48 protein-coding genes (2 of these 48 running past the window's edge) are annotated in these 57,671 nt (G+C 32.7%); 28 read left to right on the forward strand and 20 right to left on the reverse strand.

The genetic code is table 11. From position 1 onward, the window contains the following. The 12 genes from D1816_RS00445 to D1816_RS00500 all read right to left on the reverse strand — a co-directional run. On the reverse strand, positions 1-144 hold the start of the coding sequence (locus tag D1816_RS00445) for an MFS transporter (RefSeq protein WP_118500773.1). Its footprint begins 1,119 nt before the window's first position; 144 of the gene's 1,263 nt are visible here — the first part of the coding sequence; its start codon is at positions 142-144; its stop codon lies beyond the left edge, outside the window. Positions 145-192: 48 nt separating this feature from the next. Continuing rightward, on the reverse strand, positions 193-900 hold the full coding sequence (locus D1816_RS00450) for a FadR/GntR family transcriptional regulator (RefSeq protein WP_066311183.1): 708 nt from the start codon (positions 898-900) through the stop codon (positions 193-195). A gap of 233 nt (positions 901-1,133) precedes the next feature. Further along, positions 1,134-2,027, reverse strand: coding sequence for a polysaccharide lyase family 7 protein (locus D1816_RS00455; protein WP_118500774.1), 894 nt, complete (start codon positions 2,025-2,027; stop codon positions 1,134-1,136). An 8-nt stretch (positions 2,028-2,035) separates the two neighbouring features. Then, positions 2,036-3,034 carry a PKD domain-containing protein gene (locus D1816_RS00460; RefSeq protein ID WP_118500775.1) on the reverse strand — a complete coding sequence of 333 codons (999 nt, stop codon included), beginning with the start codon at positions 3,032-3,034 and terminating at the stop codon, positions 2,036-2,038. 17 nt (positions 3,035-3,051) lie between these two features. Then, entirely contained in the window at positions 3,052-4,488 is a 1,437-nt protein-coding gene (locus D1816_RS00465) for a RagB/SusD family nutrient uptake outer membrane protein (protein ID WP_118506179.1), read from the reverse strand. Between the two features lie 19 nt (positions 4,489-4,507). Next, positions 4,508-7,636, reverse strand: coding sequence for a TonB-dependent receptor (locus tag D1816_RS00470; RefSeq protein ID WP_118500776.1), 3,129 nt, complete (start codon positions 7,634-7,636; stop codon positions 4,508-4,510). A 480-nt stretch (positions 7,637-8,116) separates the two neighbouring features. Beyond that, a complete protein-coding gene (locus D1816_RS00475; protein ID WP_118500777.1) occupies positions 8,117-8,464 on the reverse strand; it encodes a cupin domain-containing protein in 348 nt (115 codons plus the stop codon). Positions 8,465-8,490: 26 nt separating this feature from the next. Next, the gene (locus D1816_RS00480; RefSeq protein WP_118500778.1) at positions 8,491-10,770 is read right to left on the reverse strand and encodes a heparinase II/III family protein; all 2,280 of its coding nucleotides are present in this window, start codon (positions 10,768-10,770) and stop codon (positions 8,491-8,493) included. Positions 10,771-10,772: 2 nt separating this feature from the next. After that, entirely contained in the window at positions 10,773-13,112 is a 2,340-nt protein-coding gene (locus D1816_RS00485) for a chondroitinase-B domain-containing protein (RefSeq protein ID WP_118500779.1), read from the reverse strand. A gap of 210 nt (positions 13,113-13,322) precedes the next feature. After that, positions 13,323-14,036: a FadR/GntR family transcriptional regulator gene (locus tag D1816_RS00490; protein ID WP_066311172.1), complete on the reverse strand. Its 714-nt coding sequence runs from the start codon at positions 14,034-14,036 to the stop codon at positions 13,323-13,325. A gap of 183 nt (positions 14,037-14,219) precedes the next feature. Beyond that, entirely contained in the window at positions 14,220-15,509 is a 1,290-nt protein-coding gene (locus tag D1816_RS00495; protein WP_118500780.1) for a polysaccharide lyase family 7 protein, read from the reverse strand. Between the two features lie 157 nt (positions 15,510-15,666). After that, positions 15,667-16,608 (reverse strand): polysaccharide lyase family 7 protein, encoded by a 942-nt coding sequence (locus tag D1816_RS00500; protein WP_118500781.1) that lies wholly within the window; start codon positions 16,606-16,608, stop codon positions 15,667-15,669. 667 nt (positions 16,609-17,275) lie between these two features. Between D1816_RS00500 and D1816_RS00505 the strand changes: the two genes are divergently transcribed. From D1816_RS00505 to D1816_RS00570, 14 genes are all read left to right on the forward strand, one after another. After that, positions 17,276-17,917, forward strand: coding sequence for a GNAT family N-acetyltransferase (locus D1816_RS00505; protein WP_118500782.1), 642 nt, complete (start codon positions 17,276-17,278; stop codon positions 17,915-17,917). Continuing rightward, positions 17,905-19,095: an argininosuccinate synthase gene (locus D1816_RS00510; RefSeq protein ID WP_118500783.1), complete on the forward strand. Its 1,191-nt coding sequence runs from the start codon at positions 17,905-17,907 to the stop codon at positions 19,093-19,095. The genes D1816_RS00505 and D1816_RS00510 overlap by 13 nt, the downstream gene beginning before the upstream one ends. Further along, positions 19,092-20,069 carry an N-acetyl-gamma-glutamyl-phosphate reductase gene (argC, locus tag D1816_RS00515; protein ID WP_118500784.1) on the forward strand — a complete coding sequence of 326 codons (978 nt, stop codon included), beginning with the start codon at positions 19,092-19,094 and terminating at the stop codon, positions 20,067-20,069. Before D1816_RS00510 ends, argC begins: the two co-directional genes overlap by 4 nt. 46 nt (positions 20,070-20,115) lie before the next feature. Then, positions 20,116-20,910, forward strand: coding sequence for a pyrroline-5-carboxylate reductase (gene proC / locus D1816_RS00520; protein WP_066311161.1), 795 nt, complete (start codon positions 20,116-20,118; stop codon positions 20,908-20,910). Between the two features lie 65 nt (positions 20,911-20,975). Then, the gene (locus D1816_RS00525; RefSeq protein ID WP_118500785.1) at positions 20,976-22,121 is read left to right on the forward strand and encodes an aspartate aminotransferase family protein; all 1,146 of its coding nucleotides are present in this window, start codon (positions 20,976-20,978) and stop codon (positions 22,119-22,121) included. Then, positions 22,118-23,317 (forward strand): glutamate-5-semialdehyde dehydrogenase, encoded by a 1,200-nt coding sequence (locus D1816_RS00530; protein WP_118500786.1) that lies wholly within the window; start codon positions 22,118-22,120, stop codon positions 23,315-23,317. The genes D1816_RS00525 and D1816_RS00530 overlap by 4 nt, the downstream gene beginning before the upstream one ends. Then, a complete protein-coding gene (gene proB, locus D1816_RS00535; protein ID WP_066311155.1) occupies positions 23,295-24,098 on the forward strand; it encodes a glutamate 5-kinase in 804 nt (267 codons plus the stop codon). The genes D1816_RS00530 and proB overlap by 23 nt, the downstream gene beginning before the upstream one ends. Before the next feature lie 6 nt (positions 24,099-24,104). Further along, entirely contained in the window at positions 24,105-25,052 is a 948-nt protein-coding gene (locus D1816_RS00540; RefSeq protein WP_118500787.1) for an N-acetylornithine carbamoyltransferase, read from the forward strand. A gap of 45 nt (positions 25,053-25,097) precedes the next feature. Beyond that, positions 25,098-25,880: an acetylglutamate kinase gene (argB, locus tag D1816_RS00545; protein WP_118500788.1), complete on the forward strand. Its 783-nt coding sequence runs from the start codon at positions 25,098-25,100 to the stop codon at positions 25,878-25,880. A 3-nt stretch (positions 25,881-25,883) separates the two neighbouring features. Beyond that, complete coding sequence (locus tag D1816_RS00550; RefSeq protein WP_118500789.1) at positions 25,884-26,951, forward strand: M20 family metallo-hydrolase; 1,068 nt, start codon at positions 25,884-25,886, stop codon at positions 26,949-26,951. 11 nt (positions 26,952-26,962) lie between these two features. Continuing rightward, positions 26,963-28,240 (forward strand): argininosuccinate lyase, encoded by a 1,278-nt coding sequence (gene argH / locus D1816_RS00555; RefSeq protein ID WP_118500790.1) that lies wholly within the window; start codon positions 26,963-26,965, stop codon positions 28,238-28,240. A 178-nt stretch (positions 28,241-28,418) separates the two neighbouring features. Beyond that, positions 28,419-29,300, forward strand: a complete 882-nt coding sequence (locus D1816_RS00560; RefSeq protein ID WP_118500791.1) for a carbohydrate kinase — start codon at positions 28,419-28,421, stop codon at positions 29,298-29,300. A 144-nt stretch (positions 29,301-29,444) separates the two neighbouring features. Then, complete coding sequence (locus D1816_RS25950) at positions 29,445-30,551, forward strand: hypothetical protein (protein WP_118500792.1); 1,107 nt, start codon at positions 29,445-29,447, stop codon at positions 30,549-30,551. Positions 30,552-30,669: 118 nt separating this feature from the next. Beyond that, positions 30,670-31,569, forward strand: coding sequence for a hydroxypyruvate isomerase family protein (locus D1816_RS00570; protein WP_118500793.1), 900 nt, complete (start codon positions 30,670-30,672; stop codon positions 31,567-31,569). A gap of 3 nt (positions 31,570-31,572) precedes the next feature. Here D1816_RS00570 and D1816_RS00575 read toward each other — a convergent pair whose 3' ends face one another. Continuing rightward, positions 31,573-31,932 (reverse strand): hypothetical protein, encoded by a 360-nt coding sequence (locus D1816_RS00575; RefSeq protein WP_118500794.1) that lies wholly within the window; start codon positions 31,930-31,932, stop codon positions 31,573-31,575. A gap of 260 nt (positions 31,933-32,192) precedes the next feature. Here D1816_RS00575 and D1816_RS00580 point away from each other — a divergent pair, with 260 nt between their 5' ends. From D1816_RS00580 to D1816_RS00625, 8 genes are all read left to right on the forward strand, one after another. Next, positions 32,193-32,612, forward strand: coding sequence for a helix-turn-helix domain-containing protein (locus D1816_RS00580; protein WP_066311133.1), 420 nt, complete (start codon positions 32,193-32,195; stop codon positions 32,610-32,612). A 111-nt stretch (positions 32,613-32,723) separates the two neighbouring features. Beyond that, complete coding sequence (locus D1816_RS00585) at positions 32,724-33,956, forward strand: hypothetical protein (RefSeq protein WP_118500795.1); 1,233 nt, start codon at positions 32,724-32,726, stop codon at positions 33,954-33,956. Between the two features lie 11 nt (positions 33,957-33,967). After that, the gene (locus tag D1816_RS00590) at positions 33,968-34,225 is read left to right on the forward strand and encodes a DUF4212 domain-containing protein (protein WP_066311128.1); all 258 of its coding nucleotides are present in this window, start codon (positions 33,968-33,970) and stop codon (positions 34,223-34,225) included. A 30-nt stretch (positions 34,226-34,255) separates the two neighbouring features. Further along, positions 34,256-36,028: a sodium:solute symporter family protein gene (locus D1816_RS00595; RefSeq protein WP_066311125.1), complete on the forward strand. Its 1,773-nt coding sequence runs from the start codon at positions 34,256-34,258 to the stop codon at positions 36,026-36,028. 271 nt (positions 36,029-36,299) lie between these two features. Further along, on the forward strand, positions 36,300-38,987 hold the full coding sequence (locus D1816_RS00605; RefSeq protein ID WP_066311123.1) for a sensor histidine kinase: 2,688 nt from the start codon (positions 36,300-36,302) through the stop codon (positions 38,985-38,987). A 41-nt stretch (positions 38,988-39,028) separates the two neighbouring features. Continuing rightward, entirely contained in the window at positions 39,029-39,397 is a 369-nt protein-coding gene (locus tag D1816_RS00610) for a response regulator transcription factor (RefSeq protein ID WP_118500797.1), read from the forward strand. Positions 39,398-39,688: 291 nt separating this feature from the next. Further along, entirely contained in the window at positions 39,689-41,596 is a 1,908-nt protein-coding gene (gene acs, locus D1816_RS00620; protein ID WP_118500798.1) for an acetate--CoA ligase, read from the forward strand. A gap of 10 nt (positions 41,597-41,606) precedes the next feature. Then, positions 41,607-42,104 (forward strand): DinB family protein, encoded by a 498-nt coding sequence (locus tag D1816_RS00625; RefSeq protein ID WP_118500799.1) that lies wholly within the window; start codon positions 41,607-41,609, stop codon positions 42,102-42,104. Between the two features lie 12 nt (positions 42,105-42,116). On the opposite strand, the gene D1816_RS00630 is transcribed toward D1816_RS00625, so the two are convergent. Then, positions 42,117-43,757, reverse strand: coding sequence for an ABC-F family ATP-binding cassette domain-containing protein (locus D1816_RS00630; protein WP_118500800.1), 1,641 nt, complete (start codon positions 43,755-43,757; stop codon positions 42,117-42,119). Between the two features lie 141 nt (positions 43,758-43,898). On the opposite strand from D1816_RS00630, the gene D1816_RS00635 reads away from it, so the two are divergent. Continuing rightward, a complete protein-coding gene (locus tag D1816_RS00635) occupies positions 43,899-44,585 on the forward strand; it encodes a DUF4386 domain-containing protein (protein WP_118500801.1) in 687 nt (228 codons plus the stop codon). A 180-nt stretch (positions 44,586-44,765) separates the two neighbouring features. Next, entirely contained in the window at positions 44,766-45,548 is a 783-nt protein-coding gene (locus tag D1816_RS00640) for a hypothetical protein (RefSeq protein WP_118500802.1), read from the forward strand. A gap of 12 nt (positions 45,549-45,560) precedes the next feature. Here the strand turns inward: D1816_RS00640 and D1816_RS00645 are convergent, their stop codons facing one another. Beyond that, the gene (locus tag D1816_RS00645) at positions 45,561-47,870 is read right to left on the reverse strand and encodes a DNA topoisomerase 3 (protein ID WP_118500803.1); all 2,310 of its coding nucleotides are present in this window, start codon (positions 47,868-47,870) and stop codon (positions 45,561-45,563) included. A gap of 288 nt (positions 47,871-48,158) precedes the next feature. Here D1816_RS00645 and katG point away from each other — a divergent pair, with 288 nt between their 5' ends. Both katG and D1816_RS00655 read left to right on the forward strand, forming a co-directional pair. Beyond that, positions 48,159-50,396 carry a catalase/peroxidase HPI gene (gene katG, locus D1816_RS00650; protein ID WP_118500804.1) on the forward strand — a complete coding sequence of 746 codons (2,238 nt, stop codon included), beginning with the start codon at positions 48,159-48,161 and terminating at the stop codon, positions 50,394-50,396. A 175-nt stretch (positions 50,397-50,571) separates the two neighbouring features. Next, entirely contained in the window at positions 50,572-51,201 is a 630-nt protein-coding gene (locus D1816_RS00655) for a GyrI-like domain-containing protein (protein ID WP_118500805.1), read from the forward strand. 104 nt (positions 51,202-51,305) lie between these two features. Here D1816_RS00655 and D1816_RS00660 read toward each other — a convergent pair whose 3' ends face one another. From D1816_RS00660 to D1816_RS00680, 5 genes are all read right to left on the reverse strand, one after another. Next, positions 51,306-52,028 (reverse strand): alpha/beta hydrolase, encoded by a 723-nt coding sequence (locus D1816_RS00660; RefSeq protein WP_118500806.1) that lies wholly within the window; start codon positions 52,026-52,028, stop codon positions 51,306-51,308. A 193-nt stretch (positions 52,029-52,221) separates the two neighbouring features. Beyond that, positions 52,222-52,626, reverse strand: coding sequence for a hypothetical protein (locus D1816_RS00665; protein ID WP_118500807.1), 405 nt, complete (start codon positions 52,624-52,626; stop codon positions 52,222-52,224). Positions 52,627-53,032: 406 nt separating this feature from the next. Further along, on the reverse strand, positions 53,033-54,574 hold the full coding sequence (locus D1816_RS00670; protein ID WP_066311088.1) for an acyl-CoA carboxylase subunit beta: 1,542 nt from the start codon (positions 54,572-54,574) through the stop codon (positions 53,033-53,035). Positions 54,575-54,578: 4 nt separating this feature from the next. Further along, on the reverse strand, positions 54,579-56,021 hold the full coding sequence (gene accC / locus D1816_RS00675; RefSeq protein ID WP_118500808.1) for an acetyl-CoA carboxylase biotin carboxylase subunit: 1,443 nt from the start codon (positions 56,019-56,021) through the stop codon (positions 54,579-54,581). Positions 56,022-56,075: 54 nt separating this feature from the next. Further along, complete coding sequence (locus D1816_RS00680; RefSeq protein WP_066311084.1) at positions 56,076-56,561, reverse strand: acetyl-CoA carboxylase biotin carboxyl carrier protein subunit; 486 nt, start codon at positions 56,559-56,561, stop codon at positions 56,076-56,078. 199 nt (positions 56,562-56,760) lie between these two features. On the opposite strand from D1816_RS00680, the gene D1816_RS00685 reads away from it, so the two are divergent. Both D1816_RS00685 and D1816_RS00690 read left to right on the forward strand, forming a co-directional pair. Beyond that, positions 56,761-57,360: a LysE family translocator gene (locus D1816_RS00685; protein WP_118500809.1), complete on the forward strand. Its 600-nt coding sequence runs from the start codon at positions 56,761-56,763 to the stop codon at positions 57,358-57,360. An 87-nt stretch (positions 57,361-57,447) separates the two neighbouring features. Then, positions 57,448-57,671, forward strand: partial view of a DUF1761 domain-containing protein gene (locus D1816_RS00690; RefSeq protein ID WP_066311073.1) — the 5' portion only. It continues 277 nt past the right edge of the window; 224 of the gene's 501 nt are visible here — the first part of the coding sequence; it begins with the start codon at positions 57,448-57,450; the stop codon falls past the right edge of the window.

Genomic DNA, 57,671 nt, shown 5'->3' on the forward strand with positions numbered 1-57,671 from the left:
CCAAGCGTAATCTTCTTCTGTTAGACCAAGATCTTTTTTCATTTCTGGCCACATTATTCCAAGCGCAGATCTATCTATATAATTTATTATTGTAGCTAAACAGACAAGGCCTATTATCCACCAACGTAATCCTTTTAGTTTCATCCTGATTTTGAGTGTTTGTGTTTATTAGAGTATGATATTTGATAGTAATTAGACATTTTTATTATAACAATATTGGTATAGTACTTTGAAATGTTTTTTCATTTTTTCTTTGGCTAGCTTAGGGTCTTTATTTTTTATGGCATCAAAAATATCTCTATGCTCCTGAATACCTAAGAATGCTTGATTTCCATCACAGACATGATATGTTTCGAAATTTGTAATAATTTCTGGAGTTATATGTAACATAAATGCATTCATACTTGTATTATGACTCGCTTTTGCGATAGCTAAATGGAATAGCAAATCTTCTTGTACAGCATCTTCTCCTGATTCTACTTTAAGGGTGTATGCATCAAGTGCTTGTTTAAGTAATTGCAAGTCATCATCGGTTCTTCTTAAAGCGGCTAACCTTGCGGTTTTTAACTCTAATAAAATTCTTGTTTCTACTAGAGATTTAAAGTCGGGTTCATCTAGTCTTAAAATATCTTCTATCATACCATTCATAGCTATTACCCCTATGTTAGCAAGAAAAGTTCCGCTTTGCGGTATAGTATTTAAAAGACCATAAAACTCTAATTTTTGTATAGCTTCTCTAATATTACTTCTGCTTACTTCAAATTTTTCTGATAAAGACCTTTCTGAAGGTAATTTGTCACCAGGTTCTAGATTTTTGTAATTTATCAAATCCCTTAATTTAGAGATAATTCCCTTCTGGATTTCCTGATTCTCATTTTTTGATAATATTTCTAGCTTCATAGTGGATATGATGTATATCAGATAAATTGGTTAACCAGATTGGTTTGCCAAATTTATAAAAATATTTATTATTAAAAAAAATTAAATAATAAGTACTTTATTCGATTATTAAACAACTTATTTTGGGTGTTTTATAGATTTTGCTAACCCTATAAATAGGGTTAACAGAACCTAATTATTGACTAATTCAAACTTCATATTGATTCATGAACATGGGTTATTGTGCCCAAGATTTAATGATTGACTTTTAAATCATAAAATTTCACTCGTGCAAAAGCATCTTTGTTTTTTGTTCCGAGATAATTTCCTGCTTTAAAATAGTTTTCAAAAACTCCCCATCTTTTGATGTTGATGTCTTTATAAACAGCAAATTCATTATCGTTAAGTGAAACCACCATTTTACCTTTTGATACTTTTACTTCTAAGATGAATTTTTTAAAGCCTACTTTTTCTTTAAAAGTATATCCTTTGTCATCTGTCCAGGCATCTGTTTGCAAAATTTCGGTTTCTGATGCCGCTGGGTTTTTCAGTACTTTTGTTTTTACTCTAATTTTCCCTTCTTTCCAATAGATTTTTAATATCGGTGGGGCATTGTTATCTTTTTGTCCAATAAGGTCACGCTGTTCATTTGTTAACCTACCATGGATTTGCATAATAATAGTCTTATGATATTTTCCGTTTTTATCTTTGGAAATTTCGCCCATTTTAAGTTTTCCTCTCATTACACCTCCTTGTTCAAAAGTCCAATTCACATTATTATCACCAGGCACCATTTGCTCTCGTAATTCTGATCGAGAATATTTGGTGTTAGCAGTTTTAGAACCAGGAAAAGCATAAAAAACCAATGAACCATCTATCGAGTCATTATACATGTATTTTTTAAGTACATCATTGTTTGCATAATCCAATATTTCTGGAGGCTTAACTTCATCGGGTTTTCCGATAGGCAGAGTAACTTTCCAATGACTTAAATCTATTTTGGGTAACCGATACTTCTTTTTCTTTTTTCTTTTTTCCTTTTTAACATTCGAATCTGTAACGCTACTTGCCTGAATTTGGCAAGTAGCATTTGCAGATAGAAATACTATTACAAAAAATGATAATATACTTTTTTGAATGTTTTTCATTGTATAATTTAATTAACAGCTGTAATAGTTACAGAATCAACACGTATTTCTTCGTCTCCACTATTATATCCAAAGTCACCTCCGCCACCGCCAGTAGCAGGACCTCCGATACCTCTAATAAATAGAGCTACACTATCATTTGCACCCGAATTAAAGAAGAAGGTGAAAACACGATATTCAGATGTGTTTACATTATCCAAAGTCTCAACTAATAAATTATTAGCAGCTTCCTCAGTTTGCGCTACCGAAGTATAACCAAAGTCATCTTGTGGGATTAGAGCAGTTTCTTCGAAATACATAGGTGTATACCCATCTATATAACCTTCTCCAGCTAAAACTCTTACTTCTAACTGACTTGGCATATCTCCAGTTTGATCTGATTGGAAACGAATAGGGATTTCAATTCTATAATCTGCATTTGGAGTAACTGCAAACTCTTGATACGCATGATCAGGCTCATTATTATCAAATTTGATAACATCAGAACCATTACCGCTACTAGATTCTCCTTGATCTCCAATACTCTTGTTAATCCAACCCGAACAAGTGCAATCAGAACCTGAGGATTTGGGCAGTCTATTAAATTCAGCATTTAATAATACAGGATCTGGGACTGCAGGAGCATCTGGCTCAATCAACTCTATTGTTTCAGAATAGGTAGAGGTTTGATTTAATGCATCTGTAACCGTTAATGTAACAGTATAAGAACCTTCTCCTGGATAGGTATTCATTGGATCTATTTCGGTCGAAGTATTTCCATCACCTAAATCCCAGCTGTAATTCGTAGCATTATCGGATTGATTAGCAAAAGTTACTTGGGTAAAGGTTTCAATTTCTACCCCATTTGTAAAAGTAAAGAAGGCGTTAGGTGGTGTTTCATCTGCGATGGAATTTGCCTCGGGCAATTCGTCTACAAAATCGCAAGAGATAAATACCATCAAAAAAACCAAAAGCGTAACTATAGGGGTTTTTGATATCAATCTGTAGTTTAAAACTATTTTTCTCATAACGTTATATTTTATTTTTAATACCCTGGGTTTTGTTTTAACAATCCTTGACTAATAGCAATTTCTGCACCAGGAATGGGTAGTAATAAATCCGTAGCCTGAAATTCGAAATTATTTGATGTTGAAAAGGCAGATAAAACTTCTTGTGCCACTCCAAAACGTTTTAAATCTAAGAATCGATGATTTTCAAAAGCTAATTCTACACGTCTTTCATCCATTAATTCTTGCTTGGTTATACTGGTGATAGGGTCAGTTATTCCTGCTCTTTCTCTAACAGCTTGAAAAGATGCAATTGCGGCAGGAGCACTAGTTTCTAGACCGCCAGCAAGAATAGCTTCAACATGTAGTAATAATACGTCTGCGTATCGTGTTACAATCCAGTCATTACCAGCAATTCTAGGATTAGAAGGCGGATTTGTTGGTAAACCTAAATTTTCGTCGACTATTGGTAAGAATTTTACAGTTTGGAATAGACCTGGGTTTCCTGGATCTTCTCTAAACGTAAATTGTCCTCTGTTACCACCAAAAGAAGCAAAAGCAGCTACAAGCTCTGCTGTTGCATAATTTGAACCTGTACCTCGACCTACGGCATCTAAAAATTCTGCAGAAAAACCTTGACTATCATTTACTATATCATTTCCAAAACCGATAGCAAATATTGTTTCGTTATTGGCTTCGTTGTAGAAAATATCTGAAAAATCGGATTCAAGACTATAATCACCACTTGCAATTACAGTTTCTAGCAGACGTTGAGCATCTAAATAATTTGTTCCTTGAGTAAGATATACTTTGGCAAGAAAGGTTTGAGCAGCGGCCTTTGATACTCTTGTTCTAGAATTGTTATCTAAATCACTAGCCACAGCAAACTGAAGGTCACCTACAATTAACTCATAAACTTCAGTTTCATTAACCCTTGTAAAAGCAATCTCTGTTTCCTCAGGACCAATAACTCTGTCTACTAATGGAACATCACCATAAAAACGAACCAAATTGAAATAAGCATATGCTCTCAAAAAACGTGCTTCAGCTTCAAATTTATTTGCATTTTCACTTGACGCATTTTGTAAATTTTCAAGAACCAAATTGGCTCTAAAAATAATATTGTACATACTTCTATAATATGTAATTACTGCAGCCGTTTGTGGTGTAACTGTGAATGTCTCAAAATCGAAACCTTGAGGAGATCCACTTTTTGTTCTTGAATTATCACTTAAAGTCTCAGCCATCTGATATTCAATTTGAATAGCTAAATGTGGATTATTAAAACCACCATCACCTTCCAAAGGGTTGCTACCCTGCAAACCATCATAGATGTTGATGATACCTGCTGTTATTTCTTCATCATTATTGAAAAAATTATCAATAACAACAGCAGAGGTTGGCACCGTATCTAAATCGCATGACCATAAGAGAACAGTCAAGCAAAACAATGAATATATTTTTATTCGTTTCATAAGTTTTGTTTTTTGGATGTTAAAATTCAACATTTACTCCTAAGGTTATTGTTTGCTGTATTGGCGTACCTCCTCTTTGATAACCAAAGGTTAATGGTGTTAGTTGACGCACATGTTCTGGATTCCAACCTGTATAATCATCGGCTGTGATAAATAATAGGTTCTGGCCAGTAGCATATAACCTTAGATTGCTCAACTTTAAATTAGAAGTGATGTCTTTAGGAAAATTGAATCCCAAACTTACTGTACGCAAAGCTAGATAACCTGCGTTTTGTACCAATTGGTCTGTAAATATACGTTGCACAAGAAACTCTTGATTTGGTGTGTTGTTTCTATCGAAATCTACAGTGTTGCTATTAAAAAAGTCAAAAACATATTGATCTCCTAAATTATAAGTTTTGGCTCCATGACTTCCTTGAAACAAGAAACTAAAATCCATGTTTCCAAACTTAAAACTATTACCTAAACTCCAAATTAAATCTGGATAAGGGTCACCTAAAATAGTTTTATCATCTTCGTCTATCAGACCATCGCCATTCAAATCTTTAGCATATGCGAATTGAGTTCTGTTACCTACTTGTCTAAAAGGGTCATTTAGAGATTCAAATGGAATATCACCATCATATACATACCCATAGAAAGATGAGATAGGCTGTCCTACTTGGTTGATCCATTCGACCAATCTACTACCGTCATTTGTGTTAACCACCTGACCGTTAGAGTCTCCAAAGTCTACCAAAGTATTTTCATTAAAAGATCCGATTAGAGTTGCTTCCCATCTAAATTTTTCGGTACTTATAATTCTTGTACGTAATTCTACTTCGAACCCTTCATTTTCAACTTTACCTATATTGACTAAAGCTGAAGTAAAACCTGTAGTTCCTGCCACGGGATTATCAATCAGTAATTCGTCACTAGTTCTTTTGTAATAATCGAATGAACCAGAAATTCTGTTGTTAAAGAATCCAAAATCAATTCCTGGATTAATTTCTTCTGATTGTTCCCATTGCAAAAGGGCATTAGGAATATTAGCAGGATTAAACCCATTTGTTATAGCACCATCAACAACACCACTAGATGGTTGTAATAAAGCAAGAGAAGGGTAGTTATCGGTTAAGAAAGAACCTGTATTAAGTGCATTTGTACCTGTAACACCCCAACTAACACGAAGCTTAAGTTGATTAATCCAATCCACATTTTCCATGAATCTTTCATTTGAAACAACCCAACCAGCTGATAATGCTGGGAAGTTACCATATTTTACATCTCGTCCAAAAATAGAACTACCATCTCGTCGTATACTTGCATTAAATAAATATTTGTCGTCATAAGAATAAATAACCCTACCTAAAAATCCATTTAAGAAGTTTTCATAGTCAAAGGCAGTTGCATCATTAATGATTGACCCACCTCCAACATTAGGGATTAAGTCCGAGGTAAATCCACTAGTCTCTATTTGCGACTCTTCAAAAAATCTGTTTTCCAGAGAAATACCAGCAATTGCATTTATTGAATGTTTACCTATTGTTTTGTTAAAGCTTAAAATATTATCGGAAATTAGAGCATATCTACTACGAGTATCATAAGAAGCAGTTGCACGAGATGCACCTTGTCTTGAAGAGTTAATACCGCGATAATCAGTATTTATTCTGTTTTCATAAGTAGCGGTAAATGTTGACTTAAAACTTAGGTCATTAGTAAATTTATAGTCTGCAAATAAACTTCCGTAAAAATTATATCTATTTTCGAAACGTTGACGTTCGAGTAATTTTGCTAATGGATTTATATTACTTGTATTACTAATATCTACCCCGCTAGTGACTGGTATTCCTTGAAAATTACCGGCAGCATCAAAAATACTTGTTGCCCCTGCAGGATATTGATAATCATCAAACATTCTTTGTAATACATAGTCTCCAATTTGGGCATCAGCGTATCTACCTCCGTCACGAACGCGATTAACAAAACCTATATTAGATTCATTTAAACGAGTTGGTACCCAAGAAGGTTGTCGTACAACATCATATACACCAGTAGCACTAAAACGTCTTCTTTTTGAGTAAGAAGGAGAAAAACTAGTTCCTATCTTTAACTTATCAGTAACTTGTGTGTTAATTTTAAGTTGTGCCTGATATCTTTCAAAACTATCTGTTAACAATACACCATCATCATTAACGTAACTTAAGTTAACATTGTATTTTGTTTTTTTAGTACCTCCTCGTACGCTAAAACTATGGCTTTGAATTACTCCTCCGTCTATAACGATATCTTGCCAGTCATTTTCAGCGTTTATTAATTGTCTAAATTGACTTCCTAAAGAAAGTCCACCTGTTATTTGTCTTTCTCGTTCTAATTCAGCTTCAAAATCAATGTCATACGCATCGCTTCGTCTACCTTCTTTAATCCCTGTAAACGTATTATATGTAAATCTTGCCTTACCTTCTTTACCCTGTTTGGTTGTTATTTGAATTACACCATTAGAACCTCTAGAACCAAAAATAGCGGCAGAGGCAGCATCTTTAAGTACTTCGAAAGACTCTACATTGTTCATGTCTAAGTTGGTCAAAAAGTCAGAATCAACAACAGCACCATCCACTACTACTAAAGGTCCGTTATTTGAAGTTATTGATCCAACCCCTCGAATACGAATCGTAGGTGCAGAACCAGCTTCACCTTCAGAGGTTCTGATATTTACCCCAGAAACCTGACCAATCAAGGCTTCATCTACCCTAGATACTGCAATTTGATCTAAATCTTCATTAACTACTTTTGAAATAGCCCCAGTAAGTAAGGATTTTTTCTGTGTACCGTAACCTATTACTACAACTTGTTCAAGTTCTGCAGCGTCTTCTTGTAATACGATATCTATAACAGTTTTACTGGCTGTAGCTGTAACTGTCTGTGTTTTAAACCCAACGTATAGGTACTCGAGAATATCTCCTTCCTTTACTTTGATTGAGTAATTACCGTCAAAATCACTTGAAGTACCTTGACTCGTTCCTTTAACGAGAATGTTTACACCAGGTAAAGGTATTCCTTCTTTTCCATCTGTGATTTTACCAGAAACTGTCAGCGTATTGTCCTGGGCCAACAAAGAAAATTGGAATAAAATTAGGACGGTAAAAATTAGTTTAATTTTTAAATTCATCTTGATAATGTTATGTTCCTACAATTTAATTTGATATTGTTTAAATATCTTAATGAAGAATAAACACTGTAGTGCTCTTGATTCTCCCCATTTTATTAATTACAAAGCCATCACCATTTAAACGAAATTTCGTATTTTTGTAGAGTGATGTGCAATTAATTTAGTGCATGCATGTTAATTTTACTTCCCTCCTAAAAGAAGTAATTTGAAAGGATAGGTGTGCGCCTGTCCTTTTTTCTTTTTAATAAAAAATAAGTTTCATTTGTTTGTTTTTTGATTTCATGTTTAAAAGTGTTAGAGTGTTTTTATTGGTAAACCAAATTGGGTAACCAAATTGGTTTACCAAATATATGTTATTTTAATGTTAAATAAAAAAATATACTAAGTTTTAATGTTAAAATTTCCGAAGTATCTATTCTGACTATTAAAATATTATCATATTGATATTATACTACTAAACAAATGTTTTGTACACTTTCTTTATTGCATAAAATCTTCTCGTATAGGGCTAAAAACATCTATAAGTACTCCGGCCTCTAGACATACTGCTCCGTGTGGTGCATGTGGGGGAATATAGAAACAGTCTCCACCTTTAAGTACTTTTTTTTCACCATTGATACTAACTTCAAATTGGCCATTTTGTACGTAGGTAACTTGAGAGTGGTGATGATCATGAATAGGGCCTATCGATCCTTTTTCGAATTTGACATGTACTAACATTATTTTATCATCATAACCCATAATTTGTCGTTGTACTCCTTCGCCAACTGTTTCCCATTTAATGTCATCTCCGATGATAAATTCTTTACTCGATCCAAAACTTTCCATTGTGATAAGTGTTAAAAAATATAAAATTAATTTTCCTTGTTATGTGTGTAAGGGCCAACCCAAGAAAAGGGTTTTCCATTTATAGTAATTGTGTGTGATGTTTTGTTATTTGAATCCGTGGTGCATAGAACGAAAGTATGTTTTTTGTCTTCTTTAGTAAGTATAGACCAAGAAACATAGTTCTTATTTTTGGTACTGTTTTTTGTAATTTTTTTAATGTTACTATGCGCATTATTTGCTATCTCGGTAACATAGTTATATGATCCGTGGGCTTCTACAACACTAATAAAAACACCTTCTTCTTGTTTAGGTTTTCTTATGAGGAATGAAGGGTCTCTTCTTAAGTTGAAGTTCGGGTCATTGGCTCCAATCCTTGTAAATAAAAATTCATCATTTTGTTTTGCTAATGTTGATAAGGTATAAAATGTTTGATTTGCCTTCCATGTAGTTTGAAGTGTTCTTTCTTCTTTCAATATACTTTTTCCTTCCAACCATAGATGTTGATACCCATTTTTTTCGCCTACTTTAGTTAGTGTTTCGGGACTTGAGTATTCGAAATTAGTATCAATGATTTGTCCATTATAGTAAAAAGGCAGATCGAATTGATGAGTAGTCTTAGATTTAAATTGCATAACATCAATTACTAGTGGATTTTCAAAATCATTATCCTCTAGTACGAGCATGGTTCTATGAAGATTTGTACCTGGGTATGCATTGTCTTCTTTTGCACTTACAATTTGGAGTTTTAGGTTTGATACATCAAAAAGATATTTTTCTGAGTGATGCGTACTTCCAATTTTAAATTTACCTTCAAAATGTGAGATTTCGTCTTGGATAATAGTGTTATGAGCGATACTTTGTTTAGCCCAAGTTTTATTTTCTTTAAGGTAGCCTCCACCATTTTTCTGTTCGATGTTTACAAATCGAGCAAGCCCATAATCTTGCAGTATTTCATTTCCTTTATTGTAATACGAAAATGATAATTTATCATAATGTCCATGACTTAAGCCTTGGGCGGTATATTTCATTACTAAGCCAAATTGTTGATTTTTAGAACGAAGAATTCCTACACTACCTTGAGTGCCATCTGACCCATCTCTAAGTTCTATAGATTTTTTGATAAAAGGTTTTGCTTTTTTTTGTTGTATACCTAGGGCTACAGAGAGTCCTGTGTCATCTAATTGTATTTTATTTTGTTGCTTTGCAATACTAAGAAGAGAAGGGTCGTTTCCTCCAAAATGATAAGCAATATTTACCGCTGATACCAATTCTCTAGAATAGTAAGACATTCCTTTCTGTCCGTCATTTAAAGGAAAAAATTCACCATTAGCGTTTGTTAAGTTTAACAATGCGTAAACAGCCTTTATTAGTACCCCGTTTTTATATTCAAATATTTTTAACTCGGGTTTTTTATTTTGTAGCGCTTCTGCAAAAATCATAAATGGATACATCGCATACCTTTGGTAGTATGGACCTTCAGTATAATATCCGTCTGGAGAGAAAGGCTCGTCTAAATTAGCTAAGAAGCCTGTCTTTTGACCCTTAGTTTTAATAAAACCGCCATCATTGTCTTTTTGATTGGGATCAATGTTGTCACTTTTTAACCCATATAATGCACGATCAATTAATTCTTGATTATCCATAACCAACCCAATCATTCCTACCGCTACATTGCCCCATGTACTATGATTGTGAATTCTATTAAAGAATTGTGGACTTCCTTCTGATAAAAAATTAGCGTACGGGATGAACAGGTTTTTCTCTAAATTATCACGTTCCTTTTTTGATAAGTAATCATAAATACAGTCATAAGCTTGACTTACATAGACTAACCAATTAGAATCATTTAAGCATTGCCAAAATATTTTCCCTCTTGCATAAGATCTTGTTTGTGGGTGTAAGGGTAGGGTAGGGTATATTTTTGCATACTCCTTTAGAACATCATGAACATATTTAGCGTATTTATCATCAGCTAAAAGTTGGTATAATACGCCAGCTTGTTGCAGGGTTATCCAGTTTTTTTTATGCCTGTCATGTGTATATCCCCCAGCCATGTCTTTAGGAATAGGTACATGTATGCCAGAAGCGATTTCTTGATCAATGGCGTTTTTTACCTTGTTTAATGTTGTATCAAAAATTGGGATAGTCCCTAATTGTTTTTTAATAGTTTCAACTCCGCTTTTTGTTAATATTAAATTGGGATGTTCTTGTGCATTAGCATGTATAGAGAAGGCGATATAGAAAACAACAAAAAAAGAGTAATAAAAATTTATAAAAGATGACGATTGTGTGATTGATCTTGACATAGTTATTTTTTTAGTATTCCGATATCTAAATTATCATCTCCTTTGTTGGTTAATTCAGAGTTGTTCGTGAGGGAGTAAGTCTCCATATTTTCGAACTTTGGATCTAAAGACCAGATGGTTCCTATTTCATATTTTTGATCTCCTGTAACTACTACTTTCTCAGATTTAAAAAAGTTTGTATGATGAACCTTAGCAATAGGACCGCCTACTACTAAGTGCATTTGAATACCTTTACTATTATTAAAAATGCTATTTTTTATAATGGCATTTTGTACTCCCACTAAAGAAATAGATTTTTTGTTTTTATTTCGTTTACCATGACCAACATTGTCCAAAACATTATGATCGAAAGTAAGAAATGGTCCAAATGTACTTTCATCACGGCCATCTCTAACCAAATTTAATACAGCACCATCAATATTGGAAAATACATTGTTTTTTAGGATTACAAATTCTGCATTAAAAATCCCATTTTCGCCAATTTCTTTATCTAACGAGAGTATATTACCGGTAATATTTTTAAATGTAGCATTAGTAATACTAATTGTATCGGCCATAGTATTCTTGAATACTTTTATAACATCATATGAGTGATTGATATTTAGATTTTTAAAATCACAATTATCTATAAGTAGTTTGTAATTTTTGTTCATAGAATATTTACTAGTTCTAATCACAGCATTTCCAGCATAATCTGGCGCTTCTTTTCCATCAAAAATAAGGTTGTTTAATTTCAAACTTCCTCCATTTAGAATGTCAAACAATGATTTTTTTTCAAAAGTAATAGTTGATTTTTTTGAGGAAGTTGATATTGTAATAGGATGTTTTATTTCAATCGTTTTCGTTTGTAGATATCCATCTTGAGCTGTTAGTTTAATTATATCACCAGGCGCAGAATTTTTTACAGCATCAAATAATGTATTTATACCAGGTTTAACATGTATTGTTTTACCAGAATTAAAGGAAGCTGTTTTGTTAACTTTTGGGTACCAGGATGCACCTGTTGTTTCTTTTGATGGAATCTCACCTTTAATTATTGCGCCAAGACCTGGTGTAGGAGTAGCTTCTGGAGCTAACAAACCATAATTGTTTTTTTGCAGCACTAACTTTGTGGCTGTGAATCCATTTTTTGAAATTCCTTTTGTATTGGGGCTAATAAGGTTGTTTTGAAAATCAATACCTGTGATATCGTCATAAACTGTAAATGAGTCATCTTTATTTTCATTGTAGAAAATATTGTTATGCATTACAGAATTAATAGGTGTTGCACTACGTTCGGCATCACTTCCTGCACATAATTGTATATAATCACAATTAATAAAAGTGTTGTTTTTAATTTTAGCATCACTTACTTGAAAGTATCTGTTTAATGGTGAATTTGGAACACCATTCATTACTACTAATGCACCTCCAAAACGATAACCTGTAAGGCCTATTGCATAATTGTTTTCTACAGTTTGTTTTCCGTTTATGACACGAATACCACCTGTACTTGGTACCCCGTTACCAATAAACACGTTATTGTTAACATTGGTTTCGTTTCCATGACGCATAGTTAAGGTTCCTCGGCATTCGAAAAATACATTATTACGATATGTATTTTGGCAAGATTTGCTAGATATGATTTCTAATTCACCGGCACATCGATCAAAGTAGTTGTGCTCAACAATTGTGTTAGAATTGCTTAAGGAATGATGGCTTGTTCCTATTCTGAGTGTTTCTCCACCATTTGAGCCTAAGGTTTGTCTTGGACCAAAGTAATTATGATCTATTTGGTGATGATTCTGAATAAATTCTTTTGAGTTAAGGCGCACAGCCATTGTAACTCCAAGATTGCTTTTTCCTTCGATATGATTGTGATCTATTCTGTTGTTTTTTCCATAGATACCAATCCAATAGTCCTGTTCTCTTCTTTCAGGATTACTGTAATTATCAATTACACATTCTGTTAGACGACTATTTGAAGCAAAATTATTTTTATCTTTTTTAAATGAAATCACTTCAGAAGTAGGAGTAAAGCCGTTTTTAAAAACCAATCCACTTACCACTAAGTATTCACCGGCCATTCTTAGGTAGGACGCTCCTTCTAAAGTTGTTGCGCCTTTTTCTTCTACAGTTAGAGTAATAGGTTTTTCTTTAGTTCCTTTAGCCTCAAATAATAACTCTGCATCTTTCCAAATGCCTTTTGACAAAACAATAGAGTCTCCGGGTTGTATAGTTTTTAATGCTTCATTAAATGCATCAACAGAGCTAATAATACTATTGTTTTTTTTTGATGCATTGTTATTACATGCATAGAACGATATACTTAATAGTATACAAAAAAGGATTTTTATTTTCATCAAATTAACTGGTTTACCAATTTGGTTAACCAAAAATAAAAATATAAATCAATAATCAAATAAAGTATCGTTATTTTTTTGATGAAATGTCTAAAAAAGACGTTAAGAACCTACTTTTTTGACAAAAAAAACTGTTTTGCCTAATAGTAACTTCAAAAAGAAGTGGTTGTTTATTATTTGTTATTGTAAAAAAGAAAGAGTATTGATTTCTTACTCATTACAATATCTATGTAATTCTTTGAAATGATTATTTAGATTCGCTACTGCCTTTTCAACATCTTTTTCTTTAACAGCATCTACTATATCCTGATGTTCTTTAATTAGCAGGTAGTTCTCTTCTTTATTACAAACTTTGTTTTTTACAAAATGTGTGATTATTTCGGGAGTAATAATCAGCATAAGAGAATTGATAACTGTGTTATTACTAGCCTCAGCTAGTTTAAGGTGAAACATCAAATCTTCTTCTATAGCATCTAGTCCTTTAACTGCTTTTTCGCTATAGGCTTCATGTGCTTTTTGTATTTGATAGATTTGATTTTCTGTTCGTCGAGTTGCTGCTATCCTTACAGCATTAGTTTCTAGAATTATCCTAGTTTCTACTAAAGATTTAAAATCCGGATTTTGCAATTGAAGGATATCAGACATCATTCCGTTAAGTGCTGTTACACCAATATTTGAAACTCGAGTACCGCTCTGAGGGTACTTTTTAACAAGGCCATAAAATTCTAATCGTTGAATAGCTTGACGCAACTGATTTCGACTTACTCCAAATCTCTTAGCAAGATCTCTTTCTGCTGGAAGTCTGTCACCAGGTTCTAGTTGTTTAGATACTATTAATTCTCTTATTTTAGAGATGATAACTTCTTCTGGACTAGTTTTTGATTTAGTGGGTTTTTCAGTGTTGTCAATAACATTCAATTTCATATCAAATTTTAATTGTTTAGATCATTTTTCTTAAGAAAGAACCTTGTTCTTCCAAGAAAATAATATTAAAATTATCAATATAAATTTAAAAAGCCTCAATTTTTGTAAAAAAAACGAAACCGCCTAAAAATAAATCAGACGGCTTTGTGACATTAGGATAGTATTTATCCTATATAAGAAGGATTAATGAAATACCTCTAACTTGCTAATTCCTACACGACCAAAATCAGAACTTTTATAAGATTTTCCTTTCATCGATTGTAAGTAATTGCCTGCTTTAAAATAGTTTTGTTTGGCTGCAGCTTTTTGCGAAGTAAAAATGGTTTTTATTCTATTACCACTACTATTAAGTTCGTATAATTTTACAACACTATTTTTATAAGTTAATTCAAAGTACATTTCTTCTCCTAGGTTAAAACTACCAACAGTTTTACCTCCACCTTCGAGTTCTTCTGTAACATATCCATTAATTCTTAATTTAACACTGCCACTGGTTTGATTTGCATTTCCTTGACATTGTACTCTAATAACATCGTCAAAAAAGTCGGTCTTATCATGTATTTGTCCAAAACAAACTTTTCCTGAACTAGGTAAGCGATCTACTCTTACTTTCCATTTCATTCGATGTTCTTTGCTAGTTGTACCATCCCAGAAAATATTGTTATTCCCGTTTGCGGTTAGTTCTCTTAACTCCATTCTTGGATTTCCTGAACCTGAAGAAGTATCACTTCCTGCCCATACTTGAAATATCGCCCAATTATTATCTAAAAAGAACCAATTGTTATTTGTATAAGAGCTTAGATTTGGAATAGCATCTACATAGTTGTTATTCGATGGTGTTCCGCTTAATCCATTTAATTTCCAATTTTTAAGCCCAAGTAGATCATAAGGAGTGTTTCCACCGCCGTCGCCACCGCCATCACCGCCACCATCGCCATCTCCCGAACCATAAATCTCGGTTTCGGTCAAACTGTTCCAGCTATTACTAGAGTTTCCGAAGCCTGAAATGCGGACATATCGAGCACTAACTTCATTAAAATTATAAGTTTCTAGTTGACGAGTCGATCCGCTGCTGCCCTGAGATTTTCTATCGACTACGGTGAATAAATTAGAAGTAGAATTACCAACGCGTATTTTAAAATATGCTTTTCTTTGATCTCCTTTAAACCAAGCTAGCTTTACACTTGATATTTTTTTTGAAGAACCGAGATCATAAGTAATGTATTTCCCTGTTCTCCCGTTAGAAGACCAGCGCGTATTTAGATTGCCATCTAAAGTATTACTGGGTCTGTTACCGTCATCACCATTTGCAGATACCGAAGAAATATTGAGTTTGCTAGCTGATGCTTTAGCATCTGAATTCTGAATGCTTTCAAGTTGTTCTAGCGATTCAATATCTGTGGTGCAACTTGTAAATAATCCTAGAGTTATTGCAATGAATGAATAGCTCAGGGTTTTGCGATAGTTTTTCATAGTGTTTGTGTTAAAATTTTATTAATACCCTAATTGGTTGACCAATTTATAATAATCTATTGATTTTTACAAATAAAAAATGATTATTCGTTTAAAAAACAGTTAATTAATTATGAAATTAATGGTTAGGTGATAAGGGGAAAAGTACATTTATTCTTTAGAAATTTTCAGAGATATTTATTTCACTAAATTCTGCTATACCATTGCCGTTACTATCTAAGTTAACAGATTGATTATAAACCCCTGCTTTATAATAGTTGCTCTTACATGTTATATTTGTATAGGTACGAATTGGCATATTCATATCTTCTAAGTAAATTTTCAAAATGCTATTTTGTATTGTTATTTTAATAGTTAACCATTCTCCGAGAACATAATCATCTTTTATGTACCTGTCTGCATAGTTGCTGTTCCTAAAATCTATAGGAAACCCATCTGTAGCTCTGCCTTCGATAACATCTCCTAATAAGTATATTCTACCTGTGTCTCCTTCTACGGCATTTGGTTTATCACTTTGTATTTGTACTCTTAAAATATCGTCCCAAACATCTTGTTTGAAATCATGAATCTGCGCAAATGCAAATTTTTTGGTAGAAGAGGTTTGTACTATTTTTACTTTAAAATCTAATGTTTTTATACTGTTGTCATTGGCGTCCCAACCTTTTTCACCACTTTCATCAGAAGGCATTTCTCTTAGCTCACTTCTTGTATTTGAAGAATTTCCGGTAGTAGGAATGTCTTTTAGTGAAGGGCAAGAAAATAGCACATTCTTATTTTTTGCAAAAAAGAATTCGTCTTTATATGTTTTGAAACTAGGATCTCCCTCAAAATCATTTCTACTTTTGTCTAAATATACTTCATCAGCTATACCATCATTATTGAAATCCCTTGGAAGAGTGATTTTCCAATTTTTGAGTTCTAAAACTTCATAGGGTATGTCTGAAGTTGTTTCTCCATCCCCGTCTGTGACATCACCATCGGTTGTATCTCCCCCGTCTTGTTCTTGGTTTTCGGGTTCGTCGTTATCTGAGGAACAATTGGTTAAAGAAAATATAAATAACACTACAACTGGAATGTATCTTAATTTGCTGATTTTCATAATTATTTTGATTAACAGGATTTAAACATTACAACAACATTAATTCTAAAGTATATTTAAGCCCTACTTTTAAAGTGACTATATGCATAACGATAATTATTTGTTTTAGTATAGGATGACTTTAATTAATATTGTTAGATACCTGTTGCTTATGTATATACTATTTGAACGTAGTTTTTTAGTATTGATCGATTTTGAAAAGTATTTGTTATTAATTGCGTTTATGCTAAATAAGATGATAAGATTTTGCGAAAATCGTATAATTCTAGTTTTTTTTATTTTTTTTAACCTTATCTACGTACTTTTTATGTAATATTGTACCATCTAGTTAACGAAAGGGGCTACGGCCGACGATTTAGAGTTACTATTATTATGAAAACGGCAACAATCATTTATTCAGAAGTTAATGTTCAATCTTTGAACACATTATCTAATTCTATAACTCCTTTACGCCGCTTTCGCCGCCCCTTGGGGGTCTAATATTCTTTCGAAGTAGGTGCGTCCTTCTTCTCTATAAAATAGAATCCACTTTATATTTAAGTTTTGTTTTGAAATACGTTCATACTGTATTTTTAAATATGATTTAAAGTATATTAAATTTCTTCAGGATTCAGAATAATCAAACTTTTTTTAATATCAAAACCTATTTGATAAACGGAATTCGTTTATGAAAACAGTAAAAATTATTATAGCCAATAAAAATCATCTTCACTTTTCTACAGAGATATGTGATGTGATTTCTGATTCTGCAAAAGTAAGAGGTACTGGTATAGCTAAGCGTACACCGGAGTATATAGAATCTAAGATGCAAAATGGAAATGCAATTATAGCATTGTCAGATGGTAAATTTGCGGGATTTTGTTATATCGAAGTTTGGGGGCACGGTAAATATGTTGCACATTCTGGATTAATAGTACATCCTGATTTTAGAAATCAAGGATTAGCGAAAAAAATTAAAGAATTTACATTTAATTACTCCTTAAAAAAATACCCTAAATCAAAAGTGTTCGGTATTACTACAGGGTTAGCAGTAATGAAGATTAATTCAGATCTAGGATATAAACCTGTAACGTTTTCAGAACTTACAGATGATCCCAAATTTTGGTCGGGTTGTAAAACATGTACCAATTTTGATATTCTAACATCCAAAGACCATAAAATGTGCCTTTGTACTGGTATGTTGTATGATCCTGCTAAAACGGAGATTAAAAAAGAAAAGTGGTTCAATAAAAAAGTATTAAAACGATTAAAAAAAATTAAGCAGACAATGCTTGCAAATAATAAACAATTGTTATTATGGAAAAAGTAGTATTAGCATATAGTGGAGGTCTAGATACCTCGTATTGCGTAAAATACCTTATTCACGAACAAAACCTTGAAGTAAATACTATTTTGGTAAATACAGGAGGGTTTACAGAAAAGGAACTTGAAGAAACAGAAAAGAGAGCATATGAACTAGGAAGTTCTGATCACGTAAATAAAACAATACTTGATGAGTTCTATAATAAAGCTATCAAATATCTCATTTTTGGTAATGTTCTTAAAAATAATACATATCCACTTTCGGTAAGTGCAGAAAGGATATTTCAGGCTATAGAAGTTATTAATTATGCTAAAAAAATAGGAGCTAAATATATCGCACACGGGAGTACTGGGGCAGGAAATGATCAAATAAGATTTGATGTAATTTTTCAAACATTGGCACCAGAAATAGAAATTATAACTCCAATAAGAGACTTAAATCTATCTAGACAGGAAGAGGTGGCATACCTAGAAAAACATAATGTTTACTATAGTTGGGAAAAAGCACAATACTCAATTAACAAGGGTATTTGGGGAACTAGTGTTGGAGGAAAAGAAACATTAACATCTCACAGTTCTTTGCCAGATTCTGCATATCCAAGTCAGCTTAAAAAAGAAAAAGAAGAAACAATCACGTTGAATTTTGAAAAAGGAGAATTAATAGGCCTAGAAGGTGTTAAGGATACTCCAGTCAAGAATATTCAAAAACTTGAAGAATTGGCAAGTGCTTTCGCTATTGGTAGAGATATTCATGTGGGAGATACTATAATAGGTATCAAAGGAAGAGTTGGTTTTGAAGCAGCAGCACCAATGATTATTATTAAAGCTCACCATTTACTAGAAAAGCATGTACTTACTAAATGGCAACAATATTGGAAAGAACAATTGGCTAATTGGTATGGAATGCTATTGCATGAGGGAAATTACCTAGATCCTGTAATGAGAAATATTGAAGTGTTTATGGAGGATTCTCAAAAATCTGTAACTGGAGACGTAAAAATCAAACTGAAACCTTATCATTTTACACTAGAAGGAGTGACCTCTGATTTTGATATGATGAAGTCTGACTTTGGTCAATACGGAGAGATGAATAACTCATGGACATCAGATGATGCCAAAGGATTTATTAAAATTTATGGAAACGCTAATAAGATATATCATAACGTAAACCCAGGTGAATCATGATTAAAGTTGGAATAATAGGTGGGTCAGGTTATACAGCTGGAGAGTTGTTAAGATTACTTGTAAATCACGGTGATGTAATTTTGGACTTTGTATTTAGCACCACAAACGCAGGGGTACAGATTAGCAAACAGCATAGAGATTTGGTGGGAGAACTGGATTTAGAGTTTACAGATCAAGTAAATCCTAATGTTGATGTTGTCTTTTTATGTTTAGGACACGGTCGATCTCGATCATTTTTAGAAGAGAATTCTTTTTCTGATACTACTAAAGTAATTGATTTGGGAAATGATTTTAGATTAGAAGAAGATCAACAATATATGAATCGAGATTTTGTATATGGTTTACCAGAATTACAAAAAGACAGAATTAAGAACGGAAAAAATATTGCTAATCCAGGTTGTTTTGCAACAGCTATTCAATTAGGATTATTGCCTTTGGCTTCTGCTAAAAAAATTATAGATACGGTGCATGTTAATGCAACTACAGGGAGCACAGGGGCTGGAGTTATGCCCGGTTCTACAACACATTTTAGTTGGAGAGATAATAATTTTTCAAGTTATAAAGTTTTTTCACATCAACATCTGGGGGAAATAGAACAAAGTTTACAACAACTTCAAACAAGTTTTACAACCCCAATATTCTTTATCCCGAATCGAGGAAACTTTAGCAAGGGAATTTATGCTACAATATATACTAAATACGAAGGTAGTGAAGAAGAAGCTAAAGAACTTTATAAAACATATTATGCAGATGCAAAATTCACAGTAGTTTCTGATGAAGAAGTTAATTTAAAACAAGTAGTAAATACAAATAAATGTATTCTTCATATTACTAAAAAAAATGGAATGTTGCTGATAACATCTGTGATCGATAATTTGATAAAAGGAGCTTCGGGACAAGCAATACATAATATGAATTTGATGTTTGGATTAGAAGAAAAAACAGGGTTAGAATTAAAGGCTAGCGCTTTTTAATTCGCTCTTATCATAAGATGATATCAATAGATAAAGAAAATTTAAAATGAATAAAATAACAATCATAGGAGGTGGTAATCTAGGAAAATCAATTATTTCCGGTTTAGCAAGTAGCGATATCTTTGAAGCAAAAAACATAACGGTAGTTGATAAGTCCAAGTATAACCTAAAAGAAGTTAAAGAAAAACTAGGTGTTGCTACTTCTCAAGATATTATTACGGCTATCAAAGATGTAAAATGGGTTATTCTTTGTGTTCAACCAAGACAATTAGATGTTGTTTTAGACGAAATTAAACCAGTTTTAACTAAAGATCAGATTTTAATATCGACAGTTACAGGAACTTCTATTGCAGAGATTAATGAATTTGTACCAACGAATAAAGTTATTCGGGTTATGCCAAATACAGGAGCTTCAAAAAAATTATCAATGACTTGTATTGCAGCCAATGAAGATGTTAAAGAGGAGTTAGCAATTGTAGAAAAAATGTTCGATACTATTGGAGAAACCCTAGTTATAGAAGAACGATTAATGCAAGCTGCTACTGTTTTAGGAGCAAGTGGTATCGCCTTCTTTTTAAGGTTTTTAAGAGCAATGATACAAGGCGGTATCCAAATGGGGTTTCACCCTCACGAAGCTCAAATCATTGCAGTGCAAACAGCAATCGGTGCGGCAACTTTGGTAGCAGAAAATGGGACACACCCAGAGCGAGAAATTGATAAGGTGACAACACCTCAGGGATGTACCATAGAAGGACTTAATGAAATGGAACATCAAGGCTTAAGTTCCTCTGTTATAAAAGGAGTTATGGCGTCTTATGAAAAAATAAATACAATAAAATAACTGGCAGTATTATTTGCTCTATAATCAAGAGAGAATAAGCTAATACTATCACAAAAAATAGTAAAATGGAATTGTTTGATGTATATCCGTTATATAATGTAGAGCCTCAAAAAGCCTATGATTGTACTGTAGTAGATAAAAATGGAATAGAATATTTGGATTTGTATGGTGGTCATGCTGTAATTTCTATAGGACACTCACATCCACACTACGTTAAAAATTTAAAAGAACAAGTAGAAAAAATAGGATTTTACTCTAATGCCGTACAGAATAGCTTACAATCTAAATTAGCAAAAAAATTAGGAGAACTTTCAAATTATAATGACTACCAACTTTTTTTATGTAATTCTGGAGCAGAAGCAAACGAAAATGCTTTAAAATTAGCATCATTCAAAACTAATAAATCAAGAGTGATAGCATTTCATAATGGTTTTCATGGTCGAACTTCTGCAGCGGTCGCCGCTACTGATAATTTAAAGATTAATTCTCCTCTTAATGCACAGCAAAATGTTACTTTTTTGCCATTAAATCAAATTGAGTTGGTAAAAACTGAATTAGAAAAAGAAGATGTTTGCGCCATTATTATCGAACCTATTCAAGGAGTAGGAGGATTAGATGAAGGAACAACAGAATTTTTTGTTGCATTAGAAAAATTATGTCGTGAGTTTAAAGCAATTTTGATCCTAGATGAAGTGCAATCAGGTTTTGGGAGAAGTGGCGAATTCTTTGCTCATCAATATCATGGAATCAAACCAGATATTATTTCGATAGCTAAGGGTATGGGTAATGGATTTCCAGTAGGTGGAATTATGATAGCTCCGCATATTAAACCAAGTTATGGCATGTTAGGAACTACTTTTGGAGGTAATCACTTGGCTTGCGTTGCAACATTATCTGTATTAGAGGTTTTAGAAACCGAAAACCTTATAAGTAATGCAAAGCTTACCGGAGATTATTTTTTATCAGAAGCGATTAAACTTCCAGGGGTACAAAAAGTTAAGGGTAGAGGTCTAATGCTCGGTTTAGAATTTGATTTTGAAGTTAGTGAGCTAAGAAAAAAGCTAATCTATGATCATCATATTTTTACTGGGGGTGCAATGAATAAAAAACTCTTGAGAATACTACCTCCACTAACTATAGGGAAAAAAGAAATAGATAAGTTTATTAACGCACTGCAAAATGTATTAACTGAAGAAAAGGTAGATTTATGAATAGTATACAATTAAGCATAATAGAAAGAAATGCTGTCTTGCAAAGTATGGCTACTCTTGTAGATCAACATAGAGATGAATTAATACATGTTAATCAAAAAGATCTTAAAAACTATTCTGGTGATGATAAAGCAATGTATGACAGACTTAAGGTAGATCAAAACAAGATAGAAGGAATGATCTTATCCTTACAGCAATTGGCTGATCAGGATGATCCCTTGGGAGTTGAGCGATTTACGTTTGAACATGATAATGGTATGAGAATAGCCAATAAAACGGCATCCTTTGGGACCGTGTTAATTATTTACGAATCTAGACCAGATGTTACTATCGAAGCTGCTGGGATTGCCTTTAAGTCAGGAAATAAGATATTATTAAAAGGAGGTAAAGAGTCACTACATTCTAATCTTGCAATTGTAGCACTATGGCACAAAGCACTTTCAGAAAATCAGATCACTACAAAGTGGGTTGAGTACCTAAATTATGATAGGCAAAAAACACAATTATTTTTAGAAAAACCAACTCAAAAGGTAGATCTCATTGTACCAAGAGGAGGAGAAAAACTAATAGACTTTGTAAAAACACATGCAACATGCCCTGTTATTGTTAGTGGAAGAGGTAATAATTTTGTTTATGTACATAAAGATGCAGATAATACCATAGCAATAGACAACATTATAAATGGCAAGACGGATAAAATATCCGCTTGTAATGCAGTAGATAAAGTGTTAATTGATAAAAATCTTCCTAATAAAGAAGATTTTATACGTAAACTGATTGCTGCCCTCAAGATTCACGATGTCGAAATTTTAGGAGATCGATCCATAACTCAATATCCTGATATAAAACCAATAGATAGTGACACAGTTTGGTACGATGAATTTTTAGATTATAAAATTGTTATTGGTGAAACAGAAGACGAAATCGAAGCAATTTCAAAAATAAACACCTATTGTGGCGGACATTCTGCAGCCATAATTACAAAGAATCAATCAACTGCAGACACATTTATGTCGTCTGTAGATTGTGCAGCTGTTTACCATAACGCATCTACAAGGTTTACAGATGGATTCCAACTAGGTTTAGGAGGAGAATTGGCAATAAGTACAGATAAATTACATCAACGCGGTCCAATAGGGTTGCAACATTTAGTAACCAATAAATGGTATATACATGGCGATGGACAAACAAGATAAAAAGAGAATTGTACTTAAGGTAGGATCCAACGTTCTTACTAAAGAAACAGATCATATCTCTAGAGGAAAGATTGAAGATATAGGTAGACAAATTGTAGCAATGCAAGATGAATATGAATTTGTAATAGTAAGTTCAGGAGCTATTGCGGTAGCAAAACAATTTGTTAATCTAGAAAGTAATGGTGCTGCAATTAATGTAAAACAAGCACTTGCATCTATAGGTCAACCACATTTAATGCGGATTTTTCAAGAGAGTTTTAGAGACCTAGGACTACTTACTTCTCAATGTTTATTATCTTATTCTGATTTTGAAAGAGCTCAGTCTAAGAAAAATATTGTAAATACAATAAATGTATTACTAGCCAATCATTACATCCCGATCATTAATGAAAATGATACAGTAGCAACAGATGAAATCCAATTTGGCGATAATGATAAGTTAGCGGCATTAACGGCATCTTTGTTAAAGGCTGACAAGTTGTTAATAGCAACAAACACAAATGGGGTATATACTAAAGAATCTGTAGAGGATAATACTTATGATACTATAGCTAGTGTTGATAATATAAATGCGCTAGAAAACGAAATCATAGCAGAGACTTCTACTCACGGTACTGGTGGTATGAAATCAAAAATAGAAGCAGCAAGAATAGCCCAAGAAGCACATATAGAAACTTGGGTAGTAAATGGGTTAAGGGATAACTTTATCGTAGATGCAATTAATGAACAATATCCCTTTACTAAAATAATATTAGAAAATAAAGTTGAGCCTATAAATTGAGAAAAAATGAAAAATTACTTTTCTATACAAGATATTGATTCGCTATCGAATTGGGTAGATGAAGCCATTAAAATGAAAAAAAATCCATTATCTCATAGAACCTTGGGTGTAGATAAGACCATTGGATTATTGTTTTTTAATCCAAGCCTTAGAACTAGGTTGAGTACTCAAAAAGCAGCACTAAATTTAGGAATGAACGTAATTGTAATGAATTTTACAGGAGAAGGATGGTCGCTCGAATATGGAGATGGTACTGTAATGGATCAGGGAAATTCTGAACATGTTAGAGAAGCAGCTCAGGTAGTATCTCAATATTGTGATGTTTTAGCAATTCGAGCTTTTGCAAAATTGGAAAATAAGGAAGATGATTATAGTGAAAAGGTTCTACAAAGTTTCATGAAGTATGCCACTATTCCTGTCATAAATATGGAGAGTGCCACTGGGCACCCTTTACAGGCACTAACAGATGCTATAACAATAACAGAACATAAAAAAAATAAAAAGCCAAAGGTTGTACTTTCATGGGCACCGCATCCTAAAGCTTTACCGCAAGCAGTAGCAAATTCTTTTGTAGAGATGATGCAGCATACAGATGCAGATTTTGTAATTACCCACCCAGTGGGATTTGAGTTAGCCAGTCAGATTACTAAAGAGGTGCCCATTGATTACAACCAAGAAAATGCATTTAAAGATGCTGATTTTATTTATGTAAAGAATTGGAGTGCATATCAAGATTATGGTAAGACCAAATCTGATGGTGCTTCTTGGAGAATTACTAAGGATAAAATGAAATTGACCAACAATGCTAAATTCATGCATTGTTTGCCAGTAAGAAGAAATGTTGTTGTAGATGATGCTGTCATTGATAGTAAGAACTCAATAGTTATCGAACAAGCAAATAATAGAACATTTGCAGCACAACTGGTTTTAAAGAAGATCTTAGAGAACAATTAAAAATTAGAAACTTTTACATGTTTTGTGAAAACTAAAAATGTAAATATGAAAAAGGAAAAGTTATTGGTTGCCAAAATAGGAGGCAATATTATAGAAGATGAAAAAGCTTTATCTTCATTTTTAGAAGATTTTTCAAAGGTCGAAGGCGCTAAAATTTTGATCCATGGCGGTGGGAAATCCGCAACCAAATTAGCAAATCAATTAGGAGTAAAAACTGAAATGATTGATGGACGAAGAATCACATCTTCTGATAATTTGGATATCGTTGTGATGACATATGCGGGGCTTTTAAATAAAAAAATTGTAGCCGGATTACAGAAATACAACTCTAATGCATTGGGATTAACAGGCGCTGATGCAAATATAATTCAAGCAAAGAAGAGGTCTGTGCAGTTTATTGATTACGGTTATGTTGGAGACGTAGTTAAAGTAGACCCTACTATTATTACAAGTTTTTTAGGGCAGGGTATAGTACCAGTATTTTGTGCTGTTACTCATGATTCAAAAGGGCAATTGTTTAATACTAATGCAGATACTATTGCATCAGAAATAGCATCTGCCATGAGTACTAATTTTGACGTATCCTTATTTTATTGCTTTGAATTAAAAGGAGTTTTAGAAAATATAGAGGATAAAAATTCGGTAATTGAACATATAGATTTAAATAAATATTCGCAATTAAGAGATGATGAAGTAATTGCTGATGGCATGTTGCCCAAACTTCAAAATTGTTTTGATGCCTTACAAAAAAATGTGAGTAAAGTACACATTGCAAATGCAGATTTTATAAAAAACAATAATACAAAACATACGACCTTGAGTTTATAGATCATGATTGAAAAACTAACAACACAAGCCATAGAACTGCTAAATCAACTTATAGAGACACCGTCTTTTTCATCAGAAGAAGAAGAGACAGCTCAATTGATTGAAGGATGGTTTATCCAGCATGATATTCCTTTTGAAAGAGAAAACAATAATATATGGGCTTATAATGAACATTTTGATGATAGTAAACCTACAATTTTACTAAACTCACATCATGATACGGTAAAACCAAATGGAAATTATACCAATAATCCTTTTAGTGCATTTGTAAAAGATAAAAAACTTTATGGTTTGGGTAGTAATGATGCTGGAGGATGTTTGGTGTCTTTAATAGCCACATTTACATATTTTTATAAGAGTCTGGATTTACAATACAATCTCGTTATTGTTGCTTCTGCAGAAGAGGAAAGTAGTGGTCCTCTTGGCTTAAAGAGTGTTTTAAAGCATCTTAAGAATGTCGAATTTGCTATTGTTGGAGAGCCTACATTAATGCAGTTGGCAATTGCAGAAAAAGGACTATTGGTTTTAGACGTATCAGTAAAAGGAACAGCAAGTCACGCAGCACATCCCAATGATGATAATGCAATTTACAATGCACTAAATGTAATTCGTTGGTTCGAAACTTATGCATTTAATAAAATTTCGGATACCTTAGGTAAAGTAAAAATGACTGTTACTCAAATCAATGCAGGAAAACAACACAATGTTGTACCAGCGAGCTGTGATTTAGTAGTGGATGTACGTGTAAATGATAAATATAAAAATGAAGAAGTATTGCAAATCATAACACAAGAGTTGCCGAATAATGTGGTAGTAAAACCTAGATCACTACATCTTGGATCGTCATCAATTCCTATAGATCATCCTATTGTAAAATCTGGAATCGCATTAGGTAGGACAACATATGGTTCCCCTACTTTATCCGATCAATCAGTTTTAAGCTGCCCTTCATTAAAAATGGGACCTGGGGATTCAACAAGGTCACACTCTGCAGATGAATTTATTTATTTAGAAGAAGTGATTGAAGGAGTCGAGCTTTACATAAAAACTCTAGACAAAATATTAAAATAAATAATGAACTAATGAAACTTTGGGATAAAGGATTACCAACAGATCAAAAAATAGACATATTTACCGTAGGTAATGATAGGCAATTAGATTTGGTAATAGCTAAATATGATATAAAAGCAACATTGGCGCATGCAAAGATGTTACACACTATAGATTTACTATCTGAAGATGATATTTCTAAAATTGAAACTGAGCTAAATAACTTAGCCAAAGAGATTGAAGAAGGAACATTTATAATCGAAAATCAATTTGAAGATGTGCATTCTAAAATAGAATTTGAATTAACAAAACGAATAGGAGATGCAGGTAAGAAAATACACACTGCTAGATCTCGTAACGATCAGGTTTTGGTGGCAATGCATCTGTATCTTAAAGATGAGTTAACTCAAATTAAATCACAGGTAAAAGAATTATCTAGAAATTTGTTGATCACAGCAGAGCAATATAAAGATATCTTATTACCAGGCTATACACATTTACAAATTGCAATGCCTTCCTCTTTTGGATTATGGTTCTCATCTTATGCAGAGAGTTTTGTTGATGATCTGTATTTTGTAAATGCAGCATTAAAAGTTGTTGATCAAAACCCTTTAGGTAGTGCTGCAGGATATGGTAGTTCATTTCCGATAGATAGAGAGTTTACCACCAAAGAATTGGGATTTGAAACTTTAAAATATAATGTGGTAGCTGCTCAAATGAGTAGAGGTAAATCAGAAAAGTCAACTGCTTTTGCGATGAGTAGCGTAGCTGGAACATTATCCAAATTGGCAATGGATGTTTGTTTATATATGAGTCAAAACTTTGATTTTATGAGTATTCCTTCAGAGTTTACAACGGGTTCAAGTATCATGCCCCATAAAAAAAATCCAGATGTTTTTGAGCTAATAAGAGGAAAATGTAATAAAATTCAGGCATTACCCTATGAATTGACCCTTTTAATTAATAATTTGCCTAGTGGATATCATAGAGATCTTCAATTATTAAAAGAAGGTGTTGTTCCTGCTATCCAAGATTTAAAGGCATCGCTAGAAATGGCAATTTATGCTTTGCAAAGTGTAACAGTAAATAAACATATTCTTGAAGATAATAAATACGATTATTTGTTTAGTGTGGATACTTTAAATACTTTAGTAATGAAAGGAATGTCATTTAGGGATGCTTATGTGAAAATTGGAATGGATATAGAGAACTCAAATTACAAACCAGAAAAGCATACAAAACATAGTCATATCGGGAGTATAAACAATTTATGCCTGGATAAGATTAGAGAAAAACTAGATAATATATAGAAGAAACCGGAGCAAGTTTAATTGAGTGTAAGTTGAGTTAGTTTAATTTTTTAGCTTCGGTCTAGATCCCCAGAGGAGTTGTTAACCACTGGGGATTGTTTTTTTTTTGGTTTAATATGTGTATTTATAGTGTAATACAATATTTTAAAAATGTATTTTAAATAAAATCTCTATTAAAATGAAAATCACAAGCTTTGGAGAAGTCCTTTGGGATATATTTCCTGAACATAAAAAAATAGGAGGAGCACCGCTTAACGTAGCCTTGAGGTTAAATGCTATGGGAGTTCAATCTTCAATATTAACACGAATAGGAAATGATGATCTAGGTAGTGATATTAAAGATTATGCAAAACAAAGAGGAATATTAGTAGATGCTGTTCAAATAGATAATCATTACAAAACAGGAGAAGTTTTGGTTACTTTGGATAACGAAAATACAGCTACTTATAAAATTAGTAAACCTGTAGCCTGGGATTTTATTGAATATTCTGATACTATGAAAAAAATAGTAAAAGAATCTGATGCCTTTGTTTTTGGTAGTTTGGCTAGTAGAAATGAGGTTTCGAGAAAAACGTTATTTCAATTATTAGAAAGCGCAAAATTTAAAATTTTAGATGTAAACCTCCGACCACCACACTATACTACCGATTTACTTTTAGAATTAATGCAAAAAGCAGATTTTATCAAGTTAAATGATGAAGAATTAGAGGAGATTTGTGCTGAGTTTAAAATTTTAACCGATACTATAGAGAACAAAATATTGGAAGTATCAAAACTTACAAATACTTCTCAGATTTGTATTACCAAAGGAAGTCAAGGTGCAATATTGTTTTTTCAGAACCATTTTTATTACAACAAAGGATATAAAGTAAAAGTTATAGATACAGTAGGTGCAGGGGATTCGTTTTTGGCAACTTTAGTTTGTGGTTTACTTAATGAAGAATTACCACAATTGTCAATTGATACCGCGTGCGCTGTTGGTGCAATGGTTGCCGCAAAAAAAGGAGCAAATCCAATTTTTTCAAAAAAAGAAATTATAGAATTTATTGAAAAACAGTGATTTGTAATTTTTTTTTGATTCGTTATATTTTTCATCATTTTTTTCGAAAAAAAAGCAAAAAAAGAATAGGGTAAACTTATAGTATGTTGTTGTGTAATAAATCGGGCTTATTCCGATTTTAACTATAATTAAATAATTTACACAATGAAAAAGTTAAGTTTATTAAAAATTGCAGCGATAGCTGCATTAGCGTTCACATCCTGCGAAAAGGATAATTTGGATTCTCCAGAATCAATAGGGCCTCAAGAAATAACAGTAAATAGAGCGCCTTTATCTGCAAAATTTAAAGTAGATGTTAGTAAAATAACAAGAACAGGTAATTTACCTCAAAGTATTCAGGAATTAAGAGACGAAGGTATTAGAGTTTCTGGCGGCTTAGCCGACTATGTTAGAAATAGTTTAGAGACATTGCTTAGAGCTGCAGAGCTTTCAATAACGAACCCAGATAATTTAAGGGAATTTGGATTTTTTGAATCTGAAATTATAGAGTTAATAGAAATCAATAGGAGATATAATGATTTAGTAACGTTGTTAAATTTAGATTTCAGTTCGTTTACTTCTGTTCCAACAACACTAACAGAGGCCCGGGCGGCAGGAATTCCAATTTCTACAAGTCTAGAAGTATTAGGTGATTTACAAACAATACTAACCAGAAGTTTAGTATTAACCGGTTTTAACGATCCTCTTAGATCATTAACTAGTAGTGACAGAACAGAAGTTAGAAGATTGAGAAGAGTTTTTATAGCTATTCAAGAAGCAGTAGATGGAACAGGTGATGGAGGAGGAACCGACGGCGGTGACGGAACAGATGGAGGTGATGGAACAGGTGATGGAGATGGAACAGACGGAGGCGACTCAACTATAGAACTTAATGAGGCTTCTCTTGCATTTATTGCTCGGTTTAATTTTCCTCAAACTGTTGTGAATCAAATAGCAGAACGTAACGCGCCATTCTTTGGAGGTGCTGATGCGCCATTTGAGAGGTTAAGAGAATATGAAGCAATTGTTGTTAACTTTGCGAGTACAGCTACGTTTTTGGGTAATGGAGTTTATAGAGTACAAACGACTAATAGTCAAGGAACACAAACATTTTTTGTAGAAAGAACCATTGAGCAATTAAGAGGGAATTTTCAAGGTATTTTGTTTGCCAGAACTGGGCTAAATCCTGGAGATAGATCTCCTGCTTTAGATGAAGTCTTAGCTAGAATAGCCGATGAGTATACGCAAACTTTTATAAATTCAGTTTCATAATATAAATCATAGTTAATCCTATATATTTATAAAAGACTGTCTGAAAAGACAGTCTTTTTTAGTTTAGAGATATCATTTTTAAAAATAGTATCTTTAATATACTATAATACCTTTTAATATGTCACATAATATCAATCGTCGAAAAGCAGTTAAAAATATTTCTATTAGTCTAGGGGCTATAGGGTTAACGGGAACAATAACAGCATCTTCTTTAGAAGAAAAAGAAGATAATAGAGTCAGGAATCAAATAGATTTAAAAGGTAACATAAACCATGCCGCCTGTAGATGGTGTTATCAAGATATCCCACTACAAGAATTTGCAGAAAAAGGAAAAGATATAGGATTAAAAGCAATTGACTTATTAAAACCAGAAGAGTGGCAAACGGTACAATCACTTGGGTTAGAATGTTCGTTGGCAACAGATACTTTTGCAAGTATTACAGATGGATTTAACAATCCTAAATATCATGAAAAATTACAAAAACAATACCTTGAGCTTATATCTAAAGCTTCATACAAAGGAATTAAACAAGTAATAGTCTTCTCAGGAAATAGGAATGGTATTTCTGAAGAAATGGGACTAGAACAATCTGCTAAAGGACTAGATATTCTAGTAAAACATGCAGAAAAAAATAATGTGACACTTGTAATGGAGTTGCTTAATAGTAAGGTTGATCATAAAGATTATCAATGTGATCATACCCCTTGGGGAATCTCGTTAGTTGATAAGATCGGATCAAACAACTTTAAATTGCTATACGATATTTATCATATGCAAATTATGGAAGGAGATATTATAGCCACAATTAATAAATATAATAAATACATAGGCCATTATCATACAGGAGGAGTTCCTGGTAGAAATGAAATAGGCAACAAACAAGAACTTAACTATCCAGCTATAATGAAAGCTATAGTAAAGACAGATTTTAAAGGATATATAGCACAAGAATTTATCCCAACATATCCAGATAAGCTTGCTGCATTAAAAGAAGGGATTGCCATTTGCGATGTATAATAGTTAACGAACCAAAGCCTTTAAATCATCGATAACATTTAAATTGTGTCTTAAACTAGCATAAAGAATAAACAAAACAAAGATTGCAATTGTAAAGCCGAGTAAAGTTCCATTTTTATTACTGGTGGAGAACTGTTTAGAAGTTTTAAGATACATCTGAGATAATTTTTTAGTATACTTAGTAACTAAGGCAAAGGCAGGAGCAAAAATTAAAACCACTATTGCCATATCGATAAGTACTAAAAGGTAACCTTGTTGGTCTATATGTTTTTTTACATACTTGATAATATGTTCATTAATTAAGGCAGCACAAAGAACAGCAACTGCATAAATAGCGTATTGAGTAATTCTCTTATTATTCATAGGGCTTAACTACTATATTTTCTGTTATAAAGATAATGCGTTAGCTAATATAGGGCTAAAGTTTCGCACGATTAAAACGTATTTACCATTTACTTTAGTATGATTTTAGTTTGATGAAAGTATAATGTTTTAAGATCTTTTTTGTGTTTTAGTAATTATAAATGATTAGATATTGATGATAATTTGCTAAATTGATATATTTATGCTAAATAAATATAGTTAGTTTAAATACATTTCATTATTCAAAAAATAAAGTAGAAATGAAAATCAACGAATGCCCCAATTGCGGCTCACAAGAATATATAAAAAGTGGTGTAATTAATAATCGACAACGCTTTAAATGTAAATCTTGTGGTTATTTTTTTTCAGTAAATAAGATCGGAAAGAAAATAGATGATTACTACGTAAACAAAGCACTTCAGTTATACTTAGAAGGACTAACCTATAGAGAAATTGAACGAATTTTAGGGATTTCTCATGTAAGTATAATGAATTGGGTGAAGAAATATAATATTAAAAGACCTTACAATTCTAACTATCATCCTACATATAAAATATTAAATGCACTAGAACTGTCAGCATACTTTCAAAATACTCAAAATCTTTCTGGAGCTGGTGTTCTGGTAACTGAGCTTGGTGATAAATTTATGCTCATAAAATGGGAACGTTTTAGAGACTAAGTATAACAAATTAACAAAAAAATATATTAATTTTTTGTTAACTATTAGTTTTTAGGAGATTAGTAGTGTGTGCACACAATCATTTTAATTAATCTAATCTTTTTAAATTCCATGAAAAAAGAACTAATTATACTGTTGAGCTTAAGTTTGTTTGCTCTACAGTTAGGTCATTCACAGGGTTCTCCGGATTACACAGGTGGACTTAAAGTGAAACTTAATGAAGAAGGTTCGAAATATTTTAGAATTATTTCTTGGGCACAATTTTGGACACGGTATCAAGATGAAGTTCCCGATGATGTTAGTAATACAAATTTCAGTATTCGTAGAGCCAGAATTTTAACATATGCACAAATTAATAAGGATTTTTTGATACTCACCCATTTCGGTCTAAATAGTCTAAATGCAGAAAATCAAAGTCCCATTGGGACTGGAGATCGGTCCCAATTATTTTTTCACGGGGTTTGGGTGCAATATAGCTTAGGTTCTAAACATGCTATAGGAGGAGGTTTACATTATTGGAACGGTATTTCTCGTTTAAACAATCAAAGTACGCTTAATATAATGACTTTGGATAACAACCGTCAATCCTGGGCTACTATTGGATTATCGGATCAATTTGCTAGACATATCGGTATATATGCCAAGGGAACTATCGGTAAACTTCAATATCGAGTGGCGATTAATGAGTCGGGGACGAGTACACTTCAAGATGGGGTAGCTCCAACACCAGATGGATCTGCCGTATATGCAGGTAGAAGGTTGTTAGGATCAAAAGATGCTGGAAAAAATTTCGCAGGATATTTTGATTATAATTTTTTGGATCAAGAATCTAATTTTTTACCCTATAAAGTCGGATCATATATAGGGGGTAAGAAAATTTTTAATGTGGGAGCAGGTTTTTTCTATCATCCTAAAGGAAGCGTTATAGCCAATACAACAGGAGAATTAGAAGGAGAGGATGTATCTATTTTTGCAATCGATGCTTTTTATGATGCTCCTATTGGTAAAAATGGTTCAGCTATTACTGCATATGCTACATATCAAAACAATGATTACGGAAAAAATTATACCTTAGGTCAAACATATGAAACCGGATCAATGATTTATAGTCATGTAGGATATGTCATTCCTAATGATAATAAGAAAACAAAGTTTCAGCCATATGCTTCATTTAATGTAAGATCTATTGATGCAATTGATGATAATGCTACGACTTTTGGGTTAGGTGCTAATGCATATTTTAGTGGTCATAACTCTAAATTAACACTAGAATATTTAAATACAAAATATGGGGATAATGATGCACAAAGCTTTCTGACCCTTCAAGCAATGATTTATTTATAATTTTTTCAACTATGACAGATAAACAAAAAGCAGTCGCCTATTGGAAAGAGAATCTCAAATATTTAGTCATTTTGTTGACGATTTGGTTCTTAGTTTCCTATGGAGCAGGAATAGTATTCAAAGATGCCCTTAATACAATTAGATTAGGAGGTTTCAAATTAGGATTCTGGTTTGCACAACAAGGCTCCATTTATGTTTTCGTAATACTCATTTTTGTGTATGTACGATTAATGAATAAGCTAGATAAAAAATACGGTTACGATGAGTAGTCAATATATAAATCAAAAAAACACAATATTATGAGCGTTCAAATATGGACATGGATTTTAGTAGGGGTTACTTTTGCTCTTTATTTTGGGATTGCCATTTGGGCTAGAGCAGGTTCTACAAAAGAATTTTATGTTGCGGGAGGAGGAGTTTCTCCGTTAGCTAATGGTATGGCTACAGCAGCAGATTGGATGAGTGCTGCATCATTTATATCAATGGCAGGAATTATATCTTTTAGCGGATACGATGGATCTGTTTATTTAATGGGATGGACCGGTGGTTATGTACTCTTGGCACTGTTATTAGCGCCGTACTTAAGAAAATTTGGAAAGTTTACAGTACCAGATTTTATTGGCGATAGATATTATTCAAATACAGCTAGAACAGTTGCAGTTATATGCGCTTTGATCGTATCGTTTACATATGTTGCAGGCCAAATGAGAGGTGTAGGAATAGTTTTTTCTCAGTTTTTGCAAGTAGATATTAACCTAGGAGTAGTCATAGGAATGGCAGTGGTACTTGTATTCGCCTTTTTAGGTGGTATGAAAGGGATTACATATACACAAGTAGCACAATACTGTGTGTTAATATTTGCGTTTATGGTACCAGCATTCTTTATTTCAATGCAAATGACAGGAAACATTATTCCTCAATTAGGAATGGGAGGCACCGTAGAGGACGGAACATTTTTATTAGACAAATTAGATACATTACATACGCAACTAGGATTTAAAGAATATACAACGGGGTCTAAATCTACATGGGATGTTTTTGCAATTACACTGGCTTTAATGGTTGGTACTGCTGGATTACCTCATGTAATTGTGCGATTTTTTACTGTTCCTAAAGTTAAGGATGCTCGTAAATCTGCAGGTTTAGCATTATTATTTATCGCAATATTATATACTACTGCTCCTGCGATTGCTGTTTTTGCTAGAACCAATTTAATTGAGACAGTTAGTAATACCGAATACAAAGCGGTACCTGAATGGTTTAAGAACTGGGAAAATACAGGGTTAATTGCATGGTCAGATAAAAATGGTGATGGAAAAATACAATATGTAAGTGGAGCGGCAATGAATGGTAAACCAAAATATACCAATAATAGAGGCGAGCATGGGGAACGATTAGTATCAAATGCAAATGATTCTGCTAATGAATTATATGTAGATCGTGATATTATGGTTTTGGCAAATCCAGAAATTGCAAAGCTTCCAAACTGGGTTATAGCATTAGTTGCAGCCGGAGGATTAGCAGCGGCATTGTCTACTGCGGCGGGCCTATTACTAGTGATTTCAACTTCGATTTCACACGACTTAATAAAAAAACAAATAAAACCAAATATATCCGAAAAAGGAGAGCTTCTAGCTGCTCGTATAAGTATATTAGTAGCTATTGTGATAGCTGGATTGTTTGGTATTTATCCGCCAGGTTTTGTAGCAGCAGTCGTCGCCTTGGCATTTGGTCTCGCAGCAGCATCATTTTTTCCAGCAATTATCCTTGGGATTTTTGATAAAAGGATGAATAGGCAAGGGGCAGTATCGGGTATGGTAGTTGGTATTACACTCATGTTATTTTATATGATACGGTATAAAACCGGGTTAATAGGAGTGATGGATGCTAGACCTGCAAATGAATGGTGGTTCGGAACCTCACCAGAAGGTTTCGGTACAATTGCTATGATCGTTAATGTGATTATCTCAGTAGTAGTTTCCAGAATGACACCTCCACCACCAGAAAATGTACAAGAGATCGTAGAACATATAAGAATTCCAAGCGGAGCAGGAGAAGCCTCTTCGCATTAAAGAATGGTAGGAAAAGTTTAGGGTGTTGTACAATTTGTAGAACACCTTAATTTTCCTAGTTTTATGTAATAAAGAATAGAAATAATGAAAAAAAGACATCAGCAAAAACTAATTATTCTATCCTTGATGCTGTTTTTAGTGTGGAATGTTCCGTTGGTATTGATTTTTGATCACTCTGGCGAAATTTTTGGATTCCCAACTATTTATTTTTTTATTTTTCTTATTTGGATACTTGCAATACTGATATCATTCTTCATTTTACGAAGGTATTATGAATAACTATGTTTTAATATTTATAATTGTTGCCTATTTAGCCTTTTTATTTCTAATTGCCTTTTGGGCAGAGAAAAATTCAAAGAGCAAATGGGTAAATAATCCTTATATCTATGTGCTTTCTTTAGCTGTATATTGCTCTGCATGGACATATTACGGTAGTGTTGGTATCGCATCGCAGTCTGGAATAAGTTTTTTGACTATATATCTAGGACCAGTAATGTCATTACCACTTTGGATATTGGTGATGAGAAAAGTTATTCGAATATCAAAACAACATAAAATTTCTAGTATTGCAGATTTTATCTCCTTACGTTATGGTAATAATAGGTTTTTAGGAGCTCTAGTGGCTATTATTTGTGTTTTTGCAATTGTTCCCTATATATCTTTACAACTCAAAGCTATTTCTGAAACTTTTGAGATTATCACAGATGATACGAGCTACGTTTCAACGTCGGCACTTGATGATTCAACTTTTTATATTTCAGTATTATTAGCTGTATTTATTGCTTTTTTCGGAACACAAGCAACAGATGCTTCGCAGCGTAGAAAAGGTATAATGACTGCTGTAGCAGTAGAATCTGTATTAAAGTTAGCTTTTTTCCTTATCGTAGGTATTTATATAACTTTTTATCTATTTGACGGTACAACAGATATTTATCAGCAAGCTTCTACACTTGAAAATTTTAAAAAAATAACCTCGTTTAATGGACTCGAATCTGGTTTTAATTGGTTGTTTACCATATTGCTATCCTTCTTTGCGATCTTTTTATTACCAAGACAATTTCATGTATCCGTAGTAGAAAATGAAAGAGAACGATATTTAAAAAAAGCAATATGGCTATTTCCTTTGTATTTATTACTGTTTAATGTCTTTGTTATTTTTATTGCTTGGGCAGGAAACCTAACACTTGTAGATAACACGGTAAACCATGATTATTATACTCTATTATTACCCCTTTATCATGATAACCTTGTGTTGGCGATATTAGTGTTTTTAGGAGGGTTTTCTGCGGTAATTTCTATGGTTGTCGTATCAACACTAGCTTTATCAACAATGGTAAGTAATAACCTAATTATACCTTATGGCTTCTTGGATAAATTTATTAAAGGAAACCCCGAAAAAAATGCTAATTATATTAAGAATATCCGAAGAATTTCAATTTTCACCTTAATTATAGTAGCCTATTTTTTCTATGTCAATTTTTCATATGAACTGTCTTTGTTTTCTATTGGGTTAATAGCTTTCGCAATTATAGCTCAGCTCGCACCTTCATTTTTTATTGGCCTTTTTTGGAACCGTGGATCGGCAAAAGGTGCAGTAATAGGAATGGTTACAGGCATTTTAGTAGTTATTTATACCTTGATTCTTCCTTTCGTAGTAAATGTACTAACAGGAAGTAATACCCTTGTTGATGAAGGTTTATTAGGAATTAAAATGCTAAAACCGTATGAGCTTTTTGGAATTAGTTTTTTAAGCCCAGAAGCACATGCTTTTTTCTGGAGTATACTATTAAACACTTTCGGTTATCTTACTTTCTCATTAAGCTCAAAAGGTAACTATCGAGAACGTAATTATGCAGAAATGTTTGTTAACAGTAATAATTATGCAAATCTACAAGAAGGTGCTTTTGTATGGAAAGGAGAGGCATATGTTTCGGATATACGTAATGTGTTAAATCGATTTCTAGGAGAAGAAAGAACAGAAAGAGCATTAAATATTTTTAATGTTAAATATGGTGTATCTAAAAGAGAGGAAATGGCAGATGCCAGACTTATAAATTTTTCAGAAAAACTTCTTACAGGTAGTATTGGTAGTGCGTCTGCACGAATACTTATAGGAAGCGTAGCTAAAGAGGAGCCGGTTAGCTTATTAGAAGTTCTTAAAATATTAGAAGAATCTAAAGAAACAATTACGATAAATAAAGCGCTAAAAGAAAAATCTGAAGAATTAACAGAGCTTACAGAGCAGCTAAAAACAGCAAACTCTGAGTTGCTTATTCAGGATCGTTTAAAAGATGAGTTTTTAGATACAATAGCACATGAGTTAAAAACCCCTATTACATCTATAAAGGCTGCATCAGAAGTATTAACCGAGGAAGACGATATGCCAAAAGAATTGAAAGATAGATTTTTAGATAATATAGTTACAGATTCTGATCGATTGGCTAGATTAGTACATAATATTATGGATTTAGAAAAATTGTCTAACGGAAGACAAGAGTTAGTAGTGCAAATAAATGAAATAAATGAAACGATACAAAAAGCAATTAGTGGTATCGAACATATTGCCCAGACCAAAGGAGTAGAGGTTATACATCAAAGAGGATTATCGATTTATGTAAGTTATGATGAAGATCGTATGCTCCAAGTGCTAACAAATTTATTATCAAATGCATTAAAATTTATAGCACCTACCACTGGAAATATTCTCATTATCGCTAAAGAGAAACAAGATATTGTTGAAATCGCCATAGAAGACAACGGAAAAGGTATTCCAAAGGAGGATATGAACTATATTTTTGATAAATTTTACCAGTCAAAACATCAAAATATTAAAAAACCAATAGGAAGTGGGTTGGGATTAGCTATTAGTAAAAAAATAATAGAGGGTCATCAAGGAAAGATATGGATCGATAAAAAGTATAAAAAAGGAGCACGTTTTGTGTTCACAATACCCAAGTAAGAATTAAGCCCTAATTTAAAGATCAGAAATAATACAGGCCTATGAAGAAGATTTTAATTGTAGATGATGAACCAAATATAGTAATGTCATTAGAGTATACTTTTAAAAAAAAGAATTTTGAAGTATTTATTGCCAGAGATGGAAGTGAAGCTATAGATATTGCAGAAAGCAGTATCCCAGACGTAATTCTTTTGGATATTATGATGCCAAATGTTGATGGTTATGAAACATTAAAAAAGATAAAAGATAGTACTAATCTTAAGCATACTAAAATTGTATTTCTCACAGCAAAAAATAAAGCAACGGATATAGAAAAAGGCTTACAACTAGGAGCAGATAAATATTTAACTAAACCATTTTCTGTTAAAAAATTGGTTTTAGAGATTAATGAACTTCTTGATAAAAATTAAAGATAAATATTCAAAATTATTAATAATGAAATTAAAATTATCCCCTTTAGTATCTGATATATTCATAAGTGTTTATGCTGTTATTTCATTATATATTCGTTTCAAACTAGAAAGCGAAACACCAATTAGTACGATTAATTCAATGGTGATCGGAGTGTGCTTTGTAGTAATTATTTGGGTACTTATCAAATTAAAAGTTTTAAATCCAAATTGGTTTGGACTGTTTAATTATAAAAAAAAGTAAATAAGAAAAATTAGAATAAAAAAACATAAATATAAAAGTTAACCACAATGAGTAATTATCACATAAAACATCTAGAAGAATATTACCAAGTATATCGAAAATCACTTCGAGATCCAGAAACATTCTGGGCAGAAGTAGCAGAGGAACACTTTATGTGGAGGAAAAAATGGGATAATGTGTTGAGTTGGGATTTTACAAAACCTGAAATTAAATGGTTTGAAGGGGCTCAATTAAATATAACAGAAAATTGTATCGATCGTCATTTGCGTAATAGAGGACATAAAACAGCCATTTTGTTTGAACCCAATGACCCGAACGAGGATGCACAGCATATAACCTATAAACAATTACATGAACGTGTATGTAAATTTGCTAATGTATTAAAAGAACAAGGTATAGCAAAAGGAGATAGGGTTTGTATCTACTTGCCAATGATTCCCGAATTGGCTATTTCTGTATTAGCTTGTGCTAGAATAGGTGCAGTACATTCAGTCGTTTTTGCAGGGTTTTCTGCAACAGCATTATCCACAAGAATTAATGACTGTGAAGCTAAAATGGTGATTACATCAGATGGTTCATATCGTGGTGCAAAGACCATCGATCTAAAAGGTATTGTAGATGAAGCATTAGAAGATTGTCCGGGAATCTCATCTGTTTTAGTGGCTAAGCGTATAGGTTCTGATATCCAAATGAAATCAGGGAGAGATCATTGGTTGGAGCCATTATTGGAAGCCGCGTATAAAGACTGTGTACCTGAAATTATGGATGCAGAAGATCCTTTGTTTATTTTATATACTTCTGGATCTACAGGTATGCCAAAAGGAATGTTGCATACTACTGCTGGATACATGATATATACAGCTTACACTTTTAAAAATGTATTTCAATATAGAGAAGACGATATTTACTGGTGTACAGCTGATATAGGATGGATTACAGGTCACTCTTATATTGTTTATGGGCCATTGGCTAACGGAGCGACTACTGTTATGTTCGAAGGGGTGCCATCATATCCGGACTTTGGACGTTTTTGGGACATTGTGCAAAAACATAAAATCACTCAATTTTATACAGCACCAACCGCAATAAGAGCATTGGCAAAAGAAAACTTGGATTATGTTACCAATCGTGACTTATCCAGTCTTAAAGTATTAGGAACAGTGGGCGAGCCAATAAATGAAGAAGCATGGCATTGGTATAATGATCATGTTGGAGATAAAAAATCCCCTATTGTAGATACTTGGTGGCAAACAGAAACAGGAGGGATTATGATTTCTCCAATCCCATATTCGACACCTACAAAACCAACTTATGCTACCTTACCAATGCCTGGAATACAACCAGCTCTAATGGATGAAAACGGTATTGAAATTAAAGGGAATCAAGTTGATGGTCGTTTATGTATTAAGTTTCCATGGCCATCAATGGCAAGAACAATTTGGGGTAATCACAAACGTTTTAAAGAGACTTATTTTTCTGCCTTTGAAAATAAATATTTTACAGGAGATGGTGCTTTACGAGATGAAGTAGGGTATTATAGGATTACAGGTAGAGTAGATGATGTTATCATTGTTTCGGGACATAATTTGGGAACGGCACCGATCGAGGATGCTATAAATGAGCACCCGGCTGTAGCAGAATCTGCGATAGTAGGATTTCCACATGATATTAAAGGAAATGCACTCTACGGATATGTTATTTTAAAAGAAACAGGAGAGTCTAGAGATCGCGATAATCTAAGTAAAGAAGTAAATCAACAGATTACAGATAAGATAGGCCCTATTGCAAAATTAGATAAAATACAATTTGTTCCAGGGTTACCAAAAACTAGAAGTGGTAAAATTATGAGACGTATCTTGCGTAAAATAGCTTCAAAAGACACCGGTAATTTAGGAGATACTAGTACCTTGTTAAATCCAGAAGTTGTAAAAGAAATTATGGATAAAGCATTATAATTTATACTATATGCAAATAAATAATATAGAAAGCTTTTTGGAGTACTATTCAAAAATTAAGAATAGAACCAGAAAGCTTTTTGACTATGTTACTCCTGAACATATAGAATGGACATATCAAGAAGGAAAATTTTCTATAGGTGATATAATTCGGCATTTAGCCACAATAGAGCGATACATGTATGCCGAAACAGTACAATATAAACCAAGTTTATATAATGGTTGTGGTACAACATATGCCAAAGGATACGATGAAGTTATTATATTTTATAATACACTCAATAAAGAATCTATGGATATCTTTTCAAAATTGAAAATAGAAGATTTGAACAATAAATGTAAAACTCCGGGAGGAATAGATATTACGATATGGAAATGGTTAAGAGCAATGGTAGAACATGAAGTACATCATAGAGGTCAATTGTATTTGTATTTGAGCATCTTAAAAGTAAAAACACCGCCTATTTTTGGATTAACATCTGAGGAAGTAATACTAAATAGTGAGTAATTAAGGCGTAATTTAATTGGCTTTCAGATCAATTTGCTTTAGATTCTCTATTCTATTCCTAATCAAAAACTCATCTATGGTTTCAAAATGTTCAATGACTCTTTTGTTTTTAAATTCGAATACTTTTTGAGATAGACCTTGTAAAAAATCTCGATCATGAGATACTAATATCAAAGTGCCATCAAAGGCTAATAAGGCTTCTTTTAGTACATCTTTGGATTTAATGTCTAAATGATTTGTAGGTTCATCAAGAATAAGAACATTTACTGGCTCAAGCAATAGTTTAACCATTGCTAAACGTGTTTTTTCACCTCCGGATAGTACAGATACTTTTTTATCAATATCATCTCCGCTAAACATAAATTGACCTAATATATTTTTAATTTGAGTCCTGATATCACCTTCAGCGACTTCATCAACAGTTTGAAAAACAGTAAGACTAGAATCCAATAAAGATGCTTGATTTTGCGCAAAATATCCAACTTTGGCGTTATGACCTAATGCGCATTCTCCTTCAAAATCAATTTCACCCATGATAGCTTTTATCATCGTGGATTTTCCTTCGCCATTACGTCCAACAAAAGATACTTTTTCACCACGAGCAATAGATAGACTGGCATTTTTAAAAACAATATGCTCGCCATAACTTTTAGATAATTCTTTTGCGATTACAGGATAATCTCCTGAACGCATTGAGGGAGGAAAACGAAGTTTTAATGCAGAGGTATCGATTTCATCGATTTCTATGATTTGAAGTTTCTCTAGCATTCGTTCCCTGGAGTTGACTTGATTAGTTTTAGAATATGTTCCTTTAAACCTATCTATAAACTCTTTAGTATCAGAAATAAATTTTTGTTGTTCTTGATATGCTTTAATTTGATGTGCACGACGATCTTCTCTTAATTGAAGATAATGAGAATAATTAGCTTTATAATCATAAATTCTTCCCATTGTAACTTCTATTGTACGATTGGTAATATTATCAATAAAAGCTTTGTCGTGAGAGATTACTATTACGGCTTTTGCTTTATTAATTAAGAAGTCTTCGAGCCAGATAACAGATTCTATATCTACATGATTTGTAGGTTCATCAAGTAAAATAAGATCGGGTTTTTGAAGTAAAATTTTAGCAAGTTCAATACGCATACGCCATCCTCCACTAAATTCACTAGTGGGGCGTTTAAAATCCTCTCGTTTAAATCCTAAACCTTGTAGAGCTTTTTCTATTTCAGCATCATAATTTACTTCTTCAATGGCATAGAATTTTTCGCCTAAATCAGTTACCTTTTGTATAATATTCATGTACTCCTCAGACTCATAATCTGTTCGCGTCTCGAGTTCTTTGTTTAGATGATCCATTTCTTGCTGCATGGCCGTAATATGGCCAAAGGCTTTTGATGCTTCTTCAAAAACAGAACAATTATCATCTGTTAATAGGTGTTGAGGCAAGTATGCAATAACAGCTTCTTTTGGATACCTGATATGACCTCGCGTGGCTTTTTGAACTCCAGCAATTATTTTCATCATAGTAGATTTACCTGCTCCGTTTTTCCCCATCAACGCAATTTTGTCATTTTCATTAATCACAAAAGAAACGTTGTTAAACAGGGTCTCTCCACTAAATTCTACTGCTATGCCGTCTACAGAAATCATATTGTTGTATTAAAGATGCAAAACTAAAAAAAAGTGAGCTATACCAAAGAAATTAGTTGTATTTGTAAGTGTCAAACTTTTATATGTAACAAATAAGTGTAAGTGACTACTAATCAGTATCATTAATCAAAACCAATCATTATGAAACTCACAAAAAAATCAGGAAGACTTCTCGGCCTTCTTTTCTTGGCAAGTGTAATTACAGGTGGAACGGGTACAGCTCTTAGAAACCTTACAGGTGTGAAGACCAACTCAATCGATTTTCTTAATCATGTTTTAGCACATGTAAGCGAGATGAAGTTAGCGATATATACTGATATATTGTCAAGTATTATAGTTTTAGGGATTGCAATATTTGTATTTCCATATATAAAAAAATACAATCAAAGACTTGCAATATCCTATTTTGGAATTGGGTTGATAAATTTTATAGTAATAATCGTAAGTAATATTATCCATATCGCTCTACTTTCTGTGAGTACAGATTTTGCAAATAGCGGTGCTACTGTTATTGAAACAAATTATACTGTCTTAGCTAATATGCTCTATGATATGTATTATTGGTCGCATTTTTTAATGTTAATGTTCTATAGTATCGGGGGATCTATGTTGTATTACTTCTTATATAAAGTTAAGCTTATTCCTACATGGCTAAGTATATGGGGACTTTTGGCCTCGGCTATTGTTTTTATGGGGGGAGCCTTGCAAATGGCCGACGTAACAGTATCATTTTTAATGTTTGTGCAAAATGGAGTTTTTATCTTATCATTTATTATTTGGTTACTCGTATTTGGATTTAATACCGAAAAATTTAATAATCATGCGTAAGAGTATGTTTGTTTTTTAAAGATATCGTTTTGTAAATCGGTCTTATGTATTGGTACTTTTAATGGTTATCTTCTTTGTGTTTTAGCCATGGTTTAAATATACTTGGCATTGGGTATTTTCTATCCGATGCGCAAATACTACTTTTGAAAAGTATATAAATTAAAACCTAAAAGAAAAAGCATGTTAAGTAATTCTGAAAAAGATAAAATACGATTAGAAGAGGTTTATCGACAAGAAGTCATAAAAGAAATAGGAATAGCAAAAGAATCAAATTCTTCACTTTGGACATTTTTAAATTCTGGATTTGTCTTGTTTCTTTTATCATCTGTTGTATTAGGAGGATTGTCTTTTTTTTATAAAGAATGGAAAAATGATCAAGTAGAATATCAAAGAAGTCAGAATACTAAGAAAATCAATGAGCAGATCAAATCTAAATTAATAGAAGAAACTCTGGTTAGATTTAATGTTATAGAGAAACTTGCAGATACGATACCTGAATATAAAAGTAAAAATGTACTAATAGCATATTGGGGAAATTCAATTCGCGAGGAAAAAGGTTTAGATTTACAATATTATCATTTAAGGCCCTTGTTTGCAGAGTATGAAAAATTAACGTTATTAGAAATACTTACAGAACTTAAACGATATTCTGATGGAAATATTAAAGAGAAAATTTCGCAAATAAGAAATATTTTAATTCATCGTTCAGAAGAATTAAATGGAGGTAAGTTTGTGTACTCTAAAACGAGAAATGGAGAGATATTACCTCCAGGAAGATTATTAAAATCAAATAATACTGGTCCCTATGAATGGACTTATATAACTAAAGAAAATAGAAAAATTAAACTTCATAGAGAAAAAATACCACTTGTAAGATATTTTACGGTATCTGCAGATCAAAGAGATTTAATTAAGTTAATTCAAGAATTAGATGTTTTACTTGATAAAGAAATCATACACTAACAGGAATTTTCTTTAGGGGGTTTTTATCTGTTCATTAAGTAAAGAAAAGACTAATTCAGGAGTTAACGTTTTACCATTTGCTTTTTCTCGAATGGTATTGAACTCGTACTTAAAATTACATCCACTTTTATAAAGGCTACATCCATAAGCTGTTTTACCTTTAAGAATGTTTCCTTTTTTACATTTGGGACAAGGCATGGGATTAGGTACATCTTTACTTGCAGAAGGCTTTGTGATTTTTTTTTCTTCTAATGTTAATTGAAATTGATCATCAAAACGAATTAACCCTTCTTTAGTTACAGTATTATCTTTAAAGCCTTTAAGATTAACCGTACATCCTTTTTCTAGTAAACGTAAATACTGTTTTTCTGATATTTTCTTTTTCTTAAAAGAAAAAGGAAGTATAAAACTACAACCACTTTTATAGTGACTACATCCATAAGCTGTTTTTCCTTTTAAAAGAGTACCTTGTTTACATTTAGGGCAAGGTTTTCCATTAATAGTAGTATTTACTGTTTTTTTAGGTTTAGAAATAGTATTCAAATTAGTATGTGAAATATTAGCACGCTTTTTTTCGGTTCTAACCTCATATACCAAATGATCTACCATTTGTTTCATGTTTTTAATAAAATTAGCAGCATGATAATTACCTTTTTCTATTTCTTTAAGTTGTTTTTCCCATTGCCCAGTTAGCGCTGCAGAAGTAAGTAATTTATTTTGTATTGTATCAATAAGTTGTATTCCTGTTACTGTTGGAAGAATCTGTTTTTTGTTACGTTTTATGTATTTCCGCTTAAATAATGTTTCAATAATATTGGCTCGCGTAGAAGGTCTACCTATACCATTCTCCTTCATTAACTCTCGCATTTCATCATCATCAACTTGTTTTCCAGCAGTTTCCATTGCTCGTAGCAAAGTAGCTTCTGTAAACTGATTAGGAGGTTTAGTCTGTTTTTCTAAAAAAGAAGGTTCATGAGGCCCTTTTTCTCCTTTTTCAAAAGAGGGTAATATGTCTTTATCTTTTTTATGATTTGTATCAGAGTTTTCAAATACTATTCTCCAGCCTTTTTCTATAATTTCTTTACCAGTAGTCTTAAAAGTAACCGTGTCTGCTTTACCAATTACTGTAGTATTTGCAACTAAACAGTCGTCATAAAAAACAGCAATAAAACGTTTTGTGATAATATCATATACTTTTTGTTGGTTGTATTGCAAGTTCATTTGTACACCTGTAGGAATAATAGCATGGTGATCTGTAACTTTTTTATCATTAAAAACTTTAGAGGACTTTTTAATTTTCTTATCTAATATAGTTTGAGTAAGGTTTTGATAACTTGTTAGTTTTTGTAATATCCCGGGTATTTTTGGATACACATCATTAGGTAAAAAAGTAGTATCTACTCTGGGGTACGTGATCACTTTTTGTTCGTATAGTTTTTGTGCTATTTTTAGTGTTTCATCTGCAGAAAAACCAAATTTGGTATTACAGTAAACTTGTAAACCAGTAAGATCAAAAAGTTTAGGAGCATATTCTTTTCCTTTTTTCTTGGTAATAGAGAGAATTTCGAAATCACTCGCTTTTACAACTTTAGCAAAAGTTTCTCCTTCTTCTTTCTTTAAAAACCTTCCTTCTTCACAGTTAAACAATGTATCCTTATATACAGTTTGTAACTCCCAATAAGGTTGAGGCTTAAAATTTGAGATTTCTTTAAAACGATTTACTAACATGGCTAATGTTGGGGTCTGTACCCTACCAATAGATAGTACTTGTTTATATCCACCATGTTTTACAGTATAAAGCCTAGTTGCATTCATACCTAGCAACCAATCCCCGATAGCTCTAGAAAATCCAGCATAATACAAATTATCATATTGAGCTGAAGGTTGTAGTTTTTCAAACCCTTCTTTAATAGCTTCAGTAGTTAATGATGAAATCCAAAGGCGTTTTACTTCACCTTTATAGTTTGCTTGATCAATTACCCATCTTTGTATAAGCTCTCCTTCTTGACCGGCATCCCCACAATTAATTACTAATGTTGCCTGATCAAATAGTTTTTTTATAACATTAAATTGTTTTTGAATACCAGAATTGTCGACTAATTTAGTTTTGAACTTATCTGGTAACATAGGAAGATTATTAAGATCCCAACTTTTCCAGTATGGTTTATAATCATTGGGTTCAAACAAGGTACACAGATGCCCAAAAGTATAAGTTACGGCATAACCATTACCTTCATAATATCCATCATATTTACTACTAGCTCCTAATACAGTAGCAATTTCTCTGGCAACACTTGGTTTTTCGGCAATACAAACTTTCATGATAGAAAACAAAAATAATTAAAATAGCATTAGTGTTATGATAAAATTGTTTAATACCTAATTCACTCTACAATCATAGAATAATATAATTAGATGAAATATAGACCCTTCAATGTTGTGTTATAGATATTATCTATTTAGGAGCAACTTTATATAAAATATCAATTTTTTTTCACCGGAAAATACATCTAAATTTAAGGATCGACAATAAAACCACTTTTTAACCTAAAAATTACACAAATGAAAAACAAACTCTTAATAACCTTAGTTTTTTCTATGGTTCTCTTAATGGGGTGCCATCAAAATGATATTAAAGGAGATGCTCCTGTAGAAAAAGGAAAATGCCCATTTGGTTTTTCTTCAGAAGGACCCTCAGGAGGACTTAATGTAAGTAATGATGGTAAAACCAACAGAGATTGGTGGCCTAATCAACTTGATTTAAGTGTTCTTAGACAACATTCATCCCAATCAGATCCTATGGGAGCAGGTTTTAATTATGCAGAAAAATTTAATAGTCTGGATTATGATGCGTTAAAAAAAGATTTAACTGCTTTAATGACAGATTCTCAAGATTGGTGGCCAGCCGATTATGGTCATTACGGAGGTCTATTTATTCGTATGGCTTGGCATAGTGCAGGAACGTATAGAACAGGTGATGGACGAGGAGGTTCACGAGAAGGACAACAACGTTTTGCACCTCTTAACAGTTGGCCAGATAATGGAAATTTAGATAAAGCGAGAAGACTCCTTTGGCCAATTAAGCAAAAGTATGGTAGTAAAATTTCTTGGGCAGATTTAATGATTCTCACAGGAAATGTAGCCTTTGAATCTATGGGCTTTAAAACTATTGGATTTGCAGGAGGTAGAGAGGATGTCTGGGAACCAGCAAGTAATGTATATTGGGGGCCAGAGGCTAAAATGTTAGATGATGAACGATATACGGGAGATCGCGAATTAGAAAAACCTTTGGCAGCAGTTCAAATGGGACTTATATACGTTAATCCTGAAGGACCGAACGGAAACCCAGATCCGGTGGCAGCAGCTATTGATATAAAAGAAACATTTGGACGAATGGGGATGAATGATGAAGAGACTGTTGCACTTATTGCAGGAGGTCATACATTAGGTAAAACCCATGGTGCAGCTAGTGGCTCAAATTTAGGAGCTGCACCAGAAGAAGCTAGTATTGAAGAACAAGGATTTGGATGGAAAAACGCACATGGAACGGGAAAAGGGAAAGATGCCATTACATCTGGTTTAGAAGTTATTTGGACAGCTACACCTACAAGATGGAACAATACCTTTTTTGCTAATTTATTTAATTTTGAATGGGAGCTTACTAAAAGTCCAGCAGGTGCTCATCAATGGCAAGCAAAAGATGTAGGAGAAGTATTTCCCGATGCATTTGATTCAGAAAAGAAACATAAGCCAACAATGCTTACTACGGATCTCTCGTTACGATTTGATCCCGTATATGAAAAAATTTCAAGGAGATTTCTAGAAAACCCAGAAGAGTTTAATGCAGCTTTTGCAAGAGCATGGTTTAAATTAACACATAGGGATATGGGGCCTAAAACCACCTATCTTGGACCAGAAGTTCCTAAAGAAGAATTTGTGTGGCAAGATCCAATCCCAACTGTGGATCATGAACTTATAAATGCAAAAGATATAGCAGATTTAAAATCAACTATTTTAGATTCTGAACTTACTATAAGTGAGTTAATTTCTACATCTTGGGCGTCTGCATCAACATATCGTAATTCGGATAGGAGAGGAGGAGCTAATGGTTCGCGTATACGATTAGAACCTCAAAGAAATTGGGAAGTTAATAATCCTAAACAGTTAAATAAAGTTTTAACGACTTTAGAAAAAATCCAGAGTGATTTTAAAGCAAAAGGAAAAAAAGTGTCTATTGCAGATCTGATAGTTTTAGGAGGCGCTGCAGCGGTAGAAGAAGCAGCAAAAAAAGCTGGTTACCCTGTAAAAGTTCCTTTTACTCCTGGACGTATGGATGCACTACAAGAACAGACAGATGTAGCTTCGATGGCATTGCTAGAACCAATGGCTGATGGATTTAGAAATTATCTAAAAACTAAATATACTTTAACAATAGAAGAGTTACTTGTAGACAAAGCGCAATTATTAACTTTAACAGTGCCAGAAATGACTGTTCTTGTTGGAGGTATGCGTGTGCTAAACACTAATCATGACAACTCTAGACACGGTGTTTTTACCAAAAGTCCGGGAACGTTAACAAACGATTTCTTTGTAAATCTTTTAGATATGAGTACCGAATGGAAAGCTGTATCTGATGCCAAAGAAAAATATGAAGGAAGAGATAGAGGAACAAATGAGTTAAAATGGACAGCTACACGTGCCGATCTTATTTTTGGTTCTAATTCAGAATTAAGAGCGTTGGCAGAGGTTTATGCCAGTAATGACGCAAAAGAGAAGTTTGTAAAAGATTTTGTAAGCGCTTGGACAAAAGTAATGACACTTGATCGCTTTGATTTGAATAAGTCTTAACCTTTTTAAAAATCGCAACTTATAATAGTCCCACTTTAGTAAAACTGTAAAGTGGGACTATTGTTTTATACCAATACTTCTTTCGATATTAGATATAGAATCATTAGTGACATAGGGTTGTCATTATTGCAGATTATTTTTGCATTATGTTCTAAATTTTAAACAATAATGTACTATGAAACATGAATGGAGAAAAAAAGAAAAAGAGATTTATTTACCTAAAAATAAACCTGAAATAATAGATGTGCCAACATATCAATTTCTTGCAATAGAAGGTGAAGGTAATCCAAATAGTGATGAGTTTTCTGAATATATTGGTGTGTTGTATGCTGTTTCATATGCCATAAAAATGACACTTAAGAAAGAAAGAAACAGTAAAGATTATAGAGATTATACAGTATATCCTCTTGAAGGTGTTTGGGATATAAATGAAGAAGCCAAGAAAAATTTTGATGGAAAGATCAATAAAAACGATTTAGTTTTTAAATTGATGATTAGACAGCCTGATTTTGTAGAAAAAATCTTCGTTGAAGAAATGATTGAGTTAACTAAGGTTAAAAAACCACATAGATTTTTAGAAAATATAAAATTTGAAACTATAGAAGAAGGAAAATGTGTTCAAATGATGCATTTAGGAAGTTATGATAATGAATTAGATAGCTTTAAAATTATGGAGTCTTTTGCTGAACAAAAAAAACTTTGTAGGCTTTCTAAAATACATAGAGAAATTTATGTTTCTGATTTTAGAAAAGTAGCTCCAGAAAAATTAAAAACTGTATTAAGATTTAGGGTTACATCTAAATGATTTTTTTAAGGATTTAATCAAAAAACAAGTAACAAATCAAAAAGATTTCTAATCAAGTAAACTGTTTAGAAATCTTTTTGATAATTTTTAAGAAATGATTTTGTTTAAATAGTATTCAAAAAACCTTTTACTGCGGCCCAATATTCTTTACTATCCGGAAATTTATCCCATAAGGCTCTTGCCCCATGATTACCTTTAGTCTTAGGAAGAAAAGATTGTTTCTTGTTAGAAGGAATAGCATCGTAGATTCCCGACCAACTTTCTTTTTCATTTTGTGCAGAAGTAATAAATACGGGTGCTTTTATATGACTAGCACTTTTAGTAATAAATTTTTTATCTCCAAAATATTCTCCAGGAGAAAATGATAATGCAGCATCGATAGCATCAGGATAATCTCCAGCATATTTTAAAACAAGGGCAGAAGAATATGAACTCCCCCAAATAATGAGCTTTTTAGGTTTATATGTTTTTTTTACATAAGCTACAGAAGCTTCTAAATCTTGAAAAGCATCAACATAAGCAGTTTTCTTACCTTTCTTTTTGGCTAAGGCATTAGTTTCATTTTGAACACCATTAACACCACCTCCGGATCTCTGGTCTACAGCTAAGCATTTATAACCAAGTGCATTTAACTTTGGAGCAATTTCTTTATATTCTCCTCGACTCCAACCAGCTTGATGAAAAAGAATTATAAATGCATCACTACCTTTTGCGTCATACAAATCTGCAGTGATAGTAATTCCATCCTTAGCGTCATACTCAACTTTTTGTTGACTATAGCTATATATTGTTAAAAATAGAAGCACTGATGTTAGTAAATGTTTCATCCAAAAAAATGTTTTTAGTATTAAAATAATTCATGCTCAAAATACTAAATATTGTAGTTAATCAATACTTCTAAAGGTTTTTTAAGTATATTTTATAAGTTTAAGAGTCGGTTATATAAAGGAATAGTAATAATACATCATACGATCATAATTGAGATAGTGCAATTATTTTATAAAGACTTTAGAGGAAATATTACTTTTTGGAATTAAGACCAACAATTTTTATCATTTCACTTCCATTAGTTATTGCCAAGTCAATCGTATGATGGTCAGTCGAATTTATATGTTTTCTAAAATCATCAAAAAAATCTGGGTTTAGATTTTTAATTTCTTCAATAATTTCGTCTTTTAAATCTCGGCTTAACTTCTGAATCTCTATAGATTTTGTATTAATAGTTTCGTTGATTGGATTAACTTTTGCTATTAATACTGTTAGATCGTATGCAGCTTCTCCTTCTAAAAAGAAAATACCTCTAAACATTTCTTCTCCAGAGTAATACTCTTGTATTGCTTCATTATTATTGCCATAGCTTATCAAGAAAATACTTGTGAATAAAGTACTTAAAGCGATAATGGTTTTTATGTTTAAACTTTTCATGACATTTTGGTGTAAGAGTTATTTATAACAGCTCGATATGTTATCCAATTTCTAACTTTTATTGAATATCACAAATATCAAAAGAAGAGTGGTGAAAAAATATTACATCATATTTCATGCATAGAAATGATACCACCATTTCTAAAAATAAATGATAAAACTAAATAGAGAGGAGATATTGATCGGGATAGATCAAAAAGTAATAGTTGTTTTCTAAATAAAATAAGCAGAAGAGATATATAATAATATGCCCTATAGATTAGGAAAACTTTTGAAAGAATTTTATAGCAACTGTACTAGTAAGATACTTTTAAATAAAATTTATGTATTTAAAGATAAGCCTATCAAAATAGAATTAAAGATAACTAATTCTATTTTGATGGGCTAAGAGACATAAAGATTTTAATTACAACGGAATATTACCGTGTTTTCTATTGGGTCGATCTATATGTTTGTCCTCAAGCATGCTAAAGGCTTTGAGTAATTTTCTACGCGTATTCTGGGGTAGGATTACCTCATCGATAAAGCCTCGTTGCGCTGCTCTATATGGATTCGCAAATTTATCGGCATATTCGGCTTCTTTCTCTGCAAGTTTAGCTTCTGGATTATCTGCAGCCTTAATTTCTTTTCTAAAAATTATTTCACTTGCCCCTTTTGCACCCATAACAGCAATTTCTGCAGAAGGCCAGGCAAAGTTAAGATCTGCTCCAATATGTTTAGAGTTCATTACATCATATGCTCCTCCATACGCTTTACGAGTAATCACAGTTACTTTAGGTACTGTAGCTTCACTAAGAGCATATAGTAATTTTGCACCATGTATAATAATACCATTCCATTCCTGATCTGTGCCAGGTAAAAAACCAGGAACATCTACAAGTACTAGTAAAGGGATATTAAAACAGTCACAAAAACGAGTAAATCGCGCTGCTTTTTTCGAACTGTTAACATCTAATACTCCAGCCAGAAACATAGGTTGGTTGGCAACTATTCCAACGCTTCTTCCGCCTAGACGGGCAAATCCAACAATAATATTTTCGGCATAATCTTTATGAATTTCGTAGAAAGAATCTTCATCTATAATACCCTCTATGACATGATGCATATCATAAGGTTTATTTGGATTATCAGGAACAATATCTGATAAAACATCGCGTACCTCATCGGTTAAAGTATATGGTAGTTTTTGAGTATTCTCCAGATTACTTTGTGGTAGGTAGCTTAATAGTTTTTTTACATCTTCTAGACATTCAACATCATTACCAGAAGTTACATGAGCTACTCCAGATTTAGAAGAGTGCGTACTAGCACCACCTAACTCTTCTGATGTTACTTCTTCATTGGTAACCGTTTTTACAACATTAGGACCTGTTACAAACATATAACTAGTATCTTCTACCATTAACGTAAAGTCTGTCATAGCAGGTGAATATACAGCACCACCAGCACAAGGTCCCATAATAGCTGAAATTTGTGGAATCACACCTGAAGCCTGTACATTTCTATGAAAAATATCTGCATAGCCTCCTAGAGATCTAACTCCTTCTTGGATTCGTGCTCCACCAGAATCATTAAGACCAATAAGAGGAGCTCCCATTTTTACCGCCATATCCATAATTTTACAGATTTTTTCGGCATGAGTTTCAGATAATGCACCACCAAATACAGTAAAATCTTGAGCAAAAATATACACTAACCTTCCTTCAATAGTACCATAACCTGTAATTACACCATCTCCGTAATAGATTTCTTTTTCCATTCCAAAGTCGGTAGTACGATGTGTTACTAGGATACCAATTTCTTCAAAAGATCCTTCATCCATTATATATTCTACACGCTCACGGGCTGTTAGCTTTTTCTTTTCATGCTGTTTTGCGATACGTTGTTCACCTCCACCTAATTTGGCTAGAGCAATTTTTTCTTCTAGTGTTTTTATTTTTATGTCCATAAGTTTAGTGAATTGGTAAGCGTAATGTTTCCTGATCTTTTAAATATTGTTTCATGGCAATCATTGCTGCAATTTTTGCTTCTTCCTCCATTTCTGCTTTTAATATATCAGGAGTATAATGTTTTTTTACGAAGTGCGTGTCAAATTTTCCGGATCTAAAGGCTTCATGTTCGCATACAAATTTTCCAAAAGGAAGTGTGGTTTGTACACCACTAACACGATAATCACCAATTGCTTTTATCATAAGTTCTATAGCCTCTTCTCTTGTTTTGCCATAAGTGATTAGTTTTGCTAACATTGGATCGTAGTAAATCGGAATATCCATTCCTTCTTCAAAACCATTGTCGACACGAATTCCTTCTCCTTTGGGAATTTGATATTGATCAAGATGCCCAACACTAGGTAAAAAATCGTTTAACGGATCTTCGGCATAGACTCTTAACTCTAAAGCATGCCCATTGATTTGTAAATCTTGTTGTTGAATAGGTAGTTGTTCACCCCTTGCAACTTTTATTTGTAACTCAACAAGATCAACACCAGAAATAATTTCGGTTACGGGGTGTTCTACCTGTAAACGTGTGTTCATTTCTAGAAAGTAAAAATTGTTATTTTCATCAAGTAAAAACTCTACTGTTCCAGCTCCACGATAATCACATGCTTTAGCCACTTTTACGGCTGCTTCACCCATTTTGGTTCTTAACTCTGGAGTGAGTACTGCAGAGGGAGCTTCTTCTACCACTTTTTGATGACGTCGTTGTACACTACATTCTCTTTCAAATAGATGAATGACATTACCATAACTATCCGCCATAACCTGTATTTCGATATGTCTTGGTGAAGCTACATATTTTTCAATAAAAACAGAGCCATCACCAAAAGCTGATGTAGCCTCACTGATAGCGCGATTCATTTGTGATTCGAGGTCGCTTTCTTTTTCTACAACACGCATTCCTTTTCCTCCTCCTCCAGCAGAGGCTTTTATCAGAATAGGAAATCCAATCTCCTTAGCGATTGCTTTGGCTTTAACGGGGTCGGTTATAGCTTCATCTATACCGGGTACCATAGGAATATCATACGCTTTTACTGCTTCTTTAGCGGCGAGTTTGCTTCCCATTACTTTTATGGCCTTTGATTTTGGCCCTATAAAAATGAGGTTGTTTTCTTCTACTTCTTCTGCAAAGGTTGCATTTTCACTTAAAAAACCATATCCAGGATGTATACCATCAACATTTAATTGTTTGGCTACTTCAATGATTTTAGAACCTAATAAATAAGATTGATTAGATGGAGCTTCTCCTATGCAAACAGCTTCATCTGCAAATTTTACATGAGGAGCATTTCGGTCTATTGTTGAATATACGGCAACCGTCTTAATACCCATTTTTTTGGCAGTGGTCATTACTCGAATAGCAATTTCACCTCTATTTGCAACTAGTATTTTTTTCATATACACATATATTAGAGTAGGTAACTCTATTTAAATACCCATGAAGGGATATGATTATTCAAACTCTATTAATAATTGTCCTTTTTCGACAGCATCACTTTTATCGGCAGCAATGGATTTGATGACTCCATCTCTAGGAGAAAGAATAACATTTTCCATTTTCATGGCTTCTAGGATGAGTAAAGGATCATTTTCTTTTACTTCTTGGCCGATTTCTACCTGAATATCTAGTAATAATCCAGGCATTGGTGCTTTTATAGCATTTACTTGTTTAGAAGATCCAACAGAGAATCCCATGGCCGCAATCTGTAAATCTAATGTATTGGCAATATCAACATCATAGATAGTATTATTGATCTTAATACTGTAATTCTTAGTATTAAAATTATTCGTTAAAACTTCTGCGTCATAAGATTTAGAATCCTGTAGTATATGATATGTTGTTGAAGAGGTCTGCAATGCATCAATTTTTGATATATGATCATCAGTAAAGTCGACCTCAAAAGTTTTATTTACCTTAACTTTATAAGTAGTACTCATATTAGTAGTTTGTTTATTACATAAATTCTGGTGATAAATTGAACCATTTCTTACGGAAAAAACAAATTAATTATGAATTTATTGAGACTTGTGTATTATTTAAATTTATCAATAGTGAGGTTTTGTTGTAAAAGATGTTAACGAGGTACTACTATTAAATATCTATATTTACCTTATTTATTAAGCGCGTTCGAAACTTATGTCATTCATAGATGGTTTTATAATAGGATTAGGGATGATTATTTTTATAGGTCCTGTATTCTTTTTGTTGTTAAACAGTAGTCTACAGTTTGGAACCAAAGCAGGTACAGCAGTGGCTTTAGGGATTATAGTTAGTGATATACTATGTGTATTGCTTTGTTATGTTGGGCTATCATCTTTTCTGACGGCAAAAGGAAATCAATTTTGGATAGGGGTATTAGGAAGCATTATCATATTTGGTTTAGGGATTAATTATTTACTAAAAAAGGCAGTACTTAGTAATGAACCTATAGTAAATGCAAAAAATATCGGAAAGTTTTTTTTAAAAGGATTTAGTGTGAATTTTTTTAACCCTTTCGTTTTTATAATTTGGATTGGAGTTTATAATTACGGTGAACATAAATATGTAGAAAACTCCTCTTTATTCTTTTTTTTATTGGCAGTTTTATTAGGTATTCTTACTACAGATTTAGTAAAGGTATTTTTATCCAAAAAACTCAAAAAAATTCTATCAGTAAAGCGACTAACACTATTTTTTAGAATAACAGGAATTCTTCTTATAGTGTTCTCTATTAGGTTATTGTATTTGGTTTGGTGAAGCGTAATATTAGATTTTTTTATATTTGATAAACAACATATATCAATTATTTAACTAAAATTTAATTGATATTATAAACTAATCAATATGGAATTTAATTTTTTAATTACGGCTGTCGCAGCAATTATTCCGACAGTTTTAGGCTTTGTTTGGTATAATCCAAAGGTTTTTGGAACTGCTTGGATGAATGCTTGTGGTTTTACCGAAGATGATCTAAAAGGAGGTAATATGGCATTGATTTTTATCTTATGTTATGTGTTTAGCTTCTTTTTAGCGTCTACAGTAAATGTCTTGGTAATTCATCAATTTGG

Source organism: Aquimarina sp. AD10 (assembly GCF_003443715.1).
Taxonomy (GTDB): Bacteria; Bacteroidota; Bacteroidia; order Flavobacteriales; family Flavobacteriaceae; genus Aquimarina; species Aquimarina aggregata.

What these genes read in the sequence shown, in the direction of transcription:
- D1816_RS00450 (WP_066311183.1), bottom strand. Translation starts at nt 900, where the DNA reads ATGAAGCTAGAAATATTATCAAAAAATGAGAATCAGGAAATCCAGAAG.
- D1816_RS00455 (WP_118500774.1), bottom strand. Translation starts at nt 2,027, where the DNA reads ATGAAAAACATTCAAAAAAGTATATTATCATTTTTTGTAATAGTATTT.
- D1816_RS00460 (WP_118500775.1), bottom strand. Translation starts at nt 3,034, where the DNA reads ATGAGAAAAATAGTTTTAAACTACAGATTGATATCAAAAACCCCTATA.
- D1816_RS00465 (WP_118506179.1), bottom strand. Translation starts at nt 4,488, where the DNA reads ATGAAACGAATAAAAATATATTCATTGTTTTGCTTGACTGTTCTCTTA.
- D1816_RS00470 (WP_118500776.1), bottom strand. Translation starts at nt 7,636, where the DNA reads ATGAATTTAAAAATTAAACTAATTTTTACCGTCCTAATTTTATTCCAA.
- D1816_RS00475 (WP_118500777.1), bottom strand. Translation starts at nt 8,464, where the DNA reads ATGGAAAGTTTTGGATCGAGTAAAGAATTTATCATCGGAGATGACATT.
- D1816_RS00480 (WP_118500778.1), bottom strand. Translation starts at nt 10,770, where the DNA reads ATGTCAAGATCAATCACACAATCGTCATCTTTTATAAATTTTTATTAC.
- D1816_RS00485 (WP_118500779.1), bottom strand. Translation starts at nt 13,112, where the DNA reads ATGAAAATAAAAATCCTTTTTTGTATACTATTAAGTATATCGTTCTAT.
- D1816_RS00490 (WP_066311172.1), bottom strand. Translation starts at nt 14,036, where the DNA reads ATGAAATTGAATGTTATTGACAACACTGAAAAACCCACTAAATCAAAA.
- D1816_RS00495 (WP_118500780.1), bottom strand. Translation starts at nt 15,509, where the DNA reads ATGAAAAACTATCGCAAAACCCTGAGCTATTCATTCATTGCAATAACT.
- D1816_RS00500 (WP_118500781.1), bottom strand. Translation starts at nt 16,608, where the DNA reads ATGAAAATCAGCAAATTAAGATACATTCCAGTTGTAGTGTTATTTATA.
- D1816_RS00505 (WP_118500782.1), top strand. Translation starts at nt 17,276, where the DNA reads ATGAAAACAGTAAAAATTATTATAGCCAATAAAAATCATCTTCACTTT.
- D1816_RS00510 (WP_118500783.1), top strand. Translation starts at nt 17,905, where the DNA reads ATGGAAAAAGTAGTATTAGCATATAGTGGAGGTCTAGATACCTCGTAT.
- argC (WP_118500784.1), top strand. Translation starts at nt 19,092, where the DNA reads ATGATTAAAGTTGGAATAATAGGTGGGTCAGGTTATACAGCTGGAGAG.
- proC (WP_066311161.1), top strand. Translation starts at nt 20,116, where the DNA reads ATGAATAAAATAACAATCATAGGAGGTGGTAATCTAGGAAAATCAATT.
- D1816_RS00525 (WP_118500785.1), top strand. Translation starts at nt 20,976, where the DNA reads ATGGAATTGTTTGATGTATATCCGTTATATAATGTAGAGCCTCAAAAA.
- D1816_RS00530 (WP_118500786.1), top strand. Translation starts at nt 22,118, where the DNA reads ATGAATAGTATACAATTAAGCATAATAGAAAGAAATGCTGTCTTGCAA.
- proB (WP_066311155.1), top strand. Translation starts at nt 23,295, where the DNA reads ATGGCGATGGACAAACAAGATAAAAAGAGAATTGTACTTAAGGTAGGA.
- D1816_RS00540 (WP_118500787.1), top strand. Translation starts at nt 24,105, where the DNA reads ATGAAAAATTACTTTTCTATACAAGATATTGATTCGCTATCGAATTGG.
- argB (WP_118500788.1), top strand. Translation starts at nt 25,098, where the DNA reads ATGAAAAAGGAAAAGTTATTGGTTGCCAAAATAGGAGGCAATATTATA.
- D1816_RS00550 (WP_118500789.1), top strand. Translation starts at nt 25,884, where the DNA reads ATGATTGAAAAACTAACAACACAAGCCATAGAACTGCTAAATCAACTT.
- argH (WP_118500790.1), top strand. Translation starts at nt 26,963, where the DNA reads ATGAAACTTTGGGATAAAGGATTACCAACAGATCAAAAAATAGACATA.
- D1816_RS00560 (WP_118500791.1), top strand. Translation starts at nt 28,419, where the DNA reads ATGAAAATCACAAGCTTTGGAGAAGTCCTTTGGGATATATTTCCTGAA.
- D1816_RS25950 (WP_118500792.1), top strand. Translation starts at nt 29,445, where the DNA reads ATGAAAAAGTTAAGTTTATTAAAAATTGCAGCGATAGCTGCATTAGCG.
- D1816_RS00570 (WP_118500793.1), top strand. Translation starts at nt 30,670, where the DNA reads ATGTCACATAATATCAATCGTCGAAAAGCAGTTAAAAATATTTCTATT.
- D1816_RS00575 (WP_118500794.1), bottom strand. Translation starts at nt 31,932, where the DNA reads ATGAATAATAAGAGAATTACTCAATACGCTATTTATGCAGTTGCTGTT.
- D1816_RS00580 (WP_066311133.1), top strand. Translation starts at nt 32,193, where the DNA reads ATGAAAATCAACGAATGCCCCAATTGCGGCTCACAAGAATATATAAAA.
- D1816_RS00585 (WP_118500795.1), top strand. Translation starts at nt 32,724, where the DNA reads ATGAAAAAAGAACTAATTATACTGTTGAGCTTAAGTTTGTTTGCTCTA.
- D1816_RS00590 (WP_066311128.1), top strand. Translation starts at nt 33,968, where the DNA reads ATGACAGATAAACAAAAAGCAGTCGCCTATTGGAAAGAGAATCTCAAA.
- D1816_RS00595 (WP_066311125.1), top strand. Translation starts at nt 34,256, where the DNA reads ATGAGCGTTCAAATATGGACATGGATTTTAGTAGGGGTTACTTTTGCT.
- D1816_RS00605 (WP_066311123.1), top strand. Translation starts at nt 36,300, where the DNA reads ATGAATAACTATGTTTTAATATTTATAATTGTTGCCTATTTAGCCTTT.
- D1816_RS00610 (WP_118500797.1), top strand. Translation starts at nt 39,029, where the DNA reads ATGAAGAAGATTTTAATTGTAGATGATGAACCAAATATAGTAATGTCA.
- acs (WP_118500798.1), top strand. Translation starts at nt 39,689, where the DNA reads ATGAGTAATTATCACATAAAACATCTAGAAGAATATTACCAAGTATAT.
- D1816_RS00625 (WP_118500799.1), top strand. Translation starts at nt 41,607, where the DNA reads ATGCAAATAAATAATATAGAAAGCTTTTTGGAGTACTATTCAAAAATT.
- D1816_RS00630 (WP_118500800.1), bottom strand. Translation starts at nt 43,757, where the DNA reads ATGATTTCTGTAGACGGCATAGCAGTAGAATTTAGTGGAGAGACCCTG.
- D1816_RS00635 (WP_118500801.1), top strand. Translation starts at nt 43,899, where the DNA reads ATGAAACTCACAAAAAAATCAGGAAGACTTCTCGGCCTTCTTTTCTTG.
- D1816_RS00640 (WP_118500802.1), top strand. Translation starts at nt 44,766, where the DNA reads ATGTTAAGTAATTCTGAAAAAGATAAAATACGATTAGAAGAGGTTTAT.
- D1816_RS00645 (WP_118500803.1), bottom strand. Translation starts at nt 47,870, where the DNA reads ATGAAAGTTTGTATTGCCGAAAAACCAAGTGTTGCCAGAGAAATTGCT.
- katG (WP_118500804.1), top strand. Translation starts at nt 48,159, where the DNA reads ATGGGGTGCCATCAAAATGATATTAAAGGAGATGCTCCTGTAGAAAAA.
- D1816_RS00655 (WP_118500805.1), top strand. Translation starts at nt 50,572, where the DNA reads ATGAAACATGAATGGAGAAAAAAAGAAAAAGAGATTTATTTACCTAAA.
- D1816_RS00660 (WP_118500806.1), bottom strand. Translation starts at nt 52,028, where the DNA reads ATGAAACATTTACTAACATCAGTGCTTCTATTTTTAACAATATATAGC.
- D1816_RS00665 (WP_118500807.1), bottom strand. Translation starts at nt 52,626, where the DNA reads ATGAAAAGTTTAAACATAAAAACCATTATCGCTTTAAGTACTTTATTC.
- D1816_RS00670 (WP_066311088.1), bottom strand. Translation starts at nt 54,574, where the DNA reads ATGGACATAAAAATAAAAACACTAGAAGAAAAAATTGCTCTAGCCAAA.
- accC (WP_118500808.1), bottom strand. Translation starts at nt 56,021, where the DNA reads ATGAAAAAAATACTAGTTGCAAATAGAGGTGAAATTGCTATTCGAGTA.
- D1816_RS00680 (WP_066311084.1), bottom strand. Translation starts at nt 56,561, where the DNA reads ATGAGTACTACTTATAAAGTTAAGGTAAATAAAACTTTTGAGGTCGAC.
- D1816_RS00685 (WP_118500809.1), top strand. Translation starts at nt 56,761, where the DNA reads ATGTCATTCATAGATGGTTTTATAATAGGATTAGGGATGATTATTTTT.